Below are 57671 nucleotides of genomic sequence, written 5' to 3' on the forward strand. Positions count from 1 at the left end.
GCGGCGAGTTCGATGTGCCCCATGCGCTCACGACGCACCTTGGCGCGAGTGACCTCGACGCCACAACGCTCACAGATGATGCCCTTGAACCGGACACGCTTGTACTTACCGCAGTAGCACTCCCAGTCCCGAGTGGGGCCGAAGATCTTCTCGCAGAAGAGGCCGTCCTTCTCGGGCTTGAGCGTGCGGTAGTTGATAGTCTCCGGCTTTTTGACCTCACCGTAGGACCACTGACGGATGTCGTCCGCAGTGGCGAGGCCAATGCGAAGTTCATCGAAGAAGTTGACGTCGAGCACGTAACTTCCTTTCCCCGTTATGGGTGTTGTACCAAACTGCCATTGAGAACAGTCATATGAGAAAGAGCGCCCTCGGGCCTGCGATAACCGCAGGCCCGAGGACCGTAGAACTACTGAGCGAGGTCGTCGACCGTTGCAGCTTCGTTGCGGGAGAGGTTGATTCCCAGGTTGGCCGCGGCACGCTCGAGGTCCTCGTCGTCACCGTCGGCCATCGTGATGGCAGCGCCGTCCGAGGACAGCACCTCCACGTTGAGGCACAGTGACTGGAGCTCTTTGAGGAGCACCTTGAAGGACTCGGGGATACCGGGCTCGGGAATGTTCTCGCCCTTGACGATCGCTTCGTACACCTTCACGCGGCCGACAACGTCGTCCGACTTGATGGTGAGAAGTTCCTGCAGCGTGTACGCAGCGCCGTAGGCCTGCATGGCCCAGCACTCCATCTCACCGAAGCGCTGTCCACCGAACTGCGCTTTACCACCGAGGGGCTGCTGAGTGATCATCGAGTACGGCCCGGTCGAACGAGCGTGGATCTTGTCGTCGACCAAGTGGTGCAGCTTGATGATGTACATGTAGCCCACGGACACCGGGTACGGGAACGGCTCGCCGGAACGGCCGTCGAACAAGGTGGCCTTTCCGTCCGGACCGACCATCTGCTCGCCGTCGCGGTTGGGAATCGTGCTGGCCAGCAGGCCGGTCAGCTGATTCTCCTTGGCGCCGTCGAACACCGGGGTGGCGATATTGCTGTCCGCAGGTGCCGAGAGCATCTCCTCCGGAAGACGCTCGGCCCAATCGGGCCGGGTGCCGTCCGTGGCCACTTGAACATTCCAGCCGGTCTTGCCGATCCACCCGAGGTGGGTCTCCAAGATCTGACCGATGTTCATACGACGCGGAACACCGTGGGTGTTGAGAATGATGTCGATCGGGGTGCCGTCGGACAGGAACGGCATGTCCTCCTGCGGGAGGATCTTGCCGATGACGCCCTTGTTACCGTGCCGGCCTGCGAGCTTGTCGCCGTCCTGAATCTTGCGCTTCTGGGCGACGTACACGCGGACCAACTCGTTGACGCCGGGAGGCAGATCGTCGTCGTCGTCGCGTGAGAACACGCGAATGCCGATGACCTTTCCGTTCTCGCCGTGCGGAACCTTGAGGGAAGTATCGCGAACCTCGCGAGCCTTCTCACCGAAGATGGCACGCAGGAGACGCTCTTCCGGGGTCAGCTCGGTCTCGCCCTTCGGCGTGACCTTTCCGACCAGCACGTCGCCGTCACGAACCTCGGCACCGATACGGATGATGCCGCGCTCGTCGAGGTCGGCGAGGACCTCGTCGGACACGTTCGGAATGTCACGAGTGATCTCCTCGGCACCGAGCTTGGTGTCGCGAGCATCGATCTCGTGCTCCTCGATGTGAATCGAGGTGAGAACGTCCTCTTCCACGAGACGCTGCGAAAGAATGATCGCGTCCTCGTAGTTGTGGCCTTCCCACGGCATGATCGCCACGAGCAGGTTCTTGCCGAGCGCCATTTCACCGTCTTCGGTGCATGGGCCGTCGGCGAGGACCTGACCGGACTCGACGCGCTGACCCTCGTCCACGATCGGACGCTGGTTGGCACACGTGCCCTGGTTGGAACGCGCAAACTTGCGCATCCGGTAGGTCTTGCGGCTACCGTCGTCGGCCATGACCGTGACGTAGTCGGCGGAGACCTCTTCGACCACACCGGTCATTTCGCTGATCACGACGTCACCTGCATCGACTGCGGCGCGCAGTTCCATGCCGGTACCGACGATCGGCGATTCGCTGCGTACCAGCGGAACGGCCTGACGCTGCATGTTCGCACCCATCAGGGCACGGTTGGCATCGTCGTGCTCGAGGAACGGAATCATCGCGGTTGCGACCGAGACCATCTGGCGCGGTGAAACGTCCATGTAGTCGATGTCCGCGGACGACACGAACTCGACCTCGCCACCCTTACGGCGAACAAGAATCTTGTCCTCGACGAAATGGTCGCTGTCGTCCAGAGGCGCGTTGGCCTGTGCGAGCGTGTGGCGATCCTCTTCATCGGCCGTCAGGTAATCGACATCGTCGGTGACCTGACCGTCGACGACCTTGCGGTACGGAGTCTCGATGAAGCCGAACGGGTTGACCCGTGCGTAAACCGACAGCGAGCCGATCAGGCCGATATTCGGGCCTTCAGGGGTCTCGATGGGGCACATACGGCCGTAGTGCGACGGGTGAACGTCACGAACCTCGAGGCCGGCGCGCTCACGGGAGAGACCACCCGGTCCGAGGGCCGACAGGCGACGCTTGTGCGTCAGACCCGACAGCGGGTTGTTCTGGTCCATGAACTGCGACAGCTGGGAGGTTCCGAAGAACTCCTTGATCGCGGCGACGACGGGACGGATGTTGATCAGGGTCTGCGGCGTGATGGCCTCGACATCCTGAGTCGTCATACGTTCGCGAACGACGCGCTCCATGCGGGAAAGCCCCACGCGGATCTGGTTCTGAATCAGCTCACCGACGGTACGGAGACGACGATTGCCGAAGTGGTCGATATCGTCGACCTCGACGGGAACCTCGACACCATCCGGTGCCGTCATCGAGGTGTCACCTGCGTGCAAACGCACGAGGTACTCGATGGTGGCGACGATGTCTTCTTCAGTGAGCGTCGAAGCGACGATCGGCTGACCTGCATTGAGGCCGAGCTTCTTGTTGATCTTGTAACGACCCACGCGGGCGAGGTCGTAGCGCTTGTCCTTGAAGAACAAGTTCTCCAGGAGCGTCTGCGCGCTCTCCTTCGTGGGCGGCTCGCCTGGACGCAACTTGCGGTAGATATCGAGAAGCGCCTCGTCGGTACCGGCTGTGTTGTCCTTCTCCAGCGTGGCCATGAGGATCTCGGAGAAGCCGAAGCGCTCCGTGATCTGCTCCGTGGACCAGCCGAGAGCCTTCAGCAGCACCGTGACGGGCTGGCGACGCTTACGGTCGATACGAACACCGACGGTGTCGCGCTTGTCGACGTCGAACTCCAACCAGGCACCGCGACCAGGAATGACCTTGACGCTGTGCAGGTCCTTCTCCGTCGTCTTGTCGACCGAATGATCGAAGTAGACGCCTGGAGAGCGGACGAGCTGGGAGACGACGACACGCTCGGTGCCGTTGATGATGAACGTGCCCTTGCCGGTCATCATGGGGAAATCACCCATGAAGACCGTCTGGCTCTTGATCTCACCGGTGTTGTTGTTGATGAACTCGGCCGTCACGAACAATGGCGCCGCGTACGTCATGTCCTTGTCTTTGCACTCGTCCATCGAGGCCTTGACCTCGTCGAACCGTGGATCAGAGAAGGAAAGGGACATAGAGCCCGAGAAGTCCTCGATCGGGGACAGCTCGGTCAGGATGTCCTCGAGACCGCCGGAGACACCACTGTCTCCGCGCGCGGCGGCACGGTCGCGCCAACTCTGCGCACCTACCAGCCATTCGAAAGAGTCCGTCTGTACATCTAGGAGACCGGGTACCTCCAACGGTTCGCGAATATTCGCGAACGAAACCCTCCTCGGGGCTCCCGGTGTTCCGACAACTGCCTTGGTCTGGCTAGAGACTGCCAAGATGCGTCCTTCCAGCACCTCACGCGGGCCGCTCGTGCAGTGCGACCGCCGCTGTATCTGCTTGCTAATGTGGGGCGAATTCGCTGGTCACAACCCGAACGAATCCCCATCACAACACCGACGAAGTAATCACTTCGCAGCACAGCAATCGAGAGGTGGACAGGAGGCACCCAGCGCAACGTCCAAAGGTACCCCATACGTGCGCACAGCGCAACAGGGGCATCAAAAGTAGCACCCGGGATTCGATACTGCGAGGCCCTGAGAACGGCGAGTCGCAGACCGTGCGTTCGATCGAACACTCCGATCGTTCACCGCGGGGGTGCTTACGACGACAAGACTGGACCCTGCACGCCCGCGCGTCAAGAGGGCTGGGCGGCAAGTCCGCGTTCCATGCGCATTCCATGCGCTTTCCATGCGCTTTTCACTCCGGATCGGCCGAACCGAGGCGCACCCACCCCACCATCGCTTCGATGTGCCATTCATACGGTCAGATGACTTGGGTGCGCCATTCATGCGATTGGGCGCGACGTGCCGGGCGGGCAGTAGCCACTCGACCACGCCCACCCGTCACCACCGCTACCGGCGAGTTCCTACTTCGTCTCGCGCCAGCGGGTCGCCTCTGCCAGCTCGAAACCGTAGCGGTCGGCCAGCTCTCCGAGCCGTTCGACATTCGCACTGTCCAGAGCGGTACCGAGACTGCGGAGGTCGAATTCCCGAGACAGCGACAACAACATCGTCTCGGCCATGCATGCGTAGGTCAGGCCAGGTGCGAGGCCGAAAGTAAGTCCGAAGTCCGAACCCTCGGGCAAACGCACGATCCCACCGTCGAACACGGTCACGTCAGGGCGGACGAGGCCGACGTCGTAAGGAATGTTCGGCGGCTGAGCGACGTCACACACAATCGCATTCGGAGCCAGGTCGGCTGCGTCGATCAACGCGTGTGGAGCCGATGTCGCTGCGATCACGATATGGGCGCGCGCAACGCCCGCCGCCGGGTCGTCGAAGAATTCCAGATGCCCTGATCCGATCAAGTCGTCGACCGAGCCGCCTGCTTGCTCTGCCGCAATTGCCAGCGCACCTCTCCCCCCACGCGCGGCAGCTGCGATTTCGATTGCCGCATCCCATAGCTTCGGGGCAATCTGTCCTCGTTCACCGGGACGGCCTACCAAAGTGACGGTGCCGACGTCCGGCGCCAGTACACGCGCAATCGTCCGACCGATTGCACCCGCGGCACCGAGGATGGTCACGCGCAGATCGGCAAGGTCGAGCCCACGCTCAGAGCAGACACGTCGAACCGCGCGGATACTGGCTGCGGCAGTGAACGAGTTACCCGTCGTCACGACGCCCGACATCTCACCGAGCGCCAGACCGTTGGCGGTGACCACCGAGGAGTACCCGCCCAGACCCACGACTTCTGCACCCGCGTCGAATGCCAACTGCACTGCCGCCGACACCGACGCCACCGCTACCTCGGCAGGCAGCTCGAGCAGTGCCGCCGAGGTGTACGGCAATCCGATCAGATAACCGTGTGCTGCAACCCCTGACGTCGGAACAATCCGGCCACTGCCGATGACGAACGGGGACGGATTCAATTCCGATGTCGCCGAGGCGAATCGATTCAACAGTTCCGCTCGCTCCGCATGTGTGAATTCGACGAGAGTCGGGTCGAACGCGCCGAACACCTCCAAGTTCAGGGGGTGCGCGATGAAACCGAATCGGTGGTCGCTCTCCTGTGCCGGTAGGTGCGGGATCCGCCGGGCCCCGGTCGGATATACCGTCGGCTCCGCTTTGGCCGGCCGTCCGACGAGGTGGCCGATCAGGCCGCCCAGATCACCCTCTGCCACGAAGGAGAGGGCACGATCCAACGCTGCCACGAACTGACGGCATTCGGAGTCGGAGACGGTCAGCGGCGGCTCGACGCGAAGCACCCGCGCCCCGAACAGTGTCGGCGCCAGGCGTATTCCTTCGACCCGGGACAGATAGGAGGAGATCATCACCGCAAGATTCTGCTGATGCGCGATGGAACCGAGGAGTGACTGCACGCCCACGAAATTGATGTCTTCCGTAAGCTCGACGCCGAGGAGAAGTCCACGTCCACGAACGTCGGTGACGACTGATGGATACTTCCGTGCGATCCTCTCCAGCTCACTCTTCAACACCTCACCGCAACCGCGGACTCTCCGGACCAGCGCCTGGCTATCGGCAATCAGTTCATCCACTACTGCCACTCCGACGCGAGCGGTCAATGCATTTCCAGCGAACGTCGAAGTGTGTCGGAGAGAGAAGCTTTCGCCGACCAACTCCGGCTTGCACAGCACTGCGCCACTGGGAAGAACACCACCGCCCAGAGCCTTGGCAAGCGTCAGGATGTCCGGGACTACCGATTCGTGTTCACAGGCGAACAGCCGTCCGGTTCGCCCCAGTCCGGTCTGCACTTCGTCGAGTGCCATGAGAACTCCATGCGCAGAGCATATTTCACGAACGCGGCGCAGGTATCCCTCCGGTGGCGTGATCACCCCGCCCTCCCCCTGAATGGGCTCGACCACGAATACCGCGTACTGATCTGGATTGTCGGTGAGCGCTGCGTCCAGCGCGTCGCTGTCACCGAAGGCAATGGAGGCAAACCCGGGGGCCGGAGCCCCGAAGCCCGCCTGATACTTGGCATTTCCGGTGGCCGACAGCGCGCCCAGCGTTTTTCCGTGAAAACTGTTGTGTGTGCTGAGAACTCCCAGCCGCCCTGTCGCTGATCGTGCGATTTTGATGGCGACCTCCACTGCCTCGGCGCCACTGTTGACAAACGTGACACGCCCCAGTCCTGCAGGCGCGACAGAGACCAAACTCGACGCAAGATCCCCGGCCGCAGAGAGCACAGCCGGTTGCACGAAGACGGCCTCACCACTGTTGCGTACGGCGTCCATCGCCTGCCACACAGCTCGAGGATTGTGCCCGAAAGGCAAGGCCCCATATGCGCCTGCGAAATCGAGATAGCTTCGACCTTCGGCGTCGAACAAGACTGTGCCCTCGCCCCGGACATACTCCGTGTCCAGGTCGACGGCGCTCAACAGCCGCATCAGCTCGGGGTTCACCCGCTCCGAAAATCCAACCCTCCCGGAGGACTGCGTTGAAACTCGTGCACTTGTCGTGTCGGTCATGACTGCTCCGTGATCTCGCGAAACCCGCCCCTGGCCGCCCGCGCACCCCGCGGCGACCTCGAGCAACCAGAGCTCGCCCCACTGCAGGACGCAGTCGCGATGTTAACCGCAGATTGCACCGACCTTCTGCGTGTATCCGATCACAAGCACGGGTCGGCCACGATCCGACGAAAGCGCTACTTGTCCGACAGCGCCGACAACAGCCACTTCCCGTCGACCTTCTCGAGGTTGATGGTGATCGGTCCTTCGGCGTTGCCTTGCGCGACACCTGCCTGAGTTGCACTGACATTCAGGTTCGCAACCAGTTCAGCTTTGTCGTCCTCGAGGATCGTGACACCGATATCGGTCAAGCTGGCCTCGGTCGCCGTCTGGGTCTGCTGAACCGCCGACTTGGTCGTCTCGGCCGCCTCGTCGAAATCGGACAGCATCTGTGGATTGAGGTAGGTTCGCGCCCTGTCGAAATCCTCGTCGATGGTCGTGTCTTTGTACGAGTACAAAGTTACGACGGCATCCGTCGCAGCACGAGTGGCCTCGGACGTTGCGCCCTGATCTACCCAGGCCTGGTTGTCGATCGTCGCACCAGGTCGAAATGCCGCAATCACTGCAAAGGCGGCCAGGGCGACGGCGACTACGCCGACCACGATCACCGGTTTCCGGTTCGTCCGATTCGAAGCGGTGACAGCGCCGGCATTCGGAGCATCGGCGGGCTTTGCCGTGTCTGCTTTCTCAGCCTTCGCAGTGGACACCTTCGGCGTCGCAGGTGACGTCGTGTCGGCCGCTTGTGTACCGCTGGAGGGACCGACTCCGGACGTATTCGCCGCTGGAGACGCTTCGCGAATGGCAGGATCCTGCACCTGCACAGGTTCTCCGCTCGGAGGTCGGTTCGATCCGGCGACCTTCTTGCGGGCCTTGCTGGTGGTGTTGGGGGGAACTATTTTCCGGCGCTGAGGAGGCACTGCGGACAACTCCTTGTGAGATACGTTCTTCGACCGACGCACGTGGTTCGACGAAACATCCGGATGGGCTTACTGTCCACCGGTTGCGTCGGGTACTGGTGCGGGACCTTCGACTGTGGACGGTGCGGCACCTGGATCGACCGGCGCGGCATTCGGATCCGCCGGCCCGGCATTCGGATCGACCGGCGCGGCATTCGGATCGACCGGCACCGCGTTCGGGTCGACAGCACCGTTGTCGAGGGCGATTCCGGTCCCGACGGGGTCGACCTTGTTCGCCTTCCACGTACCGTCCACGTCTTCCATGAACAGACGCAAGGTCAGCTTGCTCTTGACTGCGGGGCGATCCGGCCAGGTCGTGGTCGTGGCGATGACCACGAGCGCTGTTGCGGTTCCCTCGTCGGTACTGAGTTCGGTGAGGGTCCCGTGCAGCAGTTCGGCTGAACCTTTGGCACCCGAATTGCGTACTTCGTCGGAAATGCTCGACTGAGTGGAAGTAAGGTCGTTCAACATCGAGTCACCGGTGATCGAGGACTTCATGTCCTCGAACGACTGGTCGATATTGGCTGCGTCGACGGTGTTGAGATTGATCGCCACCTGCTGCGCGCCGGTCAACGCAGAATCTCGCGTGTCGGCGATGGGCTTGTCGACGAAGAGTGCTTGCCCCCAGCCTATTCCGAACCACACCGCAGCGACGAGAGCTGCGACGGCAACGATGGATACGCCGATCAGGACCGGCCTTGCTTTGTTCTTCGACCCAGGAGACGACGGTGTCGCTTCCTGGGTGTCGGTGTTTGACGTCACACTCACAACCCTACTACTCAGTAACTTAGTTACCTGTCTTCTATCGTTCCATCGGTAGGAACGCAGCCACCGGCCACGGTACCGACGCTTACTTCGGCGACGCTCCTACCAGGGGCGCTAGCTGAGTGGCGATCGGATTCAGGTTGAGCTTGTCCGGATCGACCTTCGGCTTCAGATCCCACGGTTGGGGTGTCGCCGGGTCTGCGAAAACTATGCGATTCGAGCTACGCACACCGGTGATACTGCCCTGTGGTGTCGCACAATTCGCTTGCAAGTTCAGGGGATAGTTTTCCTGGGTCAGATCGAAGTTGGGGTTCTTCGCCTTCTCCTCGTCCAGGATCGCCTGCGAACCCTCGTAGCCGATTGTGCAGGGTGGTGGATTGTTCGCTTCCAGCAATAGCCCCTGGTGAACGGTGCCGTCCCCCGGCGTGATCGTGCTCGCGCCCGCTGCCAAGGCAGGCAGGAAGATCAGCAACGGTTTCAGCGCCAGCGTTCGCGGCGCGGCAAGCGAGGTCACCGAATTGATGTTCGTCAGATCCGTCGTCAGAGCCGGACCGGCTTCCGCAATCAACGCGCCCACCTGATCGCTTGCCGCTGTCCCGGTATTGATGAGTCTTCTGATGTCGGGATCGTTGCTTCGCAGCTGGGCTGTCACGTTGTTCAGATCGTTGCTGAATTGCCGAATCGACGAGGACTGTTCGGATTGCGTGTCCAGGACCGTTCGGGTGTCACGAACGAGCGCCAGCGTCTGGGGTAGTGCCTCGTTACCGGTTTCCGTCAGCGTTCCAAGCGAATCGATCAGTACCTGAAGGTCGTCGCCCTTGCCATTGAATGCGGCTCCGAGTTCCCTCACTACGGTCGTCAGATTTTTCGTCGGAATCGAACTCACCAGCCTGTCGGTGCTGGCGAGTACCTTTTCCACCGGGACGGGGGTCGACGTGTTCGCTTCGGTGATGATCGAACCGTCTTCCAGATACGGTCCCTCGTCGCTTGTCGGCTGCAGATCGACATACTGCTCTCCGATCGCAGATCTGTTGGCAACCACGGCCTTCGCCGAAGACGGAATGCTCGGTCCACCATCGTTCAACAGCAACTCCACGTTGATGCCGTCCGAGGTCAGCGACAAAGCGCCGACCGTTCCCACTGGCACACCGCGGTAGGTCACTTCAGCATTCTTGAAGATGCCCCCGGAGTCCGCGAACTGAGCGTTGACGCTGTACTGCCCGAAACCGAGCAGGTTGTCGAGACGAACGTACTTTCCGCCGACGTAAAGAACGCCGAGCACGGCGACGAGGACGAACGCGATGAGCTGAAATTTGACCAGCCTCGACCTCACTGTCCACCTCCGAATTGCTCGATCAGATCATTGAGCGGACCGAACGAGGTCGGTTCCGCATCACGGTTCACAACTGCCGACACAGGCTCGGTGCCTGGTGCCACCGGCACACCGGGCGCCGGTGTAGGGGCAGGAGTGATCGGCGGCAACGGCAGCAACGAGACTGTGGGCCAGCCTGGACGTGGCCCGTTACCGTTGTAGTACGGGTTCGTCGGGTCGACCAGAGGCAAGGTGTCACCGAACTTCGGCGGGATGTAGACCGGATCGCCCTCCCCGACACCAAGATTACGCAGAGTAGTTCCGATCGACAGATCGAGTGAGAGGAACAGATTGGCCGAGTTCCCCTGAGTCACCTCTTCGATACCGTCGGGGAACGGAAGCGTCGGGACCAGAGGCGCCGAGGTGACGATATCGTCGGCCGCGCCCGCGAGCGCCTGCAGCGTCGGCCGAAGCGCACGTAGATCGGCGATGAGATCGTCCTTCGACTGCTCGATGACATCGGTACCGACGGCGCCGAGACGATCGAGCTGAGACAACATCTGGGTGAGCTGCGGACGCTGCTGCTCCAACGTCGCCGTAGCGATCGGCAGGTCCTGCAACACCCTGTCGATTTTCTCCGTTTGACCACTGACCTCGGTCGTCAGAACATCGAGTCCGTCCAACGCTCTGGTGATGTCGTTGCGCTGCTCATCCAACCCGCCGATCAACGTGTTCGCCTGCTCGAGCAAACTCCGGGTCGTCCCTTCTCGACCGGAAAAAGCCGCGTTGAGCTCCTTGACGATCGGGGCTAGCTGACCGACACCACCGCCGTTGAGCAGCAACGACAACGCGCCGAACACCTGCTCGATATTGGTGGTGGCGCGAGTCCGATCCAGCGGAATCGTGTCACCGTCGGACAGCTTCTGCGGATCCGCATCGCCCTCGGGCACCGTGAGCTGAATGAACTTCTCACCGAGGATCGAGGTCTGGTCCACGGCGGCAAAGGCATTGGCAGGCAGATCTACCGAGTTGTTGACGACGACACCCACGTTGGCCGTCCATTCCCCGTCCGCGACCGTGATCGAATCGACGCGACCGACCTCGACGCCGTCTACCTTGACCGTCGATTGCGGAACCAGATCGAGGACGTCCTCGAACTGGATCGTGAGGTGCATCGGGTCACTGCCGGTGTCCGCGCCACCTGGTAGCGGAATCGAGTAGACCCCTTGCGAGCATGCACTAGCCGACACTACGACGATTGCAGCTCCAACGATCGAAACGAGTGGGCGCCTACCCATTTTGGACGTGCTCACTGTCCGCCTCCAAGCGACTGCTCGATTCCGGGCAATGGGGTTCCGCTGCTCAGACGCGGTGAGACCGTTCCCGGCACAGTACCCGGCACCGCATTTCTTTGTTCCTTTTCACCGCTGAGCAATCCGAACGGAAGGATGAGATCCGGATTGTCGAGGACTGGTCCCTGGATCAGCTTGGTGAACTCACCACAACGGTCGATGATCGGCTGAATCTGGGCACCCAGTTGTTCGAATCGCGGGTCGCCCGGCACGAGCTTGCCGAGGTCGATCAGCCTGCATACGGTTCCCAGCGGATCTTGAGTCTCACCCTGCAAGTTCGCACGGGATGCGAGAGTGCCCGACTCTGCGTCGTACGAGTTGACCAGATTACTGATCGCAAGCGGCAGAATCGTCAGCGTTTCGACCAGCGACTCCTTGTGATCCGAAAGCGTCTGTGTCGGCTGCACCAATCCGTTGGCCGCTGTGACGAGCTGTTCACGGTTGTCTGCGACGAACACAGCGACGTCACCGAGGGAGATGGACAGTTGATTCAACGCAGCGCCGAGGTCATCGCGCTCTCCATTGAGGAAGCCGGTCAGGTCTGCGAGCTGATTGTTGAACTCCCGAACCTGCTGATCGTTGGCAGCAAGCGCCGACACGAAAGTCTGCAGGTTCTTCACCGTGTCGAACAAGTCGGCGCGTGAGTCGCTGAGAGTTCGCGACGCCTCGGACAGCTGAGTGATCGTGTCCCCCAAAGCCTCTCCGTTACCGTCGAGGTTGGCTGCACCGGTGTTGACCAGATCGGTGAGAGCACCGTTCTTGTTCGCCCCGTCCGGCCCGAGAGCACTGGAGAGCTCCTCGATACTGGCGTAGAGCTGATCGACCTCGACCGGGGTGGCGGTGCGCTCACGCGGAATCACCGCGCCGTCGGCCATCGTGTCGCCGCCGGTATAAGCGGGGGCGAGCTGAACGTATCGGTCGGACACCAACGATGGCGTGATCTGAGCGGCCTTGGCATCTGCGGGAATGTCGACACCCCGCTGGACGCGCATCTTCACCTCGACCTGGTCACCCTGCGGCACCACGGAGGTCACTTTCCCAACCTCCACCCCCAGCACGCGCACATCGGAACCGGAATAGATTCCGACCGACTTGTCGAAGTATGCGGTGATGTTCGTCGAACCAGCGCGTGTGAGCAGCCACCAGCCGCCGACTGCGACGACCAGGGCGACGATGACGACGCCGATGATGATGACCACACGGCCCCCGCCGGCCTTCTTCACGGATTCTCCGGTGTCACTCATCAGTTGCCCCCCAGGTCTTGCGCAGGCTGACGGTAGCCAGGGATAAGTGGCAGGCCAGGAGGCGTGAGGTTGGCCAACGTGATGTCGAGCCAGCGTCCGTTACCTACGACGTTGGCGTAGAGCCGCACGAAGGGTGCGTAGAGCTCCAGTCCACGGGAGAGCGCGTCGTTGTTCTCGTTGAGAATGTCGATGACTCCGTTCAACTGCTGGAGCATCGGGTTGATCTGCTCTTCGTTGTCACGAACCAGCCCTGTGAGCTGCGTCGAAAGGCGTTGGACGCCGGTCAGAAGCTGCGAGATCGACTGCTGCCGATTGTTGAGCTCGGCCAACAATGGGCCGGCATCGGTGATGAGGCGGTTGAATTCTTCGTTTCGGTCTGCCAGAACCTTCGACGTCTTGCCCGTCGCCTCGAACAGCTTTTTCAGATCCGTGTCACGGCTGGCGATGGTCTCCGACAACCGGCTCACCCCATCCAGCGACGCCCGAACGTCGGCCGGGGTTTCGGAAAACGCTTGCGAGAGCGCCTCGAAGCTCGATGCCAGTTGTGGGGTGTCGATGTCGGTGATGGTCGATGCCGCGTCGGAGAACGCGTCGATGACGTCGTACGGGGACGTGGTGCGCTCCAACGGGATCGGGTCCTTGGGTTTGAGCACCGCGTCGCCGCGGGGATCGATGGCAAGGTACTTCTGACCCAGCACGGTCTTGATCTGGATGGATGCGGACGAGTTGTTGCCGACCCATGCGTCCTGGACTCGGAAATCGACGACGACACGGTCACCCGCGAGTTCCACGGAGTCGACCTTGCCTACCTTGACCCCGGCGATGCGAACTTCGTTGCCGGGCTTCAGGCCTGCAGCTTCGGAAAACTCGGCACTGAACGTCGAGCCGGCCCCGAGAATGGGAAGCTTATCGAGAAAGAAGACCGAAATTGTCGCAAGCAGCACGATCGAAATGCCGAGCGCACCTAGTACCAGCGGGCTGCGCTTTGTCATCCTTGGATCCCCCCAGCTTTGCAACGCGAAGCCGAGTTCGTGTACAGCGGCTGATTCACGGTCGGAAGTCCTGTCGGCAAATTCAGATTGGGTGACGAACCCGGCCCGGCCTTGATGTCGAGACCGCACAGGTAGAAGGTGAACCACGATCCCTGCTGTGCGGTACGAACCAATTTGTCGAGCTTCTTCGGCAACGTCTGGATTACCTTCGTCAGGTCATCCTCTCGGTTGTTCAACGTCGTCGCCAACGTGTTCAGTGCAGCGATCGAACCCTGAATCGCCGGACGTGTCGGCTCGAGCAGACCAGCCGTCGCATCGGTCAGGCCGGCGAGCGAGGTGACGGCCGAGCCGACGACCTCACGATCGGCGGAGAGTCCCGACACCAGTTGCTGGGTATTGACGATCAACGAGTCGAGTTCCTTGTCATGCTGATTGACCGTTTGCAGCACCGTATTGAGATTGGTGATGACGGCGCCGATCACCTGGTCCTTGTCTGCAACGGTGTTCGTGAGGCTCGCGGTGCTGCGTACCAACTCCGAGATCGTCCCCGACTCACCCTGGAACACTTGGATGATCTGGTACGACAGCTTGTTCACGTCGTCGGCGTTGAGTGTGGTGAACAACGGACGAAAACCGTCGAACAGCGTCGTCAGATTCACAGCGGGCTTCGTCTGCTCGAGTGGAATTGTCTCACCCGGGTTGATCTTGCGGCCTTGTTCACCGGCACCCTGCTCGAGCGCTATGTAGCGCTGGCCTACCAGGTTCCGGTACCGCAGATTCGCAGTGACGGTGGCCGGCAGCCAGTCTCGACCCGTAACCGAGAACTCGACTTCGGCCTCGCGCTCGTTGACGATCTTTATGTCTTTGACGTCACCGACGCGGACGCCTGCGATGCGGACCTCGTCGCCCTTGTTCAGCGACGCCACATCGCTGAACACAGCGCTGTAGGTCTCGCCACCGCCGCCACTGATGTTGGCAATCGAGAATGCGAGCGTCGCGGTGGCCAAGATCGTCACCACGGCGAACGCGATCAACTTGACGAGTGGAGCAAGAAGTCCCCTCATTTGATGGTCACCTCCGCTCCTCTCAGTGCCGGCGCGCCCAAAGTCGTCGTCCACGAGGGAATCTCGTCCGGGGTCACTCCCCCTGCCTGGCCGTAGATCACGGCCAGGGTGTCGCGCTCGTAATCGGAACCCTCGTAGCTTGCCGGAGCAGCGTCACCGGTTGTCGCCGCCCGGGGAACTGCCGAGTACTGCGGGACCGGTAGCTCCGGAACATCTTGCGGGCCTGGGTTTCTGGATGGAACCTGGTAGGAGCCGTCGTTCGCCGAACCACCGGGATACTGGGGAAAGAACTCGCCTGCAGCAGTGTCCGCCGGGGTGTAGCAGCGCGGTCCGCGATCGTCGAACAATCGCGGCTCATCCTGATTGGGCAAATACCGCCCCTTGGGGTTGACGAAGGATGCCGAAACGTTGATACCTCGATACTCGTCACCGACGCCGACGACCTCTTGCGCGCGCGCCACAATGGGGGCGAACTGTGCAAATGTGCATCCGAACGACGGCGAATACTGTGCCAGCAACTCCAGCGCCTCCCGCGAATCGGCAGCGATAGCGATCAGATTCGACGAGTTGGCCTGGAGGAAATCGGCTGTACTCGAACTGGTCGCCGTCAACGAGGAAATCAACGTATCCACCGCAGGACGCTGTTCTACCAACGTGTTTCCGGTGACACTGAGATTGTCCAGAGCATCGATCAGCTGCGGAGCCGCATCGGAATACGTCTCGGAGAAGTCGGCAAGGCCACGCAGACCCTGCTGAATATTCGGGAGTTCGGTGTTCAAGCCCTTGAAGATATTGTCCAACCGGTCGATCGTGAAGCCGAGCTGTTCTCCGCGCCCGCTCAGCCCCTGCGCGAGCGCACCGAGCGTACTCGCCAGGTCCTGCGGCGGAATCGCTTCGAGCAACGGCAGCAGATTGTCGAGCAATTGCCCGACCTCGATCGCATTGCCGCTGGTGTCCTGCTTCAACACAGTGCCATTGGTAATCGGCGACGCCGTATCACCCGGTGGGACTATCAGCGATACGTACCGCTCACCGAACAACGTCTTCGGAAGCAGCCGAGCCGTGGTGTTCGACGGGATCAACTCCGCCTTGTCCGGATCAATTGCCAGATGTGCGGTGACGACCCCGTCTTGGGTAGACGCCGAGCGCACCTCACCGACGATGAGGCCACGGACCTTGACGTCTGCGTTGGACGGCAAGGCGTTGCCGACCGAATCGGTCACGAGATCGATGCTCACGACCTTCTTGAAGGTCTTGTTGTACGAGGTGATCGACCACCCGACGAACAGGATGAGAATCAAGAAGAATGCAAGCCCGAGCAGTAGTCGCCTCAATCGCGATGGCGAGTCGATCATCCGGCAACCCTCACTGTGGTGGTGGTACCCCAGATAGCGAGACTGAGGAAGAAGTCCAGAACAGCAATCGTCACGATGGCAGTTCGAACGGCGCGTCCCACGGCGACACCCACGCCTGCCGGACCGCCCGAAGCATGGAATCCGTAGTAGCAATGGATCATGATCAACACGAAGGCGAAGATCAACACCTTCAGGAACGAATACAGAACGTCTTCCGGCGGTAGGAAGAGGTTGAAGTAGTGGTCGTACGATCCGCCGGACTGGCCGTTGAAGATCGTGCTGATCCCACGTGAAGCGATATACGACGCGAGCAGACCCACGATGTACAAGGGAATGACGGCGACGAAACCGGCAATCATGCGGGTCGTGACCAAGAACGGCACGCTGGGAACTGCCATGACCTCCAGCGCGTCGATCTCTTCCGAGATGCGCATCGCCCCGAGTTGCGCAGTGAAGCCGGCTCCGACCGTCGCGGACAGCGCGAGACCGGCGACGATAGGAGCGATTTCGCGGGTATTGACGTATGCGGACAAGAAGCCGGTGAGGACGGAACTGCCGAGCTGCTCCAGCGCAGCATAACCCTGTAGTCCGACTACGACGCCTGTTGCGCCGGACAGCATCACGATGACACCGATGGTGCCGCCGATGACGGCGAGTGCACCGCTACCGAAGGTGACCTCTGCAAGAAGACGCAGAACTTCCTTCTTGTAATGAATCAGAGTCCGAGGTATCCACCCGATGGCACGGGCATAGAAGGACATTTGCTCGCCGGCTTTGTCGAGCACGTTCAGCGGTGCACTCGCAACGCGTTTGACGCGCATGAGGGTACGGTCGCCCCGACCTTTGGAGATGGTCATTGCGGGTCAGCTTCCCTTCGCCGGAACAACCTGGAGGTAAACCAGGGTGAGAATGAGGTTGGCGAAGAACAACAACAGGAAGGTGATGACCACCGTCTGATTCACTGCCTCACCCACGCCCTTCGGACCCGGGTTCGGGTTGAGGCCCTTGTAGGAGGCGATGATTCCGGCGATGAGGCCGAAGATGGCCGCCTTCAATTCCGCAACGTAGAGATCCGGAAGCTGGGCGAGCGCCGAGAACGACGAGAGATAGGCGCCCGGAGTGCCACCTTGGAGAACGACATTGAAGAAGTAACCACCGGTGATGCCGACGACCGATACGAGGCCGTTGAGCAGCAACGCGATAAGGATCATCGCGAGGACTCGAGGAACCACCAGTCGATGCACCGGATCGATACCCAACACGCGCATTGCGTCGATCTCTTCGCGGATCGTCCGGGAACCGAGGTCAGCGGTCACTGCAGAACCGGCAGCGCCGGCAATGAGCAGTGCAGTCACGATCGGACTTCCCTGCTGAATGACGGCGAGAACACTTGCGGCACCGGTGAAGGACTCTGCACCGAGCTGCTTGATCAACGATCCGGTCTGCAGTGAAACGACGGCGCCGAACGGAATGGCAACCAGAGCAGTCGGCAAAATCGTGACGCTGGCGATGAACCAGGCCTGCTCGATGAACTCACGAAATTGGAAAGGCCTTCTGAATGTGTTCCGTGCGACCTCTACGAGCAGTTCGACAATATTTCCGGCTTGCGCAATTCCGGCTTTCGCCGGAGCGAAAACGGATTTTTTGGAACTGCCCATAACCCTTACTGTCCCCGCCCCTGCGATGGGCCGTGGCCCGGATCGTTGTGCCCCGCCTCGTAACCGGAATTGTCGTACCCGGAATTGTCCTGACCCGGGTTGCTGTAACCAGCGTTGCCGTAACCAGCGTTGCCGTAAGCAGCGTTGCCGTAAGCAGCGTTGCCGTAACCCTGGTTACTGTAAGCAGCGTTGTCGTTGACCTGGCCCTGACCGGCTTCGGCGTATGTGCCCTCTTCGTACGAGCCCGCGCCACTGTAGGCCGGAATGTGATCACCCGGGTCGGTGGTGTCGAGGCTTTCCTGAATGGCGACCTGCGCGCTGTGCGGGAGCGTGTGCATGATCTGTCGTACTCGTTCCTGCCGACGCCCCACCGCCTTGCGCACCGGTGTGCCTGGGGTGGCCTTCATCTGCGGGACAATGCCTTCGACGTCCTCGACACCGCCGGCATGGTGGCCGGCATCGACCATCGCCTGCTCCTGCGCCATCTGCGCTTCGTCCTTCTCCTCCGACATTCCGATCGGTCCGATCATCGTGCCGTTCAAGAACTGCTTCACCACCGGCTCGTCGGAGGTCAACAGCACCTCGCGGGGACCGAACATCACCAGCTGACGACGGAAGAGCATCCCGATGTTGTCCGGGACCGTCCGCGCCAGGTTGATGTTGTGCGAGACGATCAGAATGGTGGCATCGATCTCGGCGTTGATATCGATCAAAGTCTGCGAGATGTAGGTCGTGCGCACTGGGTCCAAACCGGAGTCCGGCTCGTCGACGAGGATGATTTCCGGGTCGAGTACCAGGGCACGGGCCAGGCCGGCGCGCTTACGCATACCGCCGGAAATCTCACCTGGAAGCTTCTCCTCCGCGCCGATCAGACCCGTCAGCTCCAGCTTCTCCATGACGATCTTGCGGACGTCCGACTCGGACTTCTTCGTGTGCTCACGAAGCGGGAACGCGACATTGTCGTAAAGATTCATCGAGCCGAACAGTGCGCCGTCCTGGAACAGCACCCCGAACAACTTGCGGATCTCGTAGAGCTCCCGTGAGGAGCACTGCAAGATGTCCGTCCCGTCGATGAAGATCTTGCCGTGCTCAGGACGGAGCAAACCGATCAACGACTTCAAGAACACCGACTTACCCGTCCCCGACGGCCCCAGCAGCGCACTGACTTCACCCGACGGCAACGTCAAAGAGACGTCCTGCCAAATCTTCTGTACACCGAAAGACTTGGTCAATCCCTCGACCGAAACCTCGACTCCCACGCTGACCTCCACAGTTCGTTGACATCGACCCTCATGTGGGTTGCGTCACTCTATCGCATGTAAGTGTCCGCACCGACAATGGAGCCTACTGCCGAGTAACAACATCCTCGAATCCGGACCCGGATCCTGTAGTCAGTGTGACCCATCACAGGGCGGCACGCGGGCAACTCGCCGAATTTTCGCCCGGCTCCGAGTGGAGGCGCTGCGAACGTGCGCCGGTCTGTCGTCGAACACTGTTTTCTGCGGGTCGAAAAGACCATCCGGTCACCATTCGGCGCGCAAAGCAGAAGGCACGCTCCAAAAGAATTCACTCAAAGAGCACAAAAAGGGCCATTCCCGTTATGGGAATGGCCCTTTCGTTGTAACAGAACAGACCGTGAAGACGGCCCATCAAGAATTACTTGATGGAGATCTTCGCGCCTGCTGCTTCGAGCTTCTCCTTGGCTGCCTCGGCAGCATCCTTGGCAACCTTCTCCAGGATGGCCTTCGGAGCGCTCTCGACGAGATCCTTGGCTTCCTTCAGGCCCAGGCCGGAAACGACCTCACGGACGACCTTGATGACCTGAATCTTCTTGTCGCCAGCCGACTCGAGCACGACGTCGAACTCGTCCTGCTCTTCTGCAGCCTCGGCCGGAGCGCCGGCTGCGCCTGCAGCGGCAACTGCGACGGGAGCGGCTGCGGTGACCTCGAAGGTCTCCTCGAATGCCTTTACGAACTCACTGAGCTCGAGGAGGGTGAGCTCCTTGAACTGGCCGAGCAATTCTTCGGTGCTGAGCTTCGCCATGGTGGCGGGTCCTTCCTGATAAGTACTCCAGTCGCTGATCCGCGACGAAAGTGTTTCGGGTTGAGCTGTTCGCTGGTGCGCGGATCAGCTTTCGGCGGGAGCTTCCGCCGGGGCTTCTGCTTCTACAGGAGCCTCGGCAGCTGCGGGTTCTCCTGCTGCCTTCTTCTCCTGCAATGCGAACGCCAAGCGGGCGAACTGCGATGCGGGAGCGTTGAACAGGCCTGCAGCCTTCGACAAGTTGCCCTTCATGGCACCTGCGAGCTTTGCCAACAGGATTTCGCGCGACTCGAGGTCGGCGATCTTGTTGATCTCGTCCACGGACAGCGTTGCGCCGTCCATGTAGCCGCCCTTGATGACCAAGGCCTTGTTGTCCTTAGCGAAGGCCTTGATGGCCTTCGCAGCGTCGACCGGCTCGCCCTTGATGAATGCAATGGCGGTCGGTCCGACGAACAATTGGTCGAGCCCGGTGATACCGGCCTCGGCAGCTGCACGCTTGACCAGGGTGTTCTTGGCGACGGAGTACGTGGCACCATCGCCAAGTGCACGTCGGAGCTGCGTCAGACCGGAAACCGACAAACCGCGGTATTCCGTGACGACAGCAGCCGTCGATCCCTTGAACTGTTCGGTGATCTCCGATACTGCTGAGATCTTTTCGGGCTTTGCCATACTTCGCCTCCTCTCGTTGAGGTTTTGTCGATCGCGAGAGGGCCGGAAAACGACGAACGCCCCGGCGCAAGAAGCACACGGGGCGTAGACATACACACGGCTCGGAGGCCGTACAGCAGGTCCCTGACCTCGTTCTCCTGCGTGGGTCGTCCGAACATGCTCGGACCTTCAACCGCATACCTCTCAGGACGTTCCGAAATCAGAACAAGCCCTCGAGAAAGGCGGTGACCAACGGTCTTGGGTAGAACTTGATTTGGGCGGATCATCCTGCGGTCACTCGAAAGTCACCGTGATCAGAACCGTCGCCCAGGTTACCTCAGCCAGGGCGTCAACTCCAAAACGAGCGGTGACCGGCAGGCCTGGTTTCGAAAAGAGTTGCACGCAGAGCATGGTCGGCGCCCTGTGACCACGCACCAACTACTCGCCGAACACACTGTCAGTTGGGACAATATTGCCCTGTTGTAAGACAAACGGCGTCGATGACTGTTCAATCAGAACATGACGGCAGCACAACTACGTCCACTGCTTCGACCCGGGCGCGCTCCCGGGTCGGGAAGCGAGCGCGACCCCAGTGGGGGTACCGCAGCTCAGCGGTGGCGTGCACTGATCGACGAGCACCCGCTCCACCCGAAGATCGCCATCTCGAAGAACGTACGAATACCGATGAGCGACGGCGCTGTGCTGCGTGCCTACGTCTTTCGCCCTGCCGATGCATCGGGACGTGCTGTGCAGGCCGAATTTCCTACCGTCCTCAACATCACGCCCTACAACAAACTGCTCATCAAGGGGATCGACTCGGTCCTCGACACTCCGGTGCTCGGTCCTCTGATCAGAAAGTTCTCTGCATCATTCGATTTGAAGGGCACCCCGTTCGATGGCATCACCGAGATAACCAGGGTCGTTGCGGGTGGAGCCGCCGACTTGATGTCGGTCAATCGCCATCTGGTGCGTAGTGGATACGTGCAGATCATCGTCGACGTTCGCGGAACCGGGTCATCGACGGGAACATGGGATGTTCTCGGTACCCGTGAGCAACTCGATTCACTCGAGATCATCGAATGGGCACGGGCCCAGGGATGGTGCAACGGTCGAATCGGAATGGCCGGGATTTCGTATTCCGCGATCAACGCGCTCCAGTCTGCTTCCAAACGCCCCGCCGGACTAGAGGCAGTTTTCGCCGTGGAAGGGTCGGTGGACATAGTTCGGGAAATCTTCGCGACCGGTGGTGCGCCGTCACTGTTCATTCCGTTGTGGCTCACCGCAGTCAATGCGCTCAAGTGGGCACCGTCCCTCGGCGATCTCGAGTTCTCGGAGTGGCTACGGGACCGATTGCGCTCGCCCGCAACCGATCTCCTGGACTTGGCAAGAGGTTTCGTCACAGGCGGTGATCCGCGAATCTACGACGTCGACTACTACGACACGATCAACGCGACGATCGAGGAGATCACTGCCCCGACATTTCTTTACGGCTGCTGGCACGACATCTTCGGCGGATCGGCGCCCGATATCTACAACCGACTCGCACTACCGCGCGGAGACAAACAGCTTCTCGTCGGCGACGGCTACCACGGGAACCCGGGTATCGGATTCGGCGAACCCGGGTTTCCACCACGACTCGATGTGCTCGAGCGCGCTTGGTTCGACAAGTGGCTTCGCGACGAGGACAACGGAATCGAGAACTACGGACCCGTCACCCTTCGCCAACAAGGCGGACAATGGACCGCGCACGGCAGGTTCCCCGCACCGCAGGCGCAACCCACGCGCCTGTATCTCTCGGCTGCGACGTCGGGGACGGCGCCACATGCGGTGGACGATGGAAGCCTCGGGAGCTCACCTGACGGGACGTGCGGTGAATTCACGGTGCGGCCGTCGTTGTGGTCGATCATCTCGCGCGACACCACTCAGGTTCTCGCCGGTATCCCCGCCGTTCTCGGTGGTGGATTCACCTATGACAACAGAACCGCAGAGCGTGGGGCACTGACCTTCACCACGCCCGTCGCCCACTCCGACACCGTACTGTCGGGTCCGATCAATCTGCACCTCCGAGTGGTGTGTCATGCCCCGGAAGCGCTCTGGGCGATCATGCTGTGCGACGTCGATCCGCACGGGCGATCCACCGTCCTGACCAACGGCGCACTGTTGACTACACGTCGCGCGGTGGACGACGAAATGTCCCTCTACGCACCCAACGGTGACTACACCCGTCCACATCACCCGCTCACGGCAGCCACACTCCTACCTGTTCCCATCGGACGACCGTTGACTCTCGATATCGATCTACTGACCACCGAAGCGATGATCGCAGCGGGCCATCGTCTTCGGGTCGACGTCTTCCCCACCGACGCACCACGATTCATGCCGATTCTCCCGGATCTGCTCCGCACGCGGGGGCGAAGACAAGACTTGATCCTCGACCCCGAGCACCCGAGCTTCCTCGTGGTTCCACTACTCGGCGAGCCTGGCTGGTAAGGAGAACCATGCACTCCACGACGGGTTTCGCGCCCTCCAATTCGATCGAGATCGCCTACGAGGACATGGGCAATCCGAACGACCCAGTGGTGCTGATGATCATGGGCCTGAGCGCCCAGATGACGTTGTGGCCGCGCGAGTTCTGCGAACGGATTGTCCAGCAAGGCTTTCGAGTCATCCGATTCGACAATCGTGACATCGGCCTGTCCACCAAGATGGACGGCCACCGTATCGAAGGTTCGATGCTGCTGCGGTTGTTGCGTACCGAACTCGGAGCATCCAGCAGAGTTCCGTACACCTTGAAGGACATGGCACTCGATGCGCTCGGACTGCTCGACTACCTCGAGATCCCACGGGTGCACGTCATCGGTGCTTCGATGGGCGGAATGATCGCGCAGGTGTTCTCCGGCCTGTATCCGGACCGAGTATCGAGCACCGCAATCATCTTCTCCAGTACCAACGAGGCCTTCCTGCCGCCACCTGATCCACGAGCGTTGCTCCCACTCATGAAGGGCCCAGGACCGGATGCAACGCGCGAGCAGATCATCGCGCACTCGGCCAATACCCGACGGGTCATCGGCAGCCCTGCCTACCCCACACCGCTCACCGAGCTACTCGTGACAGCCGGTGAGATGTACGACCGCAACTACTACCCCGCGGGTGCACTCCGCCACATGGCTGCAGTGACCGGAACCGGCAGTCTGCGGCGGATTGCCGCATCGATCACTTCCCCTGCCGTCGTGATCCATGGACGCGCCGACCGGCTGATGCGGCCGGCAGGCGGAAGGGCCGTCGCGCGTGCGATCGAAGGATCGAAATTGCATCTGATCGAGGGCATGGGGCACGACCTTCCAAAGCCGCTGTGGGACGAAATTCTCGGCGAGCTATCAACCAACTTCGCGAAGGCCGCAACTATCTGACGCAAAAAGGCCGGCCCCATCGAGGGGGCCGGCCTTTTTCTTGTCGTTGCGGTGTGACTACCCGGTCACATCGTTCTCGAGAAGGTTACGCGTGCGGGTCGGGTCGACCTGAATGCCCGGGCCCGTCGTGGTCGATACGGTGATCTTCTTGATGTAGCGGCCCTTGGCGGAAGACGGCTTTGCACGCAGGATCTCGTCCAGTGCAGCGCCGTAGTTCTCCACCAACTTGGTCTGATCGAACGACGCCTTGCCGATGACGAAGTGCAGGTTGGCCTGCTTGTCGACACGGAAGTTGATCTTGCCGCCCTTGATGTCGTTGACGGCCTTGGTCACATCATTGGTGACTGTGCCCGTCTTCGGGTTCGGCATCAGGCCACGCGGTCCGAGGACGCGGGCGATGCGGCCGACCTTGGCCATCTGGTCAGGGGTAGCGATCGCTGCGTCGAAGTCCAGGAATCCGCCCTGAATGCGCTCGATCAGATCCTCGGCGCCGACAACGTCGGCTCCTGCTGCCTGCGCCTCGATAGCCTTCTCGCCAGCGGCAAAAACAATAACCCGAGCGGTCTTGCCGGTGCCGTGGGGAAGGTTGACGGTGCCGCGCACCATCTGATCGGCCTTGCGAGGGTCGACACCGAGACGAACAGCAACCTCGACGGTCGGATCGAACTTGGTCGACGCCGTGTCCTTGGCCAACTGTGCTGCTTCGAGCGGCGAGTACAGGTTGTCAGCGTCGATCTTCGCTGCCTGCTCGAGGTACGCCTTACTTCGCTTTGCCATGTTTACTGTCCAATCGTTGGTTCAGAAGTGGTTGACGGGCCTGGCCGGCCCTACCACGTCGTACGGTGGTCAACTCCGGGTAGGAGCTGACGAGGAGGTCATCCCTCTACGGTGATACCCATCGAGCGAGCAGTGCCTGCGATGATCTTCGCGGCCTGATCGATGTCGTTGGCGTTCAAGTCTTCTGCCTTGGTCTTGGCGATCTCGCGCACCTGATCCATGGTCACCTTGGCGACCTTGGTCTTGTGCGGCTCGCCCGAACCCTTGGCTACGCCTGCTGCTTTGAGGAGCAGTTTGGCTGCCGGAGGAGTCTTGAGCTTGAAGTCGAACGTGCGGTCTTCGTAGACCGAGATCTCGACCGGCACGACGTTTCCGCGCTGCGACTCCGTCGCTGCGTTGTACGCCTTGCAGAACTCCATGATGTTGACGCCGTGCTGACCCAGCGCGGGACCGACGGGAGGGGCCGGGTTGGCCATTCCTGCCTGGATCTGGAGCTTGATAATCCCGGCTAGCTTCTTCTTCTTCTTCGGGGGCATTTCTTTTTCCTTGTATTCGCTCGGGTTTCTTGCGGTTGCTACTGCAAGTTGTGAGGAGGCCGGCTAGATCTTGGCGACCTGGGTGAAGCCGAGTTCGACCGGAGTCTCTCGACCGAAGATCGACACCAGAACCTTGAGCTTCTGCTGCTCGGCATTGACCTCGCTGATGCTGGCCGGAAGGGTCGCGAACGGGCCGTCCATCACGGTGACCGACTCGCCGACCTCGAAGTCGACCTCGATTGTCGGCTTCGAAGAGGACTCGCCCTGATCGCCGGACGTCTTCGAGTCCTTGGCGTCCTTCTTCGAGCCTTCCTGCGGCATCAGGAACTTGACGACCTCGTTGATGGTCAACGGGGAAGGGCGCGAGGTCGCGCCGACGAACCCGGTTACACCGGGGGTGTTACGCACCGCGCCCCAGGACTCGTCGTTCAGTTCCATGCGGACCAAGATGTAACCCGGCAGAACCTTACGGTTGACCTGCTTGCGCTGGCCGTTCTTGATCTCGGTGACCTCTTCGATCGGAACCTCGACCTGGAAGATGTAGTCGCCGACGTCAAGGTTCTGAACTCGGGTTTCGAGGTTGGCCTTGACCTTGTTCTCGTACCCTGCGTACGAGTGGATGACGTACCAGTCGCCGGGGGCGCGCCGCAGCGCAGCCTTCATCTCCGCAACTGGATCCTCGGGTTCTGCAGAGATATCGGCATCGACGGCTGAATCGACGTCGTCACCTTCGGCTGGAACCTCTTCTGAGACCTCTTCACCGGCGGCTGCCGCGACGTCGGCCTTGATGGCTTCGTCGGTCTCGCGGTCCTGAGCGGCCTGCTCCGCTTCGAGGCCCTGCTTGGTCGCCTCGACATCGGCGTCGAATGCGGCCACTTCGGTGGCGTCGTTGTGCGGCGTGCTCACAGCAGCACCCTTTCTTTCGTTTCGTGCGTGTCGGCGGTCGTCGACCTGGTCGTCGCAGTGTTGGTCGTGAAGTTTCAGCCGAACAGCCAGCCGATACCCTTTATGAACGCCAGATCCGAGCCGCTGATGAACGCAACCATGAACACCACGAACGCGAGCACTACCGAGGTGTAGGTGACCATCTGCTTGCGGTTCGGCCAGATGACCTTTCGCAACTCGGCGATGACCTCACGGAGAAACTTACGCAAGCGCTTGAAGATATTCATGCGCTTCGGCTGACGAGTTCTGTCAGCACGAGTGGAAATCTTGGCTGTCGCCGACTTGGTGACGGAGACCTTGCCGGAGGATGCTCCATCGGCAGACTCTGCATCCGACGCCATGCGCGTCCGACGAGTTGTTCGCTTGCCGGTCGGCCGGACCGCTGCTGTCGAATCGGCTGCACCCTCGGTGGCAGCTCGGTCGGCGGTGCGGGCCGCGGCGTCGTCGGGCGTCGACGAGTCCTCGGACTGGTCGTCGCGCTTTCCGCGCTCCTCGCTCACCGTCGTTCCTCTCAGTAGCTGACACCATTGCAGCTCCCGCCGACGGCGGGAGACGAGCAACATGGGCAGGGGCGACAGGACTTGAACCTGCAACCTACGGTTTTGGAGACCGTTGCTCTACCAATTGAGCTACGCCCCTTCGGTACTACCCGCACGCGGGTGGAACCGTCCTGGAATTACACAACACTGCATCACACAACATACGCGCTGACCCTGGACTTTCGAAATGATAGCCATGGCAGCGCGCAGCGCTGAGTAACCCCAGAAATCTCAGTGTACTGCACGGCGTGTAAACCCTGAAATCCCTGCGCGGGATCAGCGGATCTACAGGCCGGTTACGCCAGACGAACGGTCGCAGTCGCCCGTCCGAAGATCTTCTTGCCCTCGAACTTCGCGGTGATCGCGATGACTGCCGACTTGGACTCCGCATCGACCGATTTGACCTTGCCGGTGTATTCCACGGACGCGGCCGAATCTGCCGGAACGTACACCGAACTGGTGAAACGAACGTTGTACTCGGTGACCGCACCTGGATCGCCGAGCCATGCTGTCAAAAAACCCGCCCCGAGACCCATCGTCAACATGCCGTGCGCGATCACATTGTCCAACCCGGCGAGCTTGACGACCTCGTCGCTCCAGTGAATCGGGTTCGGATCTCCGGACACCCCGGCGTAATTGACCAAGTCCCCACGGGTGAGTTTGACGATCCGATCGGGAAGTTCCTCACCGACCGTGACATCGGCAAAACTACGAAGCGCCATGCATGATCACGTCCTTCACTGCGTGGGCGATGTTCTCGTCGACTTCGCCTCCCGTACGGGCCACCAGGGTCGTCCAGGTGGTCTGTACGAGTTCGCCGTGTTGGTCCGTGACGATGTTCTTCGTCGTGATGATGTCGCTACCACTCATCTGACGGAAAGATTCGAGGTGCACATCGCACGTGAGCTCGTCCCCGACCTGGATCGCCTTGTGAAACTGCAGACGCTGATCGGTCTGAAGAATCTGACTCGGGTCGTAACCGGTGATGATCTCTCTGAACATCTTCGACTGCGCGATGATGCCGACGAGAGAGATGAAGGTCAGCGGGGCCAGCAGGCCGTCGTAGCCGAGTGCCTTGGCAGCATCCTCGTCATGGTGCGCCGGATGCAGATCCTGAACGGCGCGGGCATACTCCCGCACCTTTTCGCGACCGACCTCGTACGGGTGGTCCACCCTGTAGTGGTGGCCGACCATACCGGCAGCATGCGCGGCGGGATCTTGAACTGACTCAGTCACGCGGTATACGAACCTTTTCTACCCAGGACGCCGCAGACGTTAGGGTTCGAAGAGTAAGCCCAACGCGTGGCATCGACTCCGAACGAAGAAGAGCGGCCGGCGAACCGGCCGCTTCCTAACGAGATTCGCGGTGTGAGCGGTGCGTGCCGCAGTTCGGGCAGAATTTCTTCAGCTCGAGGCGATCGGGATCGTTACGACGGTTCTTCTTCGTGATGTAGTTGCGGTGCTTGCAAACCTCGCAGGCCAAGGTGACCTTGGGCCGCACATCGGTGGAGGAGGCCACTGGACGCCTACTTTCGGGTAAATCTGATCCGGTTAATCAGGACTGTGCTTACTTCTGGTGCTGCGTGTATCTGGTCTTCTTGTGTAGCGGTGACCGGACTTGAACCGGCGACGCAACGATTATGAGTCGTTTGCTCTACCAACTGAGCTACACCGCCTCAGGTGCTCACCCCTACACCTTCTCACTTCCGAGTATGTAACCGAAAGTAAGGGTGCCGACGCGAACCATCCAACCCAGCGAGCCCCCTAACGGAATCGAACCGTTGACCTTTTCCTTACCATGGAAACGCTCTACCGACTGAGCTAAGGGGGCGTGGCACCAAGCACGGCAAGCCGTGCACTGAAGCCTTCAAGAGGTTACACATTCCTAGCGTCGAGTACCAAATTGCATGCTCAGCGCCGGTGAAACGTAACTCTTCAAGTAGAAACCCCAGCGAGTCGAAACTCGCTGGGGCTCCTGGGTGGCAGATGTAGGATTCGAACCTACGTAGGCATACGCCGACGGATTTACAGTCCGCTCCCATTGGCCGCTCGGGCAATCTGCCGTGCTTGCACCAAAGAGATTCGCTCTCCTCGATGCGGTTTGAAGAATACAACGAACGTGCCCCTCGAACGCAAACCGGGTGCATAGAGGCCATGCAAACGGGCTAACGTCGGGGTAAGTGCCTTGCGCAATTCGATTCGACACAGGAGTAGTCAAGTGGCAGATTCGTCCTTCGATGTGGTGAGCAAGGTCGACCGTCAGGAGGTCGACAACGCAGTAGGACAGGCGGCGAAGGAGCTGTCGACGCGCTTCGATTTTCGCGGCTCGGATACGACGATCGAGTGGTCGGGCAGCGGCGAATCCGAAGTGATCGTCATCACGTCCGAGAGTGAAGAAAAGGTCAAGGCAGCGCTCGACGTGTTCAAGGAAAAGTTGATCCGACGCGACGTCTCACTCAAGGCGTTCGAGGCCAACGACCCGTCGCCATCCGGCAAGATCTACAAGGTCACCGGCAAGCTGGTACAGGGAATCACCACCGAGAACGCCAAGAAGATCACCAAGAAGATTCGCGACGACGGGCCCAAGGGCGTCAAAGCGCAGATTCAAGGGGACGAACTTCGCGTCAGCAGCAAGAAGCGTGACGATCTGCAAGCCATTCAGTCGATGCTCAAGGGCGAGGACTTCGGCATCGCATTGCAGTTCGTCAACTACCGGTAGGTGATCGACGGGGCTTGATACGACGTAGGTGGGTAAGACATGAGCTGAGGCTCACTTTCCACCTACGTCGTCAGCCGCCCATCGCCATCCGCTCGAGTCGCTCGATCCGGTCAGCCATCGGCGGGTGAGTCGAGAAGAGCCGTCCGACCTTCTCTCCCGCTCTGAACGGGTTCGCGATCATCAGGTGCGACTCCGCGGCTATCCGCGGTTCAGGCGGCAATGGGGCGGCCGCAATGCCGCGCTCCAACTTGCGCAGCGCCGATGCCAACGCGAGCGGATCACCGGTGAGCTCGGCGCCCGACTGATCGGCCTGATACTCCCGCGACCGCGACACCGCGAGCTTGACGACGGTTGCCGCGATAGGTCCCAGCAACGAGACGAGTACGATCGCGATCGGATTGGTGCCCCCGTTTCCGCGGCCGCCGAACATGGACGCGTACAGCGCAAAATTCGCAAGACCGCTGGCCACTGCGGCCATCGCCCCTGCGACTGAAGAGATCAGGATGTCCCGGTTGTAGACGTGAGAAAGCTCATGTCCCAGAACGGCTCGGAGTTCACGTTCGTCGAGGATCGCCAGGATTCCGGTGGTACAGCACACTGCCGCGTTCCTCGGATTGCGGCCCGTGGCGAACGCATTGGGACTGTTGGTGGGACTGATGTACAGCGCCGGCATGGGCTGATGCGCGGTGGTGGCGAGCTCGAGCACGATCTTGTACATGGCGGGTGCCTCGAGCTGAGTCACCGGCTGGGCATGCATCGATCGCAGCGCGAGCTTTGCACTGTTGAAATAGACGTAGCCGTTCATTCCGACGGCAAAGACGATCGAGCCGAAGAGTATGACCGGGCTCCGAAACAGTGCACCGATGAATACGATCAGCGCGGACATCGCGACCAGCAGCCCGAACGTCTTTGCCCCGTTTGCGAAGCGCAATGGTGCCTCTTCCTCGAGTGTCGTGGTTGTTCACTGTGAGAACGTCCACGACACTCGACAAGGTTCCCTGCGGTCAGCCCACTCGCTCGACGGTGTAGTGGACCAGGCGTCCCAGCGCGTCGTTCGCGGCACCCTGTGGGAGCTTCGCCAGCTCGGCATAGGCCTTGTCGGCGAACTCTTCCAGTGTCGCTTTGGCCTTTGCCATTCCTGGCGAGCGTTCCAACAATTGGAGTGCCTCCGCCAATTCGGCGTCGTCGGTGACCGGTCCGTCCAGCAGTACTCGAAGGCGGTCGCCGTCGACACCCTGCTCGGCGAGTGCGTAGAGCACAGGCAGAGTATGGACACCTTCGCGCAGATCGGTGCCGGGCGTCTTACCGGACTGCTCCGACTCCGAAGAGATGTCGATGATGTCGTCGGAGATCTGGAACGCCGTGCCTACGGCATCGCCCAGGCGTTCGAGGCCGGCGACATGGTCGCTGTCCCCGCCGGAGAACGTCCCACCGAACCTTCCGCACGCGGCGATCAAGGACCCGGTCTTCTCCCACACGACCTTGAGGTAATGCGCGACGGGATCCTGGTCCGCTTTGGCACCGATCGTCTCGCGCATCTGTCCGGTGACCAGCTCTGCGAACGTCTCGGCGATGATTCGAACTGCCTCGGGACCGAGCGTGGAGACCAGCCGCGACGCGTGCGCGAAGAGGTAGTCACCTGCCAGGATCGCGATGCTGTTTCCCCACCGCGCGTTGGCGCTCTCGGCGCCACGTCGCATCGAGGCTTCGTCCATGACGTCGTCGTGGTAGAGCGTGGCCAAATGGACGAGCTCGACGACCGTCGCCGCGGTCACCACTGCATCATCGGTCGGATTGGGTCCCAGCTGGGCAGTCAGCACGGTGAACAACGGGCGGAAACGCTTTCCACCGGCCCGCGCGAGATGCAACGCGGCCTCGGTGAGGAAGTCTTCGCCGTCGGACAGTTCCGAGATCATCAGATTCTCGACGCTGACCAAACCTTCGGCCACGGTTCGTGCAAGCTCTGGATCGACCAGATCCACCCCGGCAACGACCGTCGATCCGGCCGCGTCGTCTGTGCTCACGTTTGTTGGTCCTGTCCTCGGTGTCTTGATCGGATCTGAAAATCTCGTCTGCTAGTCGGCGCCCCCGGATACCCGCTACTACCGTAGTGAATCTAGTGCGCGCCGTAGCCACAAGGTGCTTCACCCCACGTCCGGGCGCGGTGGGCAGCGCCGCGGTCCACTGCATACTGGATCTGTGTCCACTACTGCGGAGTTTCCCACCGAAGCCGAAGTCCTGGTAATCGGCGCAGGCCCCGCGGGTTCTGCGGCGGCGGCCTGGGCGGCGCGCGCCGGTCGGCAGGTAGTTCTCGCCGACGCTGCGAAGTTCCCGCGTGACAAGACGTGCGGCGACGGCCTGACCCCACGTGCCATCGCCGAACTCGATCGACTCGGCCTGGGCGAGTGGGTCCGCGGACGCGTCGAGAACCGTGGTCTGCGACTGTCCGGATTCGGTCAGGAACTGCAGCTCGAGTGGCCGGGCGGCTCACTTCCGACGGTAGGCAGCGCAGTCCCCCGCTCGGAGCTCGACGACAGAATCCGTCGCACAGCGCTGGAGTCCGGCGCTCGAATGTTCGAAGGCGCCAAGGCGGTGTCGGTGGCGCAAAGCGGACGCGGTGTCGAGTCGGTCACCTTCGAGCACGGCGGTACCGAACGTACTCTCACATGCAAAACGCTGATCATCGCCGACGGCGTTCGGTCCTCACTCGGTAGGAAGCTGGGCCGCGAGTGGCATCGGGACACCACGTTCGGGGTCGCCGCTCGCGCCTACATTTCCTCCGGCCGAAGCGAAGACCCATGGATTTCCTCACATCTCGAGCTGCGCGACGGCGAGGGAGTGCTGCAACCGGGCTATGGCTGGATCTTCCCGCTCGGCACCGGCGAGGTGAACATCGGTGTCGGCACGCTGGCGACGGCCAAGCGGCCTGGGCCGGGCGCACTGCGTCCGCTGCTGGATCTCTACACCGAGCAGCGTCGCGCAGACTGGGGACTGACCGGCGACCTTCGGGCGGTGGCGTCGGCCCTGCTGCCGATGGGTGGCGCGGTGTCCAACGTCGCAGGAAAGAACTGGGCGATCATCGGCGACGCGGCTGCCTGTGTGAATCCGCTCAACGGTGAAGGGATCGACTACGGGCTCGAAGGTGGACGCTTGATCGCGGACATGCTCGACGAGAACGACCTGAGCGAGGCGTGGCCCGCGCTGCTGCGCGAGCATTACGGGCAGGCATTTTCCATAGCCCGCCGACTCGCAGGCCTACTCACCGTCCCCCGGTTCCTACCGGCAACGGGACCTATCGGCATGCGTTCGACAGCTCTGATGAAGATCGCGGTACGGGTGATGGGAAACCTCGTCACCGAAGCCGATTCGGACCTCGTTGCACGTGCGTGGCGCGCGTCGGGCAGCGTGTCACTGAAAGCCGATTCCCGACCGCCGTTCAGCTGAGGTGATCAGCGAACGGCACGGTGCAGAGCCACGACCCCACCGGTCAGGTTCCGCCACTGCACGTTCGACCAACCGCTGTCGGCGATGCGCGTCGCGAGTTCGTCCTGCGTGGGCCATGCCCGGATCGACTCGGCCAGGTACACGTACGCGTCTGGGTTGCTCGAGACCGCCCGAGCGACTGCGGGAAGCGCTTTCATCAGGTATTCCATGTAGACCGTGCGGAACGGCCGAAAGACCGGCGTCGAGAATTCGCAGACGACGAGCCTTCCGCCGGGCTTGGTGACGCGGGCGATCTCACGTAGTCCGGCCTCGAAATCCGAGACGTTGCGCAGGCCGAAAGAAATGGTTGCTGCGTCGAAGCTCGCGTCGGCGTACGGCAGGTGCATCGCGTCACCCGCCACCATTGGGACCGGACGACCGGAACCTGCCTGCAGCATCCCCTTCGAGAAGTCGGTGGCGACGCACCACGCACCACTGCGAGCGAGTTCGACCGTCGACACCCCGGTCCCGGCAGCGAGATCGAGGACTTTCTCGCCCGCTTTCAGGTTCAGCGCGGCGCGCGTGGACTTCCGCCAGCTGCGGTCCTGACCGAAGGACAGCACGGTGTTGGTGATGTCGTAGCGACGGGCGACGCCGTCGAACATCGATGCGACCTCGTGTGGGTCCTTGTCGAGCGTTGCACGCGAACTTGTAGGCACGTCTCGAGCTTACGGGTCACGCCGTTCGGAGCGCGGCCCGGTTTTCCCAACCGAGGACCTCGTAGTAGTGCTCGAGAAGTTCCTCGCAGATCACGGGCCAGGTGCGGTGCAGCACTGACCTCCGGGCCGCCTCACCGAACCGGGCTCGCATCCTCGGCGACGCGAGTGCCGACACCGCGCTCGGAAGGAGTTCCGCGAACCGGTCCACCGGCAGCAGATATCCGTTGCGGCAGTGCGTGATCAGGTCTCGTGGTCCACCTGCGTCGGGTCCGATGACGGGGATTCCACTGGCGAGGGCTTCTTGGACCGCCTGACAGAACGTCTCGTGTTCGCCTGGGTGAACGAAGATGTCGAAGCTCGCGAACGCCTGGGCGAGCTCTTGGCTGCCGAGCTGCCCGGTGAAGATCGCCGACGGCATCAGCTTCACGAGCGCACCCCGCTCCGGACCGTCACCGACGATCACGAGTTGGGTGGACTCGCTCAGCGAGGCGAGCCGCTCGAGGTGCTTCTCCGGTGCAAGCCTTCCGACGAACCCGACGATGAGCTTGCCATCCGGTGCCCACTGTCTGCGTAGTCCTTCTCGGCGAGCGGACGGTGCGAACCGGACAGCGTCGACGCCTCGGGCCCATCGATGCACCCGTGGCACACCGTGCTGTTCCAGCGCCTGGACCGCAGACGAGGACGGCGCCAGCGTCCGCGCCGCACCGCGGTGAACCCGACGTGTCCACCGCCACACAGCTTTCGACGTCAGGCCGAGCCCGTAGCTTTCGGCGAACCCTGCGACATCGGTCTGGTAGACCGCGACCGAGGGAACTCCCAGCCGTTTGGCGGCCGCCATCCCGCCCGCGCCGAGGACGAACGGCGATGCGAGATGCACGACGTCGGGGCCGAACCCGCGCAGAGCCGCCGTCAGGGAAGGCCCCGGCACGCCGACGGGGAGCGAGCTCACCCTGGGCACCATGACGGCCGGCACCCGGTGAACCGGGGTTCCCCCGTACAGAATCGCTGCCCGGGGGCCCGACGGGTTGTCCGGCGCGATGACCATGGCGTCGTGGCCGGTTCGTTCGAGATGCTCGAGCACTCTGAGCACCGAGTTGGTGACGCCGTTCATGTTGGGTAGGAACGATTCCGCAACGATGGCTACTCGCACGATCCTCAGTGTGGGGAGCGTCTTCGACTGTCAGGGAGCGTCGACGTTACGGGCGAGCGAAGTTCGTCCGAACGGTTACCGATGGGCTTGTTCACGCCTACGAAGGATCAGTTGTGCCGGACCGGCAATCAGCCAGGTCACGACGATGACCGACGCGGCCGGGATGATTGCCACGCTCGCATCGCGACCGGATACGCGCACGAGATCGGGATCGGCCTTGTTGTATTCGACGTCGATTCGTTGTCCGGCAATCAAATTGGTCGGATAGAGCACACCCAGTTGCGGATTGTGGGTGACCCCGTCGGGGGTGATGAAGCTGACCGCAGAGCGAAGTCTGCCTGCCGAGAGGACCTCGGCCGTCGCCGTTCCCTCGTCGGAGGTGATCGTTCGATCGTTCTGCCACGCCGCGACGACCAGAAGAAACGCCAACACGGAAATTCCGATTGCGACGACGAGAACCGAAATCCGCGTACGCGCCAACCCCTTGTTCGGTTCGTCGGCACTGTCTGGGGCGTCCACGTCGATAGAGGTTACTTCCCGAGTTCGACGCACAGGTGGGCGCCTGACGGTAGCCTCTGCTGACATGTCGCGCGACTTCGAGTTCACCATTTCCTCCGAGCACACTCCCGCCCAGGTCTACCAGGCACTGACCAGCGAGGAGCAGTGGATGGCCAGGTTCGCCAAGGCCGAGAAGACCGAGGGATACCAGCTGACCAGTCACGAGGACGGCGGTCTGACGGTGGACATCTCGGAAGAAGTCGGCGTGACCGAGCTACCGGCATTGGTCAAGAAGGTCATCAAGGGCACCCTGCTGATCACCCGGTCCGACCATTGGGGCCCGCTGCAGGGCGACCACGCGGACGGCACCTTGACGGGCGGATCGTCTTCACTCCCAGCCAAGGTCGCAGGCACGTTGGCTCTCCGGCCTGCGGGCACCGGGGCGAAGCTGACTGTCAAGGGCAGCTCGACGGTCAAGATTCCACTCATCGGCGGCAAGATCGAGTCGCTCGTCAACGACATGATCAAAGACATCATCGACACCGAAACCCAGGAAACCATCGATTGGGTTGCGGCACAGAAAGATCCAAACGACACCCCCTAGAGGCGAGCGCGAATCCCCGCGTGCAACTCCCGTAGCCCCGAACGCTCGGTGGTGACCTCGAGGACGCGAATGCCATCGGCATTGCCCTCCAGCAGAACGGCAAGCTCCGCCGTGTCGACACTGCGATGCGGGATGCGGTACGCCGCGCACAACGCCGCCAGATCCATGCCGTGAGGAGTTCCGAACACTCGCTCGAACGCACCGGCGTACTGCGGATCCCCCTGCTCGAGAAGTTCGAAGATGCCACCGCCGTCGTCGTTGGCGACGACGATCGTCAGATCCCTCGGCCGTGGCTCCCCCGTACCGATGAGCAGGCCGGAAGCGTCGTGGAGAAAAGTCAGGTCGCCGAGAAGCGCAATCGTGCGACCCCCGCCCGCCAGCGCCGCCCCGACAGCCGTCGAGACCGTGCCGTCGATTCCCGCGACCCCACGGTTGGACAACACGGAAATGCCTTCGCTCGGATAACTCACCAGGGCCGCGTCGCGAACCGGGTTCGACGCCCCCAACAGCAACCGATCGCCGACGCGCAGCGAGGACATCACCGTTGCCGCGACGTGAAGTCCCGTCGGCTTGGGATGCGCATCGAGCTGATCTCGGACAGCGTGGTCCGCTGTCTCGGACAGCGTCGCGCAACGCTCCAACCAAGCTGCCCTCGGCGTCCCCGACACGAGCGCGCGGGTGCCGGTGGCAAGGACGTTGCCGGACACGTCGGGCCACCGCGGACCCGTCGTCAAGGCGAAGACGTCGACAGCCGGATCGGCCAGCACTTTCGAGACGGTTCGATGCAGTGTCGGACGCCCGGTGATGATCACCTGACGCGGCTTCAGCTGCGACAGGGCCATCGGATGCAGAGGGACGCCATGCAAGGGAGCCGTCGGTTCCGCGACCGTCGGCAGTCCTGCCAGTTCGGGCCGCAGGGCTGCGCCGTGACCGGAGACGACGATCGTGTCCACGGTGAGATCGATGTCGACCGGCACATCGAGGGTCGCTTGCTGGGTCGTCGTCCAGGCTGCGCCGTCGGGACGTCCGAGAGCGGCGGGCTCGCGGTCGCCGATATCGGGCACCAAAGGTTCACGTAGCGGAATGTCGAAATGCACCGGACCGGCGTTGCCCGATCGAGTTCCACGCGCCGCCGCCAGCACCCTGCACACCGCGCTGCGCCACTGACTGTTCTGTCCGGACCCGTCCTCGGCCAGACCCAGGCTGACCGTCGCCCGCACCTGACTGCCGAAAAGCCCCAGCTGCTCGATGGTCTGATTCGCGCCGGTGCCGAGCATCTCGTAGGGACGGTTCGCACTCAGCACGATCAGCGGCATCCGCGCATAGTTCGCTTCGAGAACGGCAGGCCCCAGATTGGCGACCGCGGTTCCGGAAGTCATGACCACCGGAACGGGACGACCCCCGGCCAGAATCAACCCGATCGCAAGGAATCCCGCGGTTCTCTCGTCGATCCGCATGTGCAGCCGCAACAAGCCTGCAGCGTCGGCTTCCTGTAGCGCGAACGCGAGCGGAGCATTACGCGAGCCCGGGCACAGCACGACCTCACGAACACCACCCCGAACCAGCTCGTCGACGACGGCGGTGGCCTGAGCACTGGACGGATTCACGTCTCCAAGGTTGTCAGATTCGACGCGGTGCGGCGTATTCGGCCCAGTCTTCGAATCCCAGGCCGGCCTTTCGAATAACCGATGCCGTCTGCTCCGAAGTCCTTTGACACGATGAACCGATGCGTACAGTCTTCCATCCGTCCGAAATGCCCCCGAGCGGCTTCTATCGCGTGCTCACCGCCTCGGTCGTGCCGCGACCCATCGCCTGGGTGTCGACACTGTCGTCGGAAGGCGTGGCGAACCTCGCTCCCTACAGCTTCTTTTCGGTGTCCTCGGCCAACCCGCCGGTGGTGCAATTCACCTCCGTAGGCCGAAAGGACAGCCTGCGGAACATCGAGGCAACGGGCGAGTTCGTGATCAATCTCGCAACCGAACCGCTCATGGAACAGGTGAATGCGTCGTCCGCCGACTACGAACACGGCGTCAGTGAACTGGACGAACTCGGCATCTCGCACGAGCCCAGCGAGAAAGTCTCGCCCCCTCGCGTCGCCGAATCACCGATAGCCATCGAGGCGACCCTGCATCGGATCATCGAAGTGGGTGACTCCTTCGTCGTCATGGGCAACGTCGTCGCCGTCGCCGTGCGCCCCGAATTCCTCGCCGAAGACGGCCTGCCGTCGTTCGCCGACATCGCCCCACTCAGCAGGCTCGGCCGAACCGAATGGGGGCTCCCACCTCAGGTGCGCTCGATCGATCGCCCCACGCGCCCCTGACGCCGCCGCCCCGCTGCACGACCTGACCGATCTCCGAGACAGCCAGGTCCTAGAGTTCACCTATGCCCAACGCTCCCCATGGCCACGCCGTCGTCGCCGGCATCGGCGAGGACGACAAACGGTCTTTCGCGACGTTGAGGGCTCGTCCGACGCCGAGGGCCGAGCGATACGAGCTCGGTCGAAGCCTGCGCGAGAAGGTCTCCCGCGAATCGATGGGCGACTGGACCGCGCCCCCCGATCGACCGGATCCGATCCGGCAGATCGAGTTCTCCCACGACGGTCGCATCGACTGGCTGATACCGGTGCGCGTCGAGCGAATGGCCGAGTCTCCGTACGGGTTCCTCCGCGGGACTGCGATCGTCATGGCACGAGACGTCGCACTGTTGCCGTCCACGGGAATCACGCCGATCATCAGCGGGGACTCGCACCTGGGCAATTTCGGGTTCTACGCTTCCCCCGAACGCGACCTGGTGATCGATCTCAACGATTTCGACGAGGCACACCCGGGCGGCTGGGAATGGGATCTACGACGCCTCGCCGCGAGCATCTGGGTGGCAGGGCGGCAGAACGGCCGCAGCGAATCCCAATGCGAGGAGGCGGTAGCTGCCTGCGTCCGCGCCTACCGACTCGAAGTGTCGAGACTGGCCGACGAACCACTGATGTCGCGGTCCTTCCAACGCTTGACGGCCGAAAGGCTCCAGGCCGACGCCACCGAAGGGTCGTTGCGCAAGGAAATCAAACGGGCATCGAAGAAGGCACGGCGAAGTACCAGCGACCGTGCGCTCCCCCGATTCACCTTCGAACACGAGGGGCAGCGCCGCCTGGTCGAGGAGCCACCGATCACCACGCGCATCCCCGCCCGCGACGAAGAACTTCTCGCCCAAGGACTCGACGAGTACCTGGCCACCCTGTCCCCGCATTGGCGACGCGTGCTCGGCGGATACACGTTGATCGACGTCGCGCATCGCGTCGTCGGCGTCGGCAGTGTGGGCCTACGCGCCTACGTGGCACTCCTGGAAGGCAGCAGTCCCGACGACGTCGTGTTCCTCCAACTCAAGCAGGCACGACGCTCGGTCCTGGCCCCCTATGTCCACGGTGAGTCCGCGTGGCACGCACATCAGGGCCAACGCGTCGTGGAGTACCAGCAGGATCTGCAGACCGTGAGCGATCCGCTGCTGGGGTGGACGACCATCGACGGGCGCCAGTACTACGTGCGACAGTTCCGCAACATGAAGGGCACCATCGACCTGTCCTCGATCGACGCCCCTGCGCTCGTCGACTACGCAGGTGTCGTCGGCAGATTGCTGGCGAAAGGTCACGCCCGAACCAGCGGGGCGTCGATGATCGCCGGATACGTGGGTAAATCCGACGTTCTCGATGTGGCACTTTCCAGATTCGCGCGGCTGTACGCCGATCAAACCGAGGCTGATCATGCACTGCTGCTGCAGGCGATCAAGAACGGTCGCCTCACAAGCAGGTGAAGGGGATACGTCCTTGCGAACGTATCCCCTTCACCCGAAACGAAGTGCCTAGCCTGCGTACTTGGTGACCAGGTCACCGACGCGCGGCAACGCCTCGGCAACATTCTTCTTCGCCGAGCCACGAAGGCTCCCGTAGAACTTCTTCACCACGCTCTTGTCCGTCTCATCGATACGCTCATCCGTGACCGCCAGCAGCGCGTCCGATGCCTGATCCGAGTTGGCGACGAGATAGTCCGAGAACGACCCCACCGGAGCAGCATTGTACGACTGCCACAGCGGCTCCAACTTGTCCACGAACTCGGGCCACAACTGTTCGACGGCCCGCTCGATGTACGACGGGCCGACCTTCTTGACCGCCCCATAACCGCCCTTGACGGCCAAGCCGCTCGCGCCCTTCTTGTCCGACACCTCCGCGTCGATCAAAGCCAAGACATCACGCACCACAACATCGCGCTTGGACTCGTCGAGCAACGATTCCTTCAGTGCAGCAACCACTTCGAAATTCCTCCCAGATCTTCACGTTCGGCGAACGACGTGGAAAGAGTACCGCAGGATTGTTTCCAGGGCACTCCACCGGCTGCGCTCTCGATTCTCTGCTCACTTCCAGGTCACTCCCAGGTCACTCCGCCCAACACCGCCGCACCCGCTCGCGCCACCACAGCGCCCGATCCTCCGGTGCCGCCAGCGCCGCCAACCGCTCCGGGTCGGGCTCTACAGGCTCGGCGCGCATAGTGCCGTCGAGAAGGTCCTGCAGGGCAACGACATCGGATTCGAACAGACTTCCGGTGCCGAGGCCGCACGCGAACTCCAATTTCGGAATGGCCGCCGCGGCAGCAAGTCCGGATGCCATACCGACAGCAGAGTCCAAGGCACTCGAGACCACCACGGGAACCCCGTATTCGCCCAGTTCGCCTGCCAGCTCGAGCAATGCGCGCATCCCACCGAGCGGAGCCACCTTGAGTACGGCGACATCTGCTCCCCCAGCTCGAACGACTCGCAGTGGGTCCCCGGCACGCCTGATACTTTCGTCGGCGGCGATCCGAACGGCCGGTAGACGTCGACGAACCTCGACGAGCTCGGGCACCGTCGCACACGGCTGTTCGGCGTATTCGAGTTCGCCGTCGTCGAGCAACCTCGACAGGACCTCCACGGCCTGATCGACGGTCCAGCCTCCGTTCGCGTCGACGCGTACCCGGGGTACGAGTGCGCGCACCGCACGCACGCGTTCGACGTCGTCGGCGACGCTCTGCCCCTTTTCGGCCACCTTCACTTTGGCGGTGTCGACGCCGGGGAACCGATCGAGAATTGCCGGCACCTCGGCCGCCGAGACGGCGGGCACTGTCGCATTGACGCGGACCCGCTCGCGGTAAGGCGCAGGCGGCCCCTCCCAGGCGGCTTCGATGGCAGAGCGCAGCCACGCGGAGGATTCCTGGTCGTCGTACTCGATGAACGGCGAGAATTCACCCCACCCCGCAGGTCCTCGGACCAGCATGACTTCGCGGGTGGTGATGCCGCGAAACTTGGTGTGCAAGGGAATCGAGAGGACGTGGGATCCATCGAGAAACTCCTCGATGGAAGGTGGGTTCACGGCTGACCCTCCAGAAGCTGCAGCATCAGCGCATTGCAGTCGGCGAGAACGTTGCCTTCCAGATCGCGTAGCACGGCGTTGATGAACGTCTTGCGGCCTTCGACGCGGTCGACACTGCCCTCGACGACGAGTTCGGTGTCCAGTGGGGTGATCTTGCGGTAATTGACGTGCAGGAATGCGGTCCGGCTGATGGGCCTGCCGTAGGCATGCTGAATCAGCCCCAACATGTCGTCGAACAGCAACGGGAGCGTGCCGCCGTGCGCAGCTCCGTTTCCACCGAGGTGATAACGACGGAACACGCCACGGCTACGGACTCCTTCGGCATCGAACTTCTCGATGGTCCACGGCAGCATCAGCAGCGAGCCGCGGCCGGGAAGGGTCATCACACGGCCGGCAGGTGCGAGACCCTCCGGCACCTGGAACGGCTTCAGCAGATCGATCAATGCTTCGACTCGTTCGGCGGCCTCGACGGTTGCCTCCGGCGTCGGCGCGGTGCTCACCGCAAGATCCTGAAGCGTTCGCAGCCCTTCCACGAGCCTGCCGTATTCAGGTCCGACGTCGGCTTGTCTGTACTTAGGAAACCCGCCGTGTCGTTCGTACTGGTCCTGGCCTGCCTGTTCGCTCATTCCAGCACCGTAACCCGTAGTCAGGAACCGGGTATTCGCGACGTACCGATCGTGGCGCTCTATCGTGGCCTGGTGACCTTCACTCCTTCCCTGTGGCAAACCGTTCCCGGCTTCGAAGACCTCACCGATATCACGTATCACCGCCACGTACGTGACGACACGGTGCGCGTGGCATTCGATCGACCCGACATCAGGAACGCATTCCGTCCCCACACCGTCGACGAGCTGTACCGCGCGCTCGAGCATGCTCGGATGAGCTCCGACGTCGGCACGGTGTTGCTGACCGGCAACGGACCGAGCTCGAAGGACGGCGTGTGGTCGTTCTGTTCCGGTGGTGACCAGCGGATTCGAGGCAGAAGCGGTTATCAGTACGCCGACGGCGAGACTGCCGAGACGGTGGACCGAGCACGCGCAGGCCGGTTACACATCCTCGAAGTGCAGCGGCTGATCCGCTTCATGCCGAAGGTCGTCATCTGCCTCGTCAACGGCTGGGCAGCGGGCGGTGGCCACAGCCTGCACGTCGTATGCGATCTGACTCTCGCCAGCCGCGAGCACGCCCGGTTCAAGCAAACCGATGCCGACGTCGGCAGCTTCGACGGCGGTTACGGCAGCGCATACCTCGCCAAGATGGTGGGACAGAAGTTCGCTCGCGAGATCTTCTTCCTCGGCGACACCTACACGGCCGAGGACATGCATCGCATGGGTGCCGTCAATCGCGTCGTCGATCACGACGAACTCGAGAACGTGGCCATCGAGTGGGCCGCGAAGATCAACGCCAAGTCGCCGCAAGCGCAGCGGATGCTCAAATATGCGTTCAACCTGCAGGACGACGGCCTCGTCGGTCAGCAGTTGTTCGCGGGCGAGGCGACACGGTTGGCGTACATGACCGATGAAGCCGTCGAAGGCCGTGACTCTTTCCTCGAGAAGCGCGATCCCGACTGGTCACCGTTCCCCCGCTACTTCTGAAAAAAGAGTCGACACCCCCTCATGTCCCTCTCGCGCCAGGCTCTACCCAGCCGTCGGCCGCCGGCCGTCGGCGCACGGAAGGCTGTCGTCGAGTGGTTCACGGCAGCTCACGACTACGAATGGATGCGCGAGTTCCAGAACTCTCATCCATCGGGCAAAGTCATCCGACTACTCATCGCGCTGTCGATGATCAACATCAGCGTCATGTCCTTCGTATCCTTGTTCGCCAACGGGGGTCCGAGCGGAGCTCCCGCGACGATCTGGACGTTGACGCTGTGCATCACCAACCTGATCATCGCGGCACTGTGGCTCCTGTTGCCGTTCCCCGGGAGACTCGGGGTCGTTCTGTTCGCGTTGTACGCAGATCTCGGCATCACCTCTGCACTGGTGTTGATGGAGCTGGGAAACGCACTGCTCGGTTGCGTCCTGTTCGCGGTGATCGGTGGTTTCGTCACGTTCTTCGTCAGCCCGCGATGGGTCGTGCTGCATCTGGGCTTCGCATCCGCCGTCGTACTCGGCATCGCGGGGGCACTCTATCTGCAGGGCCGGACGGACACTCTGAATCTGTTGGTCAGAACCAACGTGGTGCTGCTCGCGATCATGAGTGTGCCGATCACCTCTCACATATTTCTGACGACATTGTCAGCGGACGCTCGGAGCTCGGTCCTCGATCCGCTGACCGGACTACTCAATCGCAGAGGACTGACCACTGCGATCGAGGACCTGCTGCCGCAGGGACAACGCCACGGGTGGTGCGCCGCGGTGGTGGTCGTCGACATCGACAATTTCAAGTCGGTCAACGATATCTACGGCCATGACGAGGGTGACGCTGTCATCTGCCGGGTAGGGGAACGCCTGGCCGCTCACGTGTCCAGATACGGGGTCGTGGGCCGTACCGGCGGCGAGGAATATCTGGCTGCCGTAGTCACCTCACGCCTGCACATCGACGCTTTGATTCACGGAGTCAGGCGCGCACTCCACGGCGCGAACGACGCCGTACCGGTGACGGTCAGCATCGGGGCCGCCATCCTCTACGCCGAATCGGATCTATGGACCGACAGCGCCGATCCCGTCGGCACCGCAACTCGCGTTGCGGATTCGATGATGTACGAGGCCAAAGCTGCCGGTGGCAACCGAGTGGTGACCACCCTGATCTGAGGAACCAGGTTCGGATCGAGCCGGTGGGGGCATGCCTGCGTCATGAGCAACGATCGCCAGAAACCCGAGACCGAGCATGTACGGCCGGCAAACACCTCCGACGACACCGTCGCGGCGGTCGGAAAGGTCTCCGAGGCCCTCGAAACCATCGAACGGGCCCGCGGTTACCTCTACTCGTTCCATCAGCTGATGGGTCATGCCGACCTCCAACTCGGCGAGGCAGTCACCGCGCTGCGGGAGGCCGGGCATCGCACGCAGGCGGACAGGCTCGAAACCGAGATGGTCGGACGCAATGCGATCGACGGACGGTGGTCGTTCCAGATCGTCGAGGAATTCGACGATCTCTACTGGTCTCATTTCCGAAGCCACGAGCAACAGGTACGTGCCGAACTGCAGGAAGGAAAGCGGCATGTATTCGAGGCCGAGATGAAGGAGTCGCGCAGAACCCACAACGCGCCCGGACACGAGGCGACACCGTGACGGCGACCGACGCGTCGACGCGTATGTGATATCGATGTGGTGTGGAGATCTTGAGTAGTCGAACGATTCTGCGCCCTACCGACTACCAGCGCACCCTCGCGTTCTATCGGGACGGCCTCGGTCTGGCCATACATCGCGAATACAGCGCCGGCACCGTGTTCTTCGCCGGCCAGAGCCTCATCGAGATCGCCGCACACGGCGGAGGGACCGAACCGACGTCGTTCGACGGCGCCTTGTGGCTGCAGGTCCGAGATATCGAGTCCGCCGCCGCCGAATTGCGTGCTCGCGGGGTTCGAGTCGAACGAGCAGCGAAAACGGAGTTCTGGGGTCTGATCGAGATGTGGTTACGCGACCCGGACGGCGTAGACATCGTGTTGGTGCAGATCCCGGCCGATCATCCGCTGAGGCGCGATGTGCGCGGCGACTGATCACCGCTGAGCAGGCGGAGGACCGCACCGGCCGATTGCGGGTGTGACCAGAGAAAACCTTGTGCGAGCGTGCATCCGAGTTCGACGGCGATATCGGCTTGTTCGCGGGTCTCGATACCTTCGATGATCATCGACATTCCGAGCTCCCGCGTGACTTTCGAGATGGCGCCGAGCAGAGCTTTTCCACGAGGAGTGTCCACCAGGCGAGACAACTGACCATCGATTTTGATTCCATCGGGCTCGAGGGTGACGAGCCGTTCCAACGATGACCAACCAGAGCCGAAATCGTCGAGCAGTACTCGAAACCCGAGGGCGTGTACGTCGTCGATGTGGCGTCGAATCATGGGACCGTCGGTCACCGCGGACGTCTCGGTGAGCTCGAGCGAGATCGAGCGCGGGTCGACATCGGCCTCCGACACCGCGCACTGCAACTGGGCCACGGCGTCCGGGTGGGCCAGATGACGCCCGGACAGGTTGACGCTGAGCCGCAGACCCGGCCGAAGTTTCTGCCATGTCTCCGCCGCGCGCACGGCCTGCCGCAGAACTTCCAGGTCGACGTCGATGATCAGTTCGCTCGACTCGGCCAAGGGGACGAAGTCCGCCGGCGACACCAGGCCATCGGTCGGATGATGCCATCTCGCCAACGCCTCGAAGCCGACGATCTCCTCGGTCCGGAGGTCGACGATCGATTGGAACCACGGCACGATCTGACCGCCACGCAGTGCACCGGCCAGATCGACATCGCTGTCGAGCTTGGCGGTGGTCGATCCGACGCGTCGATGCAGGTCCAGTTGCTCCTCGAGAACGGACGCAAACTGCTCCAGTTCCTGCAGTTGGCCGTCGTCGACCTCCCTCGACAGTGGATCGAGCAGACACAGTGTCCCGATCACCAGACCTTCGCGACCACGAAGCGGGACCGACGCGTACGACTCCAGCCCGATCTGATCGAGAATGTCATGTTGCCGTGCGGTGGCGTCGACGCGAGTGCGGGAAATCAGCGCCGACTTACCACTGCGGACGACGTCGTCGCACAACGTGATGGAGCGCGCCACCGTAGACATCGGAGGCCCACCGACGTTGACCAGGGTGTACATAGTTTCATCGTCGAGTACGTTCAATTGCGCAATGGTGAATCCGACGCTCTTCGCCGCCAGTTCGACGGTGTTCCGCAGGGCCGGAGTGGTTGCTTCGACATCGAGGTAACGCCGTGCAGAATCGCTCTGCCTTCGGGCCCGCGGCCGAAGATTGGGCGAGGTGGGATCGTGGTCCACCGGCATCTCCCTGCTCTTCTGCGCGGTCCGACCGAACTACGTGTTCGTCCAGCCTAGCGGTGTGCGAGATCGACAAGATCAGATAGACGGAAGCTGCGTGTGCAACAGGCGATGCCGGAGCAGCGCTGCTGCGAGTCGAACGCCGTCGGGCGACGGGGTTTCCGAGAACTGCCCGGATCGCGAATCAGGGAACGAAAATGCCCCCAGCGCGGTGAGTTCGGCCGTCATGACGTCGGCGAGTGGCTCGATGTCGGCTACGCGAGGAGATTCACCGCTGTGCGTCCACCCTTCGGCCGCCAGCAGAGCCGAGGTGAGTCCGGTGGTCTCGACGGGCCTACGTCCTCGGGCGACCTCGCCGAGCACCACTTCGGCTGCAATCGTTTCCGGGTGGTACTGGGTCCCGACCAGCCGGGCAACGAGGGTCCGCCACATCCCGTCGGCACTCATTCCACGTGCCCTGGCCGTCGGCACCAGCCGACCCTGGTGTTTGCGAACCAACCCGAGCCGTAGCAAGAGCCGCCGAACGGTCAGGACCGGTGCCGTCTCACGTTCGGAGCCTGAAGGAAACGGCCATTCCCGCGGCGACCACAGGGTGCCGATTGCCCGCTCCACGACCGAGTCGGGAAGAAAACCGGTGTCGGTCAGCGTGATGCCGTCGCCGACCAGGTCGAGGATGCCCTCGAGTCGACGGACGCATCCGAAAGCGGGCTCGTTCGCGCTGTGCAGCTCCTCGGTCAGTCCGCGATAGAGCTCGGCCCGCGGGGTGCTGTAGGCGGACCAGATGGCGATCCGGTGGTCGAGTAGCTGTTCCAGGAGCACACCACCGAGCCGATCGGTGCGCAGGACCGCGTCGGTCATACCGCGCCGACGGGCGGCCAGCGCACTCGCCTTCAGCGGCGGTGCGTGAAGCCTGGACGGCGTGAACTCACCGGCAACCGTGGCGACTTCGAGGGTCTCCCCGATCAGCTCGACGATCGCTCGTTCGGTGCCTTCCGGTGCCTGCTGCCAGGTGACCAATTCGGTGTCCGCCGGCCCGATTCCGGATTCGGCGACGGCGACGAGGTACAGCTCTTGCCAGGTTGCGTCGTCTACCGCCGAGAGCAGAACTCGAGTCTGTTCACTTCGCGCGATGTCGGCGTACCTGGCGTGGCCGAGACGATCGAGCAGATCGGCGAGTGCGCGCGCGACTTCCCACGAGCGGTCCCGATCCTCACCGAGAAGGCGTAGATGCATCCATAGAAATGTTTGCACCGAAGTCTGGGTGGGACCGGAATCCGGAGACGCAGCCTGTAAACCGTCCCAGCCGATGCGGGCGTCCGCCCCGGACGCTGGATCGACGGAGTCGAGATACGACAGCGCAGCGGCCACAGAGTCGTCCCGGCCCCCGAGCTCACCACCGATTCCGTCGTCGAATTTCACGGGCTCCACTGTCCCACAGACGTCTCCGAAGGCACGGTCGGCACGACGTGACGCAGACCTCTTTGGAATCGGACATATAGGACGCTCAAGTGAACGGGAGGTGAACAGGTGGCGTCGGGCAGGGACCGAAGAAGAACACTTCAGGGGAAGTTAACGGATCGAGGTGCACAGGCGTCACACTTTGTAGTGTGAGCGCAGAATTCGTCGTACTTCTGGTTGTCGTCGTGACCGCTTTGGCGTTCGACTTCACCAACGGTTTCCATGACACCGCCAACGCCATGGCGACGTCGATCGCAACAGGGGCACTGAAGCCCAAGGTTGCAGTCACCCTGTCCGCCGTCTTGAATCTCGTCGGCGCATTCCTGTCCGTGGAGGTGGCAGCGACCGTCGCCAAAGGCATCGTCAACCTCGGCGATACCGGTGGCCAAGCACTGCTGACCATCATCTTCGCCGGTCTCGTCGGCGGGATACTGTGGAATCTCGCAACGTGGCTCCTCGGCATACCGTCCAGCTCGTCACATGCACTGTTCGGCGGGCTCATCGGCGCGACGATCGCAGGCCTCGGCACGTCGGGGGTCGTCTGGGACGGCGTGTGGAGCAAAATCGTGCTCCCCGCCGTGCTTGCACCCGTCGTCGCAGGTCTCGTTGCCACTGTCGGCACCCGGCTCATCTACCGCATCACCAATGCGGTGCCGGAGAAGTCGAGGGAGCGTGGCTTCCGCTGGGGCCAGATCGGCTCCGCATCGCTGGTCTCGCTCGCCCACGGCACCAACGACGCCCAGAAGACGATGGGCGTCATCTTCCTGGCTCTCGTCGCGTATGGCACGGTCAGCCCCGAAGCCGACATGCCGTTGTGGGTCAAGTTCACCTGCGCACTCGCGATCGCACTGGGCACCTACCTCGGTGGTTGGCGTGTCATCCGCACCCTCGGCAAGGGACTCGTCGAAATCGCGTCCCCCCAGGGAATGGCAGCGGAATCTTCCTCCGCCGCAATCATCCTGACCTCCAGCCACCTGGGACTTCCGTTGTCGACGACCCAGGTTGCGACCGGATCCATCCTCGGCTCGGGCGTGGGAAAGCCGGGCGCACAGGTCCGCTGGAACGTCGCGGGACGGATGGCCGTCGCGTGGGTCATCACCCTGCCCCTCGCAGGCGTCGTCGGCGCGGCGTGCTGGCACCTCGCCGATCTCGTCGGCGGACTGCCCGGCGTGCTGGTCGTCTTCGCCATTCTCATCGCCTTGGCGGCCTTCATGTACCTGCGGTCGCGTCGCCAGCCGATCGACCCGAACAACGTCAACGACGAGTGGGACGGCGGCCTCGTTCCGGCCGACGAGAAGTCCCCCACAACGGTTTAGGAAGAACGGCAATGGAAACCCTCACGCACACGCTCGACTCGCTGTGGAAAGTCGTACTCGTCGGACTGCTTCTCGGAGCAGGCCTGCCGGCAATCTTCGCGCTGGGCCTGCGAGCCCTCGCCGTCGGTGAGACACCGGACGATGCGACAGGCACCACCTCGTTCCGCACTACCCGCCCAGCCGCGGCCACCGCCGTCGCGGCGCTCTGCTTCGCCGTTGTCGTACTCGCCATCGTCGCTGGGATTCTCTTCATCATGAAGGACTTCCTCGACAACACGTTCGGGATTTCCGTCTTCTGATCCACTCGCTATTCGACCAGGAAGGACAGCCGTCATGACCGACCCCAAGACCCCGTTTCCCGCATCCGTCCTCCAATGGTTGCGTGCCGGCTACCCGGAGGGCATACCTCCGAAGGATCGCTTCCCCCTCGTGGCTCTGCTGCGTCGCGCCGAATTGACCGACGCCCAAGTACACGAGGTCGTACTCGGCTTGGTCGCCCCCATCGGTGGTGCGCTGAGTGCCGGGGCGATCTCCAACGACGAGATCTCCGAGTTCATCAAGGAACTGATCGATACCGAGCCGACCCCCGAAGACATTGCTCGCGTCTCGGCCCGACTCGCTGCAGGCGGATGGCCCCTCGCAGATCCGGTATCGCTGAAGTAGATGGCGGTTCCTTCGTTCCTCACCGCGATCCTCGATTGGTTCCGCGTCGGGTACCCCGAAGGCGTACCCGACGCGGACTACATTCCGCTGCTGGCGCTGCTGGCCCGCCGACTGTCCGACGAAGAGGTTCATTCCGTCATGGATGCGCTCATCGCCGACGGGCAACTTCCCGCGGACAAGGCAGGTATCGCGGTCACCATCACCAAGATCACCAACGAGATGCCACGGGAAGAGGACATCGATCGGGTTCGGTCCAATCTCACGACGGGCGGATGGCCTCTCGCCGATCCGTTCACACTGGGAGCATCCGATTAGGCTCGCCGATGTGGACCTGCTCGAAGAACTACCTATCCCGGCCGGGCCAGCCGCGGCAGATCTGTTGCCGCGGCTGAGCGACATACTCGACGGGAATTGCCCTGCGGTACTTCCGGTCCCGGCATCCGACGAGCGCGAGAGCGCCCGGTTGCGCGACGCTTTGGCTCCCGGCACACCGATCGATTCCGCCGCCGCCCTCGTCGTGGCCACGTCCGGCACCACAGGAACCCCGAAGGGTGCGATGCTCTCCGCGGCAGCGTTGCGGGCAAGTGGCACGGCTACGCACGAGCGCATCGGCGGCCCCGGCTCATGGCTGTTGGCGTTACCCGCCCATCACATCGCCGGGTTACAGGTGTTGCTACGCAGTGTTCTCGCCGGCACCGAACCGGTGATACTCGACGTCTCCACCGGGTTCGACCCGTCGGCACTGCCTGCTGCCGTCGGCGCGCTCGCAGGCCCGCGTCGATACACCTCGCTCGTTCCCACCCAGCTCGTCAAAGCGCTGGACCAGCCTGCTGCCGTCGAGGCACTCGCGTCGTTGGATGCGGTACTGCTCGGTGGCGCAGCCGCACCCGCGCCCCTACGCGATCGGGCGGCCGCAGCCGGAATCACCCTCGTCGGCACCTATGGGATGAGCGAGACCGCCGGCGGTTGCGTGTACGACGGCATGCCGCTCGATGGCGCCCTGGTCCGGATAGACAACGGCAGAGTCGTACTCGGTGGGGCCACCCTCGCGCTCGGCTACCGCGGCATGCCCGATCACCCTGCCTTCGCCGAGCCGGGGTGGTTCCGCACCGACGATGCCGGAGGTCTCCTCGACGGGGTGCTGTCGATACAGGGCCGCCTCGACGAGGCCATCACGACCGGCGGACTCACCGTCGTCCCGCAAGTCGTGGAAGCTGCACTCTCGACGCACCCGGCGGTGCGCGAGTGCGCGGTGGTCGGCCTCGACGACGAGCGCCTCGGACACCGAGTCGTGGTCGCTGTCGTCGGCGGTCCAGTGACATTGGCGGCGTTACGCGAACACGTCGGGAGCACGTTGGACGTCACCGCCGCGCCCCGCGAGCTGTACCTGCTCGACTCCCTGCCCACCCGCGGCCCCGGAAAACTCGATCGAGCGGCGCTGCGTCTCGCGTTGGCCGGGCTGACGCCGTCGTAGGTCTCGCTGCTTGGGTAAGCGCGCACCGTTTTTGCAAACCGAAACGCCATTTCGACGTCCGAGGACGGGGGTGCGGTTGGCAAAAAGGGTGTGCGCTCGGTGTGCTCCGGCTCGACCGAGTAGGAACTGTCGGAGCGTTCGTGCAAGCATTTCGGGCATGAGCACTCTGGTCTGCTTTCACGCCCATCCCGACGACGAGGTCTTCACCACCGGCGGGATCATGCGTCTCGCCGCCGACGCCGGTCACCGCGTCGTTCTGGTCGTCGCAACCGACGGTGCACTCGGCGAGTTCCCCGACGGCATCCTCCGCGACGGCGAAACCCTGGTCGAGCGACGCAAGTTCGAGGTGGAGAGCTCTGCGTCGGTCCTCGGCGCCGACCGTGTGGTGATGCTGCACTATGCGGACTCGGGGATGGCCGGGACCGTCGAGAACGACAATCCCGAGGCGTTCTGCAATGCCGATGTGGATGCGGCCGCGCGAAAGCTGGCCGACGTGCTCGCAGAAGAGCAGGCCGATGTCCTCACGATCTACGACCCCAACGGTGGTTACGGGCATCCCGATCACATCAAGGTGCATGTCGTGGGTATGCGTGCGGCCGAACTAGCAGGCATCGCACACGTCTACGAGGCTACGACCAACCGCGACCATATGAAGGCTCTCGTGATGGCAAACCCGAATTGGTCCGAGGAGAACTCTCCGCCCGACCTCGATTCGTTCGGGCTCCCGGAAGCAGAGATCACCACGATCGTCGACGTCAGCGCCGCGATGGACGCCAAGCGGGCAGCGATGCACGCGCATCAGACTCAGGTCGGCGACTTCGGACCGTTCCTGGATCTGCCGCTCGACATGCTCACAGCTGCCTTCGGCCGCGAGTGGTTCCGCCGGGTCGGTGCCGAGCCTGGTCCGACGGAAACGTCACTGGCCCTGTGACGGGTCGACCCAGTGACGGTCAGCGTGCGGACCGCACTTTCAGGTCACCGAACATCGAGAACGATCGGATCTTGATGGTGGGCGCATACGGTCCCGGGTCGACCGACCCCGTATCGATGTCGCGATCGCCGAGGAGGTCGAATCCTCCGATCTCGACGTTCACGCCGTCGGGCACGATCAGCTCGGAGTCGCCGAAGAGCGAGACGATGGTGATGGTCGATTCGTTGGAGCCGATGATTGCGGACCGTAGATCCAAGGTGAGGTCACCCATGATCAGCATTGCCACTGTCGACTTCGCCAAGGCCCATCGGCCCGCGCGCTTCACATCACTCAACAGGCACAGGATTTTCGACTGAGATTGCGCACGTGTCGGGACGGGTTCCATCGTGTTGGGCGCTATCGCATCGAGTTCGTTCTGCTTTACCGTCGGCGCCCACACCACGGCCGCGTGGTCGGAATATTGTGCAAGCGTCAGTCTTCCTTCACCGACCGCTCGTTCCAGCCTCGTTTGTGCAGCACCACGGGCATTTTCGAGTTCACTTGCCTCAGACATAGTGCACAGGGTACGTCGGGTTCGTCCGTTTCAGCATTTATTGGGGCACCCTCGAACACACGACCCGCAAAGGCGACCGACCAGTCGACGCCTGCCCGCGGCCGCCTGCTCATCTCGGTTGGCCAAGGTGCATTCGATCTCTTCATCCTCCGAAATCGCTGGTCGGAAGCAGAGTGAGATACTGTGGATCAGATCACAGTAGGGCCGTCGTCCCTACCGAAAGCGCGGGAGGTTGGTAACCGATGCATGTACATGTCGACCCGCCCTCGGACCAGCTCAGCAGGGCCGAGCTCATGCTCGAGACATTACAGACAGAGGGCTTTCTGACACTGACGCAAATGGTTCATGCCACCGGGATCCCGCGCTCGTCGGCGCACCGTCTACTCGAACGCATGGTCCGTCTCCGGTGGCTGCTACGTGTCGGTGATGTATACGAAATCGGCGTTCGGATGTTCGAACTCGGCTCAGAAGGGGTGCGCACCCACTGGTTCTATCGGCTGGCCCGTCCTCATCTGTTCGAACTGCAGCAACGCACAAAGCTAGTTGTACACCTTGCCTACCTCGACGGCGGAGACGTTGTGTATTGGGAAAAGCTCGATGGCGAATTCGGTGCACATATACCCACGCGCATCGGGGGCCATCAGCCGGCGCACCGCACAGCACTGGGTAAAGCGCTACTGGCCGCCGAGCCGGAAGAATACCTACACTCTCCAGTGTTCGACCGCATGAAACCCGGCACACCCAGAACGATCGTTACCCGAGAGGAACTTTCGCGAGAGGTCGGGAACGTACGCAGAGATGACATAGCCTTCGACCGCGGGGAAGGACTCGTCGATATCGGCTGTGTGGCAAGCGCTGTCAGCGCAGGCCAGGCCATGTCGAGCGACGGCCGTCATACCGTGGCCGCCATTTCCATCTGCGGTCCACTCGATCACATCGATTCTCGAATGGTCAGCGCGGTACGCTCCGCGTCGCGCGAGATTTCGCGTTCTGTGGGAGTCAATCCGATGTCCAAGGCATGAGCATCACGGGTTCTGGCGACATTCGGGATATTTAGCACATAGGGACGCAAGGCGTGTGCCGGCACCGTAGTGCGGCCACCACCTACGCAGCGTAGCGTTCGATCATGCTGCAGTGGAGCATGATCGAACGCTCGCAAACCTGCGGTCTTGCGTGTGGTCGGGCCTGAGTCGCCTATCGAGTAGGCAACCCAGGATTGCGCACTCGATAGACGAGCACATCAGCGCTACACCGTTACGTGACCGCACTTCTTTTCATTCAAGCGTTGTCGGCCGCGTCTCGAGCTTCCGCCAGTTCCCGTGCCCAAGCCCAGTCATGGCCCCAGTAGCTGTCCTGCGTAATTTCTTCGGAAGTGTAGAAAGCCTCGTCGACGAGCGAGCCTTCGGTTCCGTACTCGATGTCCCATCCACCCGGTGACTGGACATAGAACGAGATCATCTGGTCGTTGGTGTGCCGACCGAGGGTCGACGATACCGGGAACCGCCGTTTCATCACCTCGTCGAGCGCCCGTCCGACCGCGTCCAGTTGGTCGACTTCGACCATGATGTGCACCAGTCCAGGATCTTTGCCTTCGGGGACCGGCATCAGGGCGAGGCTGTGGTGACGCTGATTCACGCCGAGAAATCTGATCCGCTGTACGCCGAACTCCGCAGGCACGGGCATCCGCATGGCTCCGCGCGGTAGGAATCCCAGTGTCTCGGTGTAGAAACGATAGGTTTCATCGAAATTCGTCGATGGGACGACCACATGCCCCAACCCCTGATCGCCTGTGACGAACTTCTGGGCATGCTTGGTGAGCACCGGACTGTGGTCGAGAACCGGTCCGTGAAAGAACTCGAGCGGTGTGCCGCCCGGGTCCGTCATGGCGAACCCTTCCTCGACCCGTCGAGTGTCGGTTGCCTCCTGCGACATCGGCTCGACGACGTAACCTGCTTCTTCCAGCCGACCTCGAAGGTGAGCCAAGGCCAACTGATCGCGCACTTCCCATCCGACTGCTGTCACGCGATCGTGCGAACTCGGGACCACGGTCAGCCGTGACACACGCTCGTCCATTCGCAGATACAGGGCTTCTCGATCCGGGCCGGACCCCTCGTCGAAACCCAGTACATCGAACGCCAGCTCGCGCCACCGATCGATATCCGTTGCCTCGATGGTCACGTATCCGAGACCCTTGACTTCACTCATGATTCCTCGTTTCCCGTTCAAGAATTGGGGAGAGAACGACCTTGCTGTGATTGCAGCGCCTCTTCGCTGTGCAGTCGAAACGCGCTCTGCCCGAAGACCGACAACCGACAACCGCCAACAACGTATTGCGTCTGTTCGACTATCGAAGTGAGCCCTTCCGCTCATCGGGAAGCCGGCCGGAACAATCGAGTGACATCATGCGGCGCGAGAAGCTCCACCGACCGGTCCGCTCAGTAGGAGTAGCGGCGTTCAAGACTGTGGACGGCCGTATTTTCTTCACATGACCCCTACCGAAGTCACCAGAGAGAAGGCTCTCTCCACCGTCAACCAGTACCTGACCGCGATCGCTGATGCGACCTCGACGGAGCAGATCGCAATCCTGTACGCCGAAGGAGCAACAGTGCAGGATCCGGTCGGATCAGATCCGATCTGTGGCAGGAAAGCGATTGCGGCATTCTTCACGCCGTTGATTCAGACCCGACGAGAGACCGAACTGCTCAATTTCCGCCACAGCGGCGATTCAGCAGCTTTCCACTTTCGGGTACGCACCTACACGGCGGAAGGAGTTGTCACAATCGAGCCGTTCGATGTGATGACGTTCGATGTGGAAGGACACATCACCTCGACGAAAGCATATTGGTCACCCGAGGACGTCCGGATGTCATGAGATCGGACGATTCGAGCCACTGCAGGCGGTCACCGCGAGCATGATTGCCGTCTTCGACAAAATTAGTCGCAGCAACACTGCGCTTCCGATGAGCGGGAGCTCCCGTTCTTTCGGAGGACCGCCGGAACCTACTGTGATCAAGGACTCAGCTACAGGGTGAGTCGCCCGACATCACACGGAGGTACACGATGGCGCATGAAGTGGTTCTCAAAGTCGAAGAAATGGCCGCTCAGCTGGCTGGCGCGGCCCAGGAGACCGAGGATCTCGGCAAGCTCTCGGACCAGAGCGTGAAACTGGTCCGACAAGCCGGGGTGATGCGGATGCTGCAACCCACCGACTTCGGCGGATATGCGGCCCATCCTCGGGACTTCGCCGAGTCCGTCATGGCCGTCGCCAAGCATTGCGGTTCCACCGGATGGGTGTGTGGCGTGGGCGGAGTCCACCCCTGGGAGATGGCCCTGATGGACCGCAAACTTCAGGAGGAAGTCTGGGGCGAGGATCCGGACACCTGGATCGCATCTCCCTACGCCGCGCAAGGCGTAGCGACGCCCACCGACGGCGGATACATTCTGCACGGACACTGGAACTTCTCCTCGGGCACAGATCACTGTGACTGGATCTTCCTGGGAGCGATGGTCGGCGATGCCGAGGGAAACGCCGTGATGCCGCCCACGATCATCCACGTGGTATTGCCACGTAAGGACTACACGATCATCGACGACACTTGGGATGTCATCGGGCTGCAAGGAACCGGCAGCAAAGACGTCGTCGTAGATGGGGCCTTCGTGCCGTCTTATCGGACAATGGATTACGAGGAAGTGCAGGCGGGGGAAGGAGTTGCAGAGCGCGTCGGCCGAACCGAAACCGTATACAAGTTGCCGTTCTGGACGATGTTTCCGCTCGGAATCACCGCTGCCGTCATCGGCATCGCCGAGGGTGCACTGGCCGCGCATCTCGACTACCAGCGGGAACGCGTCTCCGCCATCGGGACCAGAATCAAAGATGACCCCTATGTGATGTACGCGATCTCCGATGCCGCGGCCGAGATCGCCGCGTCACGAACACAACTGCTCGACGGAATTTCACGCGTCTACGATCTCGCGGACGCCGGACAGACGATCTCGTTCGAGGACCGTTCGCTGGTCCGGCGGAATCAGGTGCGCTCAGCCTGGCGGGCTGTACATGCGGTCGACGAGATCTTCTCGCGTTCGGGCGGCAATGCTGTACGACGTACCAATCTCGTGCAGCGCTACTGGCGTGACGCGCACGTCGGCTTGCAGCATGCGATTCACGTTCCGGGAACCCTTTACCATTCAACAGCTCTCACCACCATGGGTGAAGTGCCGGAGGGTCCACTGCGAGCGATGATCTGACGCTACGGTTCGGACCGCGTGCCATGAATTCACTCGGCCGACCCTGCACCCGCTTTACTGACTCATACGGCTCACCGAAGGGGATCCTTCGGTGAGCCGGCTTTCTACTTTGTTTACTGCACTTGAAAATCGGATGCGTACCGTTTCGGCAATCCCGTAACGGAAGAATGAACAGAGGAGTTCGTGTTGAGTTCGAAATCTGACATCGTCGCCGTGGTAACAGGCGCAAGCCGCGGCGCCGGCAAGGGAATCGCCTTGGCCCTCGGCGATACCGGGGCCACCGTGTATGTCACGGGACGTACTGCATCGGTCGGGGATTCACCCCTTCCGGGCACTGTCTTCGCGACGGCCGAGGAGATCACTCGCCGCGGCGGAACAGGTATCCCAGTGATCACCGACCACTCGGTGGACGGCGAGGTCGAGAATCTCTTCGAGCAAGTTCGCAAAGAGCAAGGTCGACTGGACATTCTTGTCAACAATGCGCTCGCCGTTCCTGATGCGCTGACCATGAAGGGTCCGTTCTGGGAGAAGCCGTTGTCGTTGCTCGATTTGCTCGATGTCGGAATGCGATCGACCTATGTCGCGACGCACTTCGCGGCGCCATTGCTGATCGAAGGTGGAAGCGGCCTCGTGGTGAACACTTCGAGCTTCGGCGGCACGTGCTACATGCACGGACCTGCTTACGGTGCAGGAAAAGCAGCGGTGGACAAGATGGCTCACGACATGGCTCACGACTTCCGGCCGTTCGGTGTGGCAGTGATCTCGATCTGGATGGGCTTGCTCAAGACCGAGCGCACACTCGCGAGCTTTGCCGCGAATCCGGACGCGTACGCATCGTTGGCTGCTACCGCGGAAACACCGGAATTCACCGGAAGGATCATCGCAGCGTTGGCCCGTGATCCGCATCTGATGCAGCGCACG

Annotated in this window: 57 protein-coding genes and 4 tRNA genes (2 of these 61 cut by a window edge); 21 read left to right on the plus strand and 40 right to left on the minus strand. The window is 62.2% G+C overall.

What is annotated here, in order from left to right:
- From BJD99_RS07240 to rplJ, 16 genes are all read right to left on the minus strand, one after another.
- A protein-coding gene (locus tag BJD99_RS07240) for a DNA-directed RNA polymerase subunit beta' (protein ID WP_084346125.1) crosses the window boundary here: on the minus strand, positions 1-296 show its start. Its footprint begins 3661 nt before the window's first position; 296 of the gene's 3957 nt are visible here — the first part of the coding sequence; the start codon lies at positions 294-296; its stop codon lies off the left edge, out of view.
- 110 nt (positions 297-406) lie between these two features.
- On the minus strand, positions 407-3913 hold the full coding sequence (gene rpoB / locus BJD99_RS07245; protein WP_084346126.1) for a DNA-directed RNA polymerase subunit beta: 3507 nt from the start codon (positions 3911-3913) through the stop codon (positions 407-409).
- 572 nt (positions 3914-4485) lie between these two features.
- Positions 4486-7047, minus strand: a complete 2562-nt coding sequence (locus BJD99_RS07250) for an aminotransferase class III-fold pyridoxal phosphate-dependent enzyme (protein WP_084346127.1) — start codon at positions 7045-7047, stop codon at positions 4486-4488.
- 176 nt (positions 7048-7223) lie between these two features.
- The gene (locus tag BJD99_RS07255; protein WP_084346373.1) at positions 7224-8003 is read right to left on the minus strand and encodes a hypothetical protein; all 780 of its coding nucleotides are present in this window, start codon (positions 8001-8003) and stop codon (positions 7224-7226) included.
- Between the two features lie 69 nt (positions 8004-8072).
- Positions 8073-8804, minus strand: a complete 732-nt coding sequence (locus BJD99_RS07260; RefSeq protein WP_084346128.1) for a hypothetical protein — start codon at positions 8802-8804, stop codon at positions 8073-8075.
- An 88-nt stretch (positions 8805-8892) separates the two neighbouring features.
- A complete protein-coding gene (locus tag BJD99_RS07265; protein WP_084346129.1) occupies positions 8893-10140 on the minus strand; it encodes an MCE family protein in 1248 nt (415 codons plus the stop codon).
- Positions 10137-11417, minus strand: coding sequence for an MCE family protein (locus BJD99_RS07270; RefSeq protein ID WP_084346374.1), 1281 nt, complete (start codon positions 11415-11417; stop codon positions 10137-10139). Before BJD99_RS07270 ends, BJD99_RS07265 begins: the two co-directional genes overlap by 4 nt.
- 11 nt (positions 11418-11428) lie before the next feature.
- A complete protein-coding gene (locus BJD99_RS07275) occupies positions 11429-12715 on the minus strand; it encodes an MCE family protein (RefSeq protein WP_084346130.1) in 1287 nt (428 codons plus the stop codon).
- Positions 12715-13707 (minus strand): MCE family protein, encoded by a 993-nt coding sequence (locus BJD99_RS07280; RefSeq protein WP_084346131.1) that lies wholly within the window; start codon positions 13705-13707, stop codon positions 12715-12717. The genes BJD99_RS07275 and BJD99_RS07280 overlap by 1 nt, the downstream gene beginning before the upstream one ends.
- A complete protein-coding gene (locus tag BJD99_RS07285) occupies positions 13704-14771 on the minus strand; it encodes an MCE family protein (protein ID WP_084346132.1) in 1068 nt (355 codons plus the stop codon). The genes BJD99_RS07280 and BJD99_RS07285 overlap by 4 nt, the downstream gene beginning before the upstream one ends.
- Positions 14768-16126, minus strand: coding sequence for an MCE family protein (locus tag BJD99_RS07290; protein WP_084346133.1), 1359 nt, complete (start codon positions 16124-16126; stop codon positions 14768-14770). Before BJD99_RS07290 ends, BJD99_RS07285 begins: the two co-directional genes overlap by 4 nt.
- Positions 16123-16983: an ABC transporter permease gene (locus BJD99_RS07295; RefSeq protein WP_084346134.1), complete on the minus strand. Its 861-nt coding sequence runs from the start codon at positions 16981-16983 to the stop codon at positions 16123-16125. The genes BJD99_RS07290 and BJD99_RS07295 overlap by 4 nt, the downstream gene beginning before the upstream one ends.
- A 6-nt stretch (positions 16984-16989) precedes the next feature.
- Positions 16990-17784 carry an ABC transporter permease gene (locus BJD99_RS07300; protein ID WP_084346135.1) on the minus strand — a complete coding sequence of 265 codons (795 nt, stop codon included), beginning with the start codon at positions 17782-17784 and terminating at the stop codon, positions 16990-16992.
- Between the two features lie 5 nt (positions 17785-17789).
- The gene (locus tag BJD99_RS07305) at positions 17790-19043 is read right to left on the minus strand and encodes an ABC transporter ATP-binding protein (RefSeq protein ID WP_256895536.1); all 1254 of its coding nucleotides are present in this window, start codon (positions 19041-19043) and stop codon (positions 17790-17792) included.
- A gap of 397 nt (positions 19044-19440) precedes the next feature.
- Positions 19441-19827, minus strand: coding sequence for a 50S ribosomal protein L7/L12 (rplL, locus tag BJD99_RS07310; protein ID WP_084346137.1), 387 nt, complete (start codon positions 19825-19827; stop codon positions 19441-19443).
- An 84-nt stretch (positions 19828-19911) separates the two neighbouring features.
- Positions 19912-20493, minus strand: coding sequence for a 50S ribosomal protein L10 (gene rplJ, locus BJD99_RS07315; RefSeq protein WP_084346138.1), 582 nt, complete (start codon positions 20491-20493; stop codon positions 19912-19914).
- A gap of 498 nt (positions 20494-20991) precedes the next feature.
- Here rplJ and BJD99_RS07320 point away from each other — a divergent pair, with 498 nt between their 5' ends.
- Positions 20992-22962, plus strand: coding sequence for a CocE/NonD family hydrolase (locus BJD99_RS07320; RefSeq protein WP_084346139.1), 1971 nt, complete (start codon positions 20992-20994; stop codon positions 22960-22962).
- An 8-nt stretch (positions 22963-22970) separates the two neighbouring features.
- Positions 22971-23882: an alpha/beta fold hydrolase gene (locus BJD99_RS07325; RefSeq protein ID WP_084346140.1), complete on the plus strand. Its 912-nt coding sequence runs from the start codon at positions 22971-22973 to the stop codon at positions 23880-23882.
- A 57-nt stretch (positions 23883-23939) separates the two neighbouring features.
- Here BJD99_RS07325 and rplA read toward each other — a convergent pair whose 3' ends face one another.
- The 11 genes from rplA to BJD99_RS07380 form a co-directional block, all read right to left on the minus strand.
- Complete coding sequence (gene rplA, locus BJD99_RS07330) at positions 23940-24659, minus strand: 50S ribosomal protein L1 (RefSeq protein ID WP_084346141.1); 720 nt, start codon at positions 24657-24659, stop codon at positions 23940-23942.
- A gap of 98 nt (positions 24660-24757) precedes the next feature.
- Positions 24758-25195 (minus strand): 50S ribosomal protein L11, encoded by a 438-nt coding sequence (gene rplK / locus BJD99_RS07335; RefSeq protein WP_084346142.1) that lies wholly within the window; start codon positions 25193-25195, stop codon positions 24758-24760.
- A gap of 63 nt (positions 25196-25258) precedes the next feature.
- Entirely contained in the window at positions 25259-26101 is an 843-nt protein-coding gene (gene nusG / locus BJD99_RS07340) for a transcription termination/antitermination protein NusG (protein ID WP_084346143.1), read from the minus strand.
- A 74-nt stretch (positions 26102-26175) separates the two neighbouring features.
- Positions 26176-26640, minus strand: a complete 465-nt coding sequence (secE, locus tag BJD99_RS07345; RefSeq protein WP_084346144.1) for a preprotein translocase subunit SecE — start codon at positions 26638-26640, stop codon at positions 26176-26178.
- A gap of 66 nt (positions 26641-26706) precedes the next feature.
- Positions 26707-26779 (minus strand) — tRNA-Trp (locus tag BJD99_RS07350).
- Between the two features lie 196 nt (positions 26780-26975).
- Positions 26976-27401 carry a (3R)-hydroxyacyl-ACP dehydratase subunit HadB gene (gene hadB, locus BJD99_RS07355; RefSeq protein WP_084346145.1) on the minus strand — a complete coding sequence of 142 codons (426 nt, stop codon included), beginning with the start codon at positions 27399-27401 and terminating at the stop codon, positions 26976-26978.
- The gene (hadA, locus tag BJD99_RS07360) at positions 27388-27873 is read right to left on the minus strand and encodes a (3R)-hydroxyacyl-ACP dehydratase subunit HadA (RefSeq protein ID WP_179142253.1); all 486 of its coding nucleotides are present in this window, start codon (positions 27871-27873) and stop codon (positions 27388-27390) included. Before hadA ends, hadB begins: the two co-directional genes overlap by 14 nt.
- Before the next feature lie 157 nt (positions 27874-28030).
- On the minus strand, positions 28031-28198 hold the full coding sequence (rpmG, locus tag BJD99_RS07365; protein WP_084346147.1) for a 50S ribosomal protein L33: 168 nt from the start codon (positions 28196-28198) through the stop codon (positions 28031-28033).
- An 84-nt stretch (positions 28199-28282) separates the two neighbouring features.
- Positions 28283-28355: transfer RNA gene (locus tag BJD99_RS07370), tRNA-Met, on the minus strand.
- Between the two features lie 82 nt (positions 28356-28437).
- A tRNA-Thr gene (locus tag BJD99_RS07375) sits at positions 28438-28510 on the minus strand.
- Positions 28511-28659: 149 nt separating this feature from the next.
- Positions 28660-28742, minus strand: a tRNA-Tyr gene (locus BJD99_RS07380).
- A 155-nt stretch (positions 28743-28897) separates the two neighbouring features.
- Here BJD99_RS07380 and BJD99_RS07385 point away from each other — a divergent pair.
- Positions 28898-29398 carry a YajQ family cyclic di-GMP-binding protein gene (locus BJD99_RS07385; protein ID WP_084346148.1) on the plus strand — a complete coding sequence of 167 codons (501 nt, stop codon included), beginning with the start codon at positions 28898-28900 and terminating at the stop codon, positions 29396-29398.
- Positions 29399-29468: 70 nt separating this feature from the next.
- On the opposite strand, the gene htpX is transcribed toward BJD99_RS07385, so the two are convergent.
- Positions 29469-30329, minus strand: coding sequence for a zinc metalloprotease HtpX (gene htpX / locus BJD99_RS07390; protein WP_084346149.1), 861 nt, complete (start codon positions 30327-30329; stop codon positions 29469-29471).
- 73 nt (positions 30330-30402) lie between these two features.
- Positions 30403-31422 (minus strand): polyprenyl synthetase family protein, encoded by a 1020-nt coding sequence (locus BJD99_RS07395; protein ID WP_084346150.1) that lies wholly within the window; start codon positions 31420-31422, stop codon positions 30403-30405.
- Between the two features lie 175 nt (positions 31423-31597).
- Between BJD99_RS07395 and BJD99_RS07400 the strand changes: the two genes are divergently transcribed.
- The gene (locus BJD99_RS07400) at positions 31598-32842 is read left to right on the plus strand and encodes a geranylgeranyl reductase family protein (protein WP_084346151.1); all 1245 of its coding nucleotides are present in this window, start codon (positions 31598-31600) and stop codon (positions 32840-32842) included.
- A gap of 5 nt (positions 32843-32847) precedes the next feature.
- Here BJD99_RS07400 and BJD99_RS07405 read toward each other — a convergent pair whose 3' ends face one another.
- The 3 genes from BJD99_RS07405 to BJD99_RS07415 form a co-directional block, all read right to left on the minus strand.
- Positions 32848-33540, minus strand: a complete 693-nt coding sequence (locus BJD99_RS07405) for a demethylmenaquinone methyltransferase (RefSeq protein ID WP_084346152.1) — start codon at positions 33538-33540, stop codon at positions 32848-32850.
- Positions 33541-33556: 16 nt separating this feature from the next.
- Complete coding sequence (locus BJD99_RS07410) at positions 33557-34690, minus strand: glycosyltransferase family 1 protein (RefSeq protein ID WP_218775710.1); 1134 nt, start codon at positions 34688-34690, stop codon at positions 33557-33559.
- Positions 34691-34765: 75 nt separating this feature from the next.
- Positions 34766-35209, minus strand: a complete 444-nt coding sequence (locus BJD99_RS07415; RefSeq protein ID WP_256895537.1) for a DUF3592 domain-containing protein — start codon at positions 35207-35209, stop codon at positions 34766-34768.
- 64 nt (positions 35210-35273) lie between these two features.
- Here BJD99_RS07415 and BJD99_RS07420 point away from each other — a divergent pair, with 64 nt between their 5' ends.
- On the plus strand, positions 35274-35792 hold the full coding sequence (locus BJD99_RS07420; RefSeq protein ID WP_084346153.1) for a DUF2505 domain-containing protein: 519 nt from the start codon (positions 35274-35276) through the stop codon (positions 35790-35792).
- Here BJD99_RS07420 and menD read toward each other — a convergent pair.
- Positions 35789-37399 (minus strand): 2-succinyl-5-enolpyruvyl-6-hydroxy-3-cyclohexene-1-carboxylic-acid synthase, encoded by a 1611-nt coding sequence (menD, locus tag BJD99_RS07425; protein ID WP_084346154.1) that lies wholly within the window; start codon positions 37397-37399, stop codon positions 35789-35791. The genes BJD99_RS07420 and menD overlap by 4 nt on opposite strands.
- A gap of 119 nt (positions 37400-37518) precedes the next feature.
- Between menD and BJD99_RS07430 the strand changes: the two genes are divergently transcribed.
- Together BJD99_RS07430 and BJD99_RS07435 are read left to right on the plus strand one after the other, a co-directional pair.
- Positions 37519-38112: a flavin reductase family protein gene (locus BJD99_RS07430; protein ID WP_084346155.1), complete on the plus strand. Its 594-nt coding sequence runs from the start codon at positions 37519-37521 to the stop codon at positions 38110-38112.
- A 62-nt stretch (positions 38113-38174) separates the two neighbouring features.
- On the plus strand, positions 38175-39593 hold the full coding sequence (locus tag BJD99_RS07435; RefSeq protein ID WP_084346156.1) for a DUF2252 domain-containing protein: 1419 nt from the start codon (positions 38175-38177) through the stop codon (positions 39591-39593).
- A 48-nt stretch (positions 39594-39641) separates the two neighbouring features.
- On the opposite strand, the gene BJD99_RS07440 is transcribed toward BJD99_RS07435, so the two are convergent.
- From BJD99_RS07440 to BJD99_RS07450, 3 genes are all read right to left on the minus strand, one after another.
- Positions 39642-40088, minus strand: a complete 447-nt coding sequence (locus tag BJD99_RS07440; protein WP_084346157.1) for a hypothetical protein — start codon at positions 40086-40088, stop codon at positions 39642-39644.
- A 124-nt stretch (positions 40089-40212) separates the two neighbouring features.
- Entirely contained in the window at positions 40213-41181 is a 969-nt protein-coding gene (locus BJD99_RS07445; RefSeq protein ID WP_084346158.1) for an o-succinylbenzoate synthase, read from the minus strand.
- Entirely contained in the window at positions 41178-41807 is a 630-nt protein-coding gene (locus BJD99_RS07450) for a PaaI family thioesterase (protein ID WP_084346159.1), read from the minus strand. Before BJD99_RS07450 ends, BJD99_RS07445 begins: the two co-directional genes overlap by 4 nt.
- Before the next feature lie 72 nt (positions 41808-41879).
- Here BJD99_RS07450 and BJD99_RS07455 point away from each other — a divergent pair, with 72 nt between their 5' ends.
- From BJD99_RS07455 to BJD99_RS07470, 4 genes are read left to right on the plus strand one after another with little or no spacing between them, the layout of a single operon-like run.
- Complete coding sequence (locus BJD99_RS07455) at positions 41880-42773, plus strand: 1,4-dihydroxy-2-naphthoyl-CoA synthase (RefSeq protein WP_084346377.1); 894 nt, start codon at positions 41880-41882, stop codon at positions 42771-42773.
- 21 nt (positions 42774-42794) lie between these two features.
- Entirely contained in the window at positions 42795-43931 is a 1137-nt protein-coding gene (locus BJD99_RS07460; RefSeq protein WP_084346160.1) for a GGDEF domain-containing protein, read from the plus strand.
- 42 nt (positions 43932-43973) lie between these two features.
- Positions 43974-44411 (plus strand): hypothetical protein, encoded by a 438-nt coding sequence (locus tag BJD99_RS07465; protein WP_084346161.1) that lies wholly within the window; start codon positions 43974-43976, stop codon positions 44409-44411.
- 41 nt (positions 44412-44452) lie between these two features.
- Positions 44453-44839 carry a VOC family protein gene (locus BJD99_RS07470; RefSeq protein WP_084346162.1) on the plus strand — a complete coding sequence of 129 codons (387 nt, stop codon included), beginning with the start codon at positions 44453-44455 and terminating at the stop codon, positions 44837-44839.
- On the opposite strand, the gene BJD99_RS07475 is transcribed toward BJD99_RS07470, so the two are convergent.
- On the minus strand, positions 44806-46110 hold the full coding sequence (locus tag BJD99_RS07475) for an EAL domain-containing protein (protein WP_084346378.1): 1305 nt from the start codon (positions 46108-46110) through the stop codon (positions 44806-44808). The genes BJD99_RS07470 and BJD99_RS07475 overlap by 34 nt on opposite strands.
- Before the next feature lie 78 nt (positions 46111-46188).
- Entirely contained in the window at positions 46189-47529 is a 1341-nt protein-coding gene (locus BJD99_RS07480) for a hypothetical protein (protein ID WP_256895538.1), read from the minus strand.
- A 188-nt stretch (positions 47530-47717) separates the two neighbouring features.
- Between BJD99_RS07480 and BJD99_RS07485 the strand changes: the two genes are divergently transcribed.
- From BJD99_RS07485 to BJD99_RS07510, 6 genes are all read left to right on the plus strand, one after another.
- Positions 47718-48884, plus strand: a complete 1167-nt coding sequence (locus tag BJD99_RS07485) for an inorganic phosphate transporter (RefSeq protein ID WP_084346163.1) — start codon at positions 47718-47720, stop codon at positions 48882-48884.
- A gap of 11 nt (positions 48885-48895) precedes the next feature.
- Positions 48896-49183 (plus strand): hypothetical protein, encoded by a 288-nt coding sequence (locus tag BJD99_RS07490; protein WP_084346164.1) that lies wholly within the window; start codon positions 48896-48898, stop codon positions 49181-49183.
- Positions 49184-49217: 34 nt separating this feature from the next.
- Positions 49218-49547 (plus strand): DUF3349 domain-containing protein, encoded by a 330-nt coding sequence (locus BJD99_RS07495; RefSeq protein ID WP_084346165.1) that lies wholly within the window; start codon positions 49218-49220, stop codon positions 49545-49547.
- A complete protein-coding gene (locus BJD99_RS07500) occupies positions 49548-49862 on the plus strand; it encodes a DUF3349 domain-containing protein (protein ID WP_084346166.1) in 315 nt (104 codons plus the stop codon). It abuts the gene before it with no gap.
- A 10-nt stretch (positions 49863-49872) separates the two neighbouring features.
- Positions 49873-51021 carry an o-succinylbenzoate--CoA ligase gene (menE, locus tag BJD99_RS07505; RefSeq protein WP_084346167.1) on the plus strand — a complete coding sequence of 383 codons (1149 nt, stop codon included), beginning with the start codon at positions 49873-49875 and terminating at the stop codon, positions 51019-51021.
- A 157-nt stretch (positions 51022-51178) separates the two neighbouring features.
- A complete protein-coding gene (locus BJD99_RS07510; RefSeq protein WP_084346168.1) occupies positions 51179-51952 on the plus strand; it encodes a PIG-L family deacetylase in 774 nt (257 codons plus the stop codon).
- Positions 51953-51971: 19 nt separating this feature from the next.
- Here the strand turns inward: BJD99_RS07510 and BJD99_RS07515 are convergent, their stop codons facing one another.
- The gene (locus tag BJD99_RS07515) at positions 51972-52505 is read right to left on the minus strand and encodes a LiaF domain-containing protein (protein WP_084346169.1); all 534 of its coding nucleotides are present in this window, start codon (positions 52503-52505) and stop codon (positions 51972-51974) included.
- A 242-nt stretch (positions 52506-52747) separates the two neighbouring features.
- On the opposite strand from BJD99_RS07515, the gene BJD99_RS07520 reads away from it, so the two are divergent.
- A complete protein-coding gene (locus BJD99_RS07520; RefSeq protein ID WP_084346170.1) occupies positions 52748-53527 on the plus strand; it encodes an IclR family transcriptional regulator in 780 nt (259 codons plus the stop codon).
- Positions 53528-53783: 256 nt separating this feature from the next.
- On the opposite strand, the gene BJD99_RS07525 is transcribed toward BJD99_RS07520, so the two are convergent.
- Positions 53784-54710 (minus strand): VOC family protein, encoded by a 927-nt coding sequence (locus BJD99_RS07525; RefSeq protein ID WP_084346380.1) that lies wholly within the window; start codon positions 54708-54710, stop codon positions 53784-53786.
- Positions 54711-54990: 280 nt separating this feature from the next.
- Here BJD99_RS07525 and BJD99_RS07530 point away from each other — a divergent pair, with 280 nt between their 5' ends.
- The 3 genes from BJD99_RS07530 to BJD99_RS07540 all read left to right on the plus strand — a co-directional run.
- Positions 54991-55377, plus strand: a complete 387-nt coding sequence (locus BJD99_RS07530; RefSeq protein WP_084346171.1) for a nuclear transport factor 2 family protein — start codon at positions 54991-54993, stop codon at positions 55375-55377.
- A gap of 188 nt (positions 55378-55565) precedes the next feature.
- On the plus strand, positions 55566-56750 hold the full coding sequence (locus BJD99_RS07535) for an acyl-CoA dehydrogenase family protein (RefSeq protein WP_084346172.1): 1185 nt from the start codon (positions 55566-55568) through the stop codon (positions 56748-56750).
- Between the two features lie 186 nt (positions 56751-56936).
- Positions 56937-57671, plus strand: partial view of an SDR family NAD(P)-dependent oxidoreductase gene (locus BJD99_RS07540; protein WP_179142228.1) — the 5' portion only. It continues 129 nt past the right edge of the window; only the first 735 of its 864 coding nucleotides appear in the window; it begins with the start codon at positions 56937-56939; its stop codon lies off the right edge, out of view.

Origin of the sequence: Rhodococcus sp. 1163 (assembly GCF_002091985.1) — a bacterium.
Lineage (GTDB): Bacteria > Actinomycetota > Actinomycetes > Mycobacteriales > Mycobacteriaceae > Rhodococcoides.

Coding starts and splice junctions, on each gene's coding strand:
- BJD99_RS07250 (WP_084346127.1), bottom strand. CDS start 7,047: ATGACCGACACGACAAGTGCACGAGTTTCAACGCAGTCCTCCGGGAGG.
- BJD99_RS07270 (WP_084346374.1), bottom strand. CDS start 11,417: ATGGGTAGGCGCCCACTCGTTTCGATCGTTGGAGCTGCAATCGTCGTA.
- BJD99_RS07275 (WP_084346130.1), bottom strand. CDS start 12,715: ATGAGTGACACCGGAGAATCCGTGAAGAAGGCCGGCGGGGGCCGTGTG.
- BJD99_RS07280 (WP_084346131.1), bottom strand. CDS start 13,707: ATGACAAAGCGCAGCCCGCTGGTACTAGGTGCGCTCGGCATTTCGATC.
- BJD99_RS07285 (WP_084346132.1), bottom strand. CDS start 14,771: ATGAGGGGACTTCTTGCTCCACTCGTCAAGTTGATCGCGTTCGCCGTG.
- BJD99_RS07290 (WP_084346133.1), bottom strand. CDS start 16,126: ATGATCGACTCGCCATCGCGATTGAGGCGACTACTGCTCGGGCTTGCA.
- BJD99_RS07295 (WP_084346134.1), bottom strand. CDS start 16,983: ATGACCATCTCCAAAGGTCGGGGCGACCGTACCCTCATGCGCGTCAAA.
- BJD99_RS07300 (WP_084346135.1), bottom strand. CDS start 17,784: ATGGGCAGTTCCAAAAAATCCGTTTTCGCTCCGGCGAAAGCCGGAATT.
- rplL (WP_084346137.1), bottom strand. CDS start 19,827: ATGGCGAAGCTCAGCACCGAAGAATTGCTCGGCCAGTTCAAGGAGCTC.
- rplJ (WP_084346138.1), bottom strand. CDS start 20,493: ATGGCAAAGCCCGAAAAGATCTCAGCAGTATCGGAGATCACCGAACAG.
- BJD99_RS07320 (WP_084346139.1), top strand. CDS start 20,992: ATGACGGCAGCACAACTACGTCCACTGCTTCGACCCGGGCGCGCTCCC.
- BJD99_RS07325 (WP_084346140.1), top strand. CDS start 22,971: ATGCACTCCACGACGGGTTTCGCGCCCTCCAATTCGATCGAGATCGCC.
- rplA (WP_084346141.1), bottom strand. CDS start 24,659: ATGGCAAAGCGAAGTAAGGCGTACCTCGAGCAGGCAGCGAAGATCGAC.
- rplK (WP_084346142.1), bottom strand. CDS start 25,195: ATGCCCCCGAAGAAGAAGAAGAAGCTAGCCGGGATTATCAAGCTCCAG.
- hadB (WP_084346145.1), bottom strand. CDS start 27,401: ATGGCGCTTCGTAGTTTTGCCGATGTCACGGTCGGTGAGGAACTTCCC.
- hadA (WP_179142253.1), bottom strand. CDS start 27,873: ATGGTCGGCCACCACTACAGGGTGGACCACCCGTACGAGGTCGGTCGC.
- BJD99_RS07420 (WP_084346153.1), top strand. CDS start 35,274: ATGTCGCGCGACTTCGAGTTCACCATTTCCTCCGAGCACACTCCCGCC.
- BJD99_RS07430 (WP_084346155.1), top strand. CDS start 37,519: ATGCGTACAGTCTTCCATCCGTCCGAAATGCCCCCGAGCGGCTTCTAT.
- BJD99_RS07435 (WP_084346156.1), top strand. CDS start 38,175: ATGCCCAACGCTCCCCATGGCCACGCCGTCGTCGCCGGCATCGGCGAG.
- BJD99_RS07450 (WP_084346159.1), bottom strand. CDS start 41,807: ATGAGCGAACAGGCAGGCCAGGACCAGTACGAACGACACGGCGGGTTT.
- BJD99_RS07460 (WP_084346160.1), top strand. CDS start 42,795: ATGTCCCTCTCGCGCCAGGCTCTACCCAGCCGTCGGCCGCCGGCCGTC.
- BJD99_RS07465 (WP_084346161.1), top strand. CDS start 43,974: ATGAGCAACGATCGCCAGAAACCCGAGACCGAGCATGTACGGCCGGCA.
- BJD99_RS07490 (WP_084346164.1), top strand. CDS start 48,896: ATGGAAACCCTCACGCACACGCTCGACTCGCTGTGGAAAGTCGTACTC.
- BJD99_RS07495 (WP_084346165.1), top strand. CDS start 49,218: ATGACCGACCCCAAGACCCCGTTTCCCGCATCCGTCCTCCAATGGTTG.
- BJD99_RS07500 (WP_084346166.1), top strand. CDS start 49,548: ATGGCGGTTCCTTCGTTCCTCACCGCGATCCTCGATTGGTTCCGCGTC.
- BJD99_RS07510 (WP_084346168.1), top strand. CDS start 51,179: ATGAGCACTCTGGTCTGCTTTCACGCCCATCCCGACGACGAGGTCTTC.
- BJD99_RS07515 (WP_084346169.1), bottom strand. CDS start 52,505: ATGTCTGAGGCAAGTGAACTCGAAAATGCCCGTGGTGCTGCACAAACG.
- BJD99_RS07520 (WP_084346170.1), top strand. CDS start 52,748: ATGCATGTACATGTCGACCCGCCCTCGGACCAGCTCAGCAGGGCCGAG.
- BJD99_RS07525 (WP_084346380.1), bottom strand. CDS start 54,710: ATGAGTGAAGTCAAGGGTCTCGGATACGTGACCATCGAGGCAACGGAT.
- BJD99_RS07530 (WP_084346171.1), top strand. CDS start 54,991: ATGACCCCTACCGAAGTCACCAGAGAGAAGGCTCTCTCCACCGTCAAC.
- BJD99_RS07535 (WP_084346172.1), top strand. CDS start 55,566: ATGGCGCATGAAGTGGTTCTCAAAGTCGAAGAAATGGCCGCTCAGCTG.